Origin of the sequence: Danxiaibacter flavus (assembly GCF_041060425.1) — a bacterium.
Classification (GTDB): Bacteria; Bacteroidota; Bacteroidia; order Chitinophagales; family Chitinophagaceae; genus Danxiaibacter; species Danxiaibacter flavus.
Window position 1 is genome coordinate 519,044 of record NZ_JAULBC010000003.1, and the last position, 57,671, is coordinate 576,714.

Sequence of the window (57,671 nt, forward strand, 5' to 3'; positions counted from 1 at the left end):
CCCGAACTGGATGAAGGCGCATTATGGGTAAAATCCCAATTACCGATGAGTGCATCTCTCAGCCAAAGTAAAGAGATCTCTGACCGCATGACAACCATCATCAGGCAATACCCGGAAGTAAGACACACGCTTGCGCAAATCGGCAGAACGAATGACGGAACAGATCCTAAGGGCTTTTTCAACGTTGAAATTGCGGTTGATCTGAAGCCAAAAGAGGAATGGCGCAAAGGCATTACAACGGAGGGCCTGATAGATAGCATGAACGTGCAGCTAAGCAAAATACCCGGACTTCTGCTCAATTATTCACAGCCAATCCGTGATAACGTGGAAGAAGCTGTTGCGGGTGTGCCCGCGTCACTCGCAGTGAAAATATTCGGGCCGGATTTCAAGGTGCTTGACTCGCTGGCCGATGTCGTTCAAACAACACTAGGCAAAGTTGAAGGTGTTGAAGATCTTGGTATTCTTCGAAATCTTGGTCAGCCGGAGTTCCGAATTGAACTGGATCAGCAAAAAATGGCGCTTTATGGTGTGAACACTGCCGATGCTCAGGCTGTTATCGAAATGGCCCTTGGAGGTAAGGCAGCAACAGAATTGTATGAGGGTGAACGCAAATTTGATATTCGTGTGCGCTATCAGAAAGATTTCAGGGATACGCGTGAAAAAATTGAAAGGTTAATGATCCCAACGCAGGATAGTGCAAAAATCCCCCTCAAGGAAATATCTGCTATTCATACACTAACGGGGCCTGCATTTGTGTATCGTGACAATAACATGCGTTACATACCGGTGAAATTCTCCGTTCGTGGCAGAGACCTGGGAAGCACTATTGCCGATGCTCAAAACAAAGTAAACGCAGTGGTCAAACTTCCCGAAGGTTACAGAATGTCGTGGAACGGCGAATTTGAAAACCAGCAACGGGCAACCAAAACGTTGTCTAATGTTGTGCCTGTCTGTCTGCTTGCAATTTTCCTGATCTTATTCATGATGTTCGGCAATGTAAAAGATGCTGTGTTAACCATTCTGAATGTACCGTTTGCACTCATTGGAGGCATACTCGCGCTACATGTAACAGGAATGAACTTCAGCATCAGTGCAGGTATTGGTTTTATCGCCCTGTTTGGTGTTTGTATTCAGAACGGTGTGATCCTCATCACTGTATTCAGGAAAAACCTGGAACAAAAAATGACGTTGAACCAGGCTATTCTACAAGGTGTTATCTCCCGTGTAAGACCTGTTGTAATGACCGCCCTGATGGCTGCTATAGGTCTGTTGCCCGCAGCAATCAGTACCGGTATTGGCAGCGAAACACAAAAACCGCTTGCGATTGTCGTAATCGGTGGTTTGATAACATCGACTATATTGACGTTGCTTATTTTACCAATTATTTACTCGTTGGTTTACCAGTTTATACATGATCGTAAAAACAGGAAGCTATTGGGAAAAATGGGTGTGGTGAGTAAGTCATAGAGCTATGAGCTTTCAGCTATCAGCTGTCAGCTTTCCTAAAGGGAGATTTATATAGGTAAAAGGCTTGTTGATTTTTTTAAATCAACAAGCCTTTTTGCTATCTGCTTTAACCTGTGCACCAATGTGATTGTTTCCACAAAAGGCGAAAACCAATGCCACGGTTCGTGTCTCACGAACTGTTTAACGATAAACATAATTTGCGCGGGCGAAAGCCAAATCCCTGGCTACAAATCATGTATGTTCATTTGTATCAACATATTTTCATTAGACCGGATTTGTCAATCGCTTCCATAGCTAATAGCTAATAGCTGATAGCTCACAGCTTTTAACTACCAGTCATTAGCTTCTGCGGTAAATAACATTTTTTATACGGCAAAAGATGCAGCGTTTTTTACAGATAGATTTTAAATTTGTGGTATGAAGAAAGTGACTGCCAGCCGCCATCAAATCATTTTGATACTCCTACTTCTTTCTGTAACTTCTGCCTTTAGTCAGCAAACAAAATTATCGGGCCGTGTATTTTCATCTCCCGCGAAGGATCCTGTCTCTCAGGCAACAGTTCAGTTATTAAAAAAAGACTCAACGGTAGCTAGGTCGGTGCTAACGGATAGCACTGGTAAATTTACATTTTCCGGCATGGCAGCGGGTCCTTACACATTGCGGATCAATGCACTTAGCTTCACAACGTTTGACAAAGCTGTTTCATTTAAAAACGGAAATTCAAAAGTTGCGATGGACTCCATTTTTCTTGCACCGTCGTACGATGCTTTAACATCGGTTACAATCGTCGCAAAAAAAGCTACCGTAGCTATAAAAACCGACACAACCGAATTCACCGCATCAGCAGTTAAAGTCCGCAAGAACGGTACTGTTGAAGACGTGTTTAAGAAAATCCCGGGCATGGAGGTTGACAAAAACGGATCAATAAAAGCCCAGGGTGAGCCTGTCACTAAGATCTATGTAGATGGCAAACCTTTCTTTGGATCTGATTTAAAATCCGTTACGCAAAACTTCCCTGCAGACATCATTGACAAGATCCAGGTGATTGATAAACGTAGTGACCAGGCATTGGCAACAAACGTTGAAGATGGTGTTCGTGAAAAGATCATCAACATCACATTGAAAAAGAACAGAAAACGTGGCCTGTTTGGCAAAGAATATGCAGGATACGGAACAGACAACCGGTACGAGGTAAAAGGCAATGTCAACATGTTTAACAATGAGCGTAAAATAGCCATTGTAGCCGGAGCGAATAACACAGGAAGAAATGACAACGGTAGTAGTGATAATGCTTCTTACGACAATTGGAACGGCATCACCGACAATAAACAACTGAAAGCCAATTATGCCGATAAGTTTGGCAAGACGCTCGACTTCAGCGCGTGGGCTGGTTATGACAGGAATAAGACAGTGAAACAACAATCGATCAGCAGGCAGAACATATTCACTGATTCTTCCACTTATTACGACGAAAAAAACAACAACACATCCATCAACAATAATTTGTATACCGGCATCTATCTTGAATTTAAACCGGATTCACTCACTATGGTTCGCGTTAATCAAAATGCAGGATATAATATCAGCCATTATGATGGAGCTTCAGTTTTTAATACAACATTGCCCGGCGGAGCTGTAAAAATAAATGAGGGCGCCAGGCTAAGCACCAACAAAACAACCGTTCCTACGTCAAATGGTCAAATCAGTCTCAATCACCGCTTTGGCAAAACAAGAAGGAACTTGTTCATGAACTTCTGGCATGATATCAATAACAGGCAATCAGGTAGCTATAATCAATCAAATAACTACTTCACGCCTGTTGATAGCACCGCATATAGCTTGTTACTGAATCAATATCAGAATTACCAGGATCACGGAACACGTTTGGGATCCAGTGTGAGCTACAGTGAGCCGGTTGGCAGAAGGGGTGTTCTTAACTTTGGATACAATTACAGTTATGGCAAAAATAATTCACCCAAAGAAGTGTATGACTATAACGCCCAAACAGGCTATTACGATCATTTCAATGATTCGCTAAGCAATCACTTCAATAATTTTACGTACAACAATACGGCATCCGTTAACTATAATTATAATGGCAAGAACAGTGGGTTTGGGGTTGGCGCCCGTTGGCAGGATGCAAAGCTTGTGAGTGAGACTTTTGGTAAAGACACATCTTACAAACAATCTTATGCAGGCTTCTCTCCTAACCTTAGCTATTATTCAAACGGAAGAAGAAGAAGATTCAACGTTTATTACAATTTCAATTTACAAGCGCCTCAGGCTATACAATTGCAGCCGATAGTGGACAATACCAACCCTTTGTATTTAAGACTCGGCAATCCGGGATTAAAGTTTGCGCAAATACACAATGCGCGCTATACATACAACTACTACAATTCACGCAAAGAAACAGGCTTTAACTCCAACGCAAGTTTCTCTGCCATCGTAGACAACATTGTTAGCAGCAACACTTTCGATCAAACTACCGGAAGGCAGGCAACACAACCTGTTAACATGGACGGAGCATACAACTGGAACGCATGGTTCTCTTATTTCAGACCATTCGTTTTCGGAAGAGAAAAAATAAAATGGAACATCAACCTGTATGCCAATGCCTCTCACAACATCAATCTGTTGAATGGCGAGGAAAACAAAACCAACAATACTTATTCAAAAGTTTACATGGGTTTGACATACGACACACCTGAATGGATAGATCTTCATACTGATGTTAGTCTTGTCAGACAAACAAGCGACTACTCTCTTCAGCCAGATCTAAGCAACACTTCCTATTTCTTTGTTGTAAGCCCCAATGTAACCTTCTCCATCTCCGGTAAAACAGAAATCAATATTGACTATGATTACAGGCAAACAACCGGCCAGGCAGCCGGGTATAACACAACCATCAACATGTTGAATGCAGATGTAGTGCAGTATTTCTCCGAGAAAAAAGATGTATGGTTAAAACTGAAAGCATATGATCTGCTGAATCAGAATGTCAGCATCTGGCGCAGCACCGGTGACAACTACATTCAGGATACAAGGTCAAATGTATTGTCAAGATTTCTTTTAGTTAGTCTCAATTTCCGCTTGAATAAGTTTAATACTAAACAGGAAACGCTGGATTTCCCGGGAAATAATAAGATGTCGAGAGAGATGTAGGATGAATGTGATGATCGCTGATGTAGTGATCGCTGATTTCAGGATGTCTGATTTGAAGATCTCTGATTTAAGGATCATTGATTTGCTCCAATGCTATCCTGATTTTTTTTGCCAGGCTACGTCCCAGGTTAATTATGATCTGGATTATTTACAACCGGTACCCAACCACATAATTTACTATAAGCTACAAAAACAAAACCCCGGTAAGATTACCGGGGTACTAACAAACCAAAACAGCCTCTCATTAACTAGGGCTTCAATTGTAGCCATCGCTATTTGAAGCTGTCAAACTCTTCTCGTATAGTCATTTCAATCTGGTCTTATTAAGCATGGCTCGTCAACATGAGTGAACGTGCTTTATCGAGTCATTGCAACGCTAAGTATGACATGTCTGCACTATTCTCTGTGCTACTCTGTGTCTTCCCGTGCCCTCTGTGTCCCATTACCCTCCACAAAATTCAAACAAAAACATACAAATTTCAAACATCTTACATTTTACGCCATATATATTTAGCATTCGGTTTTATGCTGTTTACCAATGGTTTTGATGGCTCATTTTTTGCAGTTTTCGCCAAAATATTGAACATTGCAAAAAAATAGATTTATGAAAAAGATATTGGTGATGCTGGCCGTTCTGTTTTCTTTGACTGCTGCTCATGCGCAGACTGCAAAAGAACTGATCGGCAAGTGGAAACTGGTTCGCTGGACAGGCGCTGACGGAAAAGACAGGGATATTAAAACCTACTTCAAAACCGACCAGGTTTACCAGGTGTTTAAAGAAGGCGATGAGTTTGAAAGCATCAACGGTGAAAAAGTTAGCAAGGGCAAATGGAAACTTTCTAGTGACAATAAGAAACTGACCATCAAATCCGGTATAATGATCACGGATTTTACAATGGAAGTTTTTGATCAAAATAAAAGAGTGATGAATTCCAAATTCGGAGTCATGGAATACATCAAACAATCATCCTGAAATTTGATACTAAATCCCCCGGAATACACCGGGGGTATTTAGTTATTTGCCAAAAACAATCTGCTGTTTTCATCCATTCCTCATTGTACGATCCACCGCTTTATTCTGTAAATAACTGTACATCCTTCACTTTCTCCCGAAACCATAGCAGCATTTTCTCCCTTACCTCTGTTGGCCCATGCATAGTAAGGAATGGCTACAAACTGCTGCTGACTGGTGGATACCTGCTCGCCATTTGCCACGACATTTACTGTGTTATTCGATATTGCTTCTTATCACCAGGCCGTTACGGACGATCATATTAAGTTGCGTTGACGAAGATTGAACATCATGTCAACGACAGGAGACATCTCCAAACATTCAACAGGTTTAATTTTGTGGGACCTCTCCTATCGTCGTGACGGTGCGTATTCGTCTTGTTGCCATATTATCGAATTGATCTTCGTTCAAACACTGCCATCCCTTAATAATCCGGGTTTTGCTTTAGGTTACAGTTCGTTGAGATCTTTTCGCCATTTTTATAAATGTATAATTGACATTTATAAAAATAGCGCTTTTTCTCAAAAAACAAAAAAAAGTGTACTTTTTACAATTATTATTTATAACCCGGAAATCAAGTCTGTTGGAGGCTAAATTTTTAACGGTCATTTCTGTTTAAGATGCGCTCAACAGGTTGTTGATCATTTCCGGAACCGCTTTGTACCCGGCTTCACCTTTTCCCGAAGCGAGGTTTTACAGTAAAAACCCAATAGATACTGCCTTGCGCTTGGCGAAGCCATTTGAAATGTTTAACTTAAACTAAAGATGACATTTTTGTGAGGAAAGGAGATTGTGAAGCTGAAGAATGCTTAACGATGATTATCCCGGACCTCATTTGAACGCAGTAAACTTATCCTGCCCCCTTCTGCCATTCACAGGGTTACTTGCTGCTTTAATAAAAGACAAACCAAAATTGAATATATGCTGCGAAATACGTACTGTTCTTAAATATCCTCCCGCCGCGAAGCCGGTTATTTAATTAATGACCTGCTCATCCAACACATATCACTTTATACTTTCAATATAACGGAAAATGAAATATTCTTTGTTATTTAGAACAGATGCCTGGGTACTATGCCTGTTTCTCTTCGTCGGATGCATTTTCATGGTATCTCTGGGAAAATTAGTCCAAATTAAATTCTTCAGCCATGATGTACAGGAATCCAGAGGTGGTGTTAACTCGCTGCTCGGTGCACTCTTTGGGCTATGGGGCTTTATGCTGGCGTTTACTTTCAGCCAGTCCTCAGCAAGATTTGATAACGTACGCACCATTATGGTTGATGAATCAAACGTCATCCGGAATACTATCCTGCGCGTTGAGACGTTTCCAGATAGCATTCGTACCGGCCTGCGACCTGACATGCAGAAATACCTGGAAGCGCAGATAGATTATTACAAATACGCAGCAGATCTCGAAAAATTTATCAAAGCAAAACAAACCACCGAAGATGTCAAAAAGCAACTTTGGATGAAAACAATAGCAGCGTCACATCTGCCCAACATGGGTATAACCAGTGCCAATATGTTGGCTTCTCTCACCGGCATGTATGACATTGCTTCCAAACGCGATGCACTGCTCCTGTCTGATGTTCCCGAGTTGGTGGTCTACATGCTTTTTTTTCTGGCATTATGTATCAGCTTTATCGGCGGTTTTACAACGCCCGCCAACATTAAGCCTAAGGAATGGCTTGTTATAGTAGGCTTTTTGTTGCTGGCATCAATAATTATCTACATAACTTTCGACCTTGCCAGACCATTGAGAGGTTTTATAAAACCAACGATTGGAATTGACAGGCTGGCGGAATTGAGAAAGCTGATGTAATTTTTTAAACCACATAAGGTATGTAAGGATATTTAAGAACCCGGTTCCGTCAGTCCTTATTTCCCAAAGCTTACTTAATAGCATTTTCTAGAACAACGTAATTAATTTACAACTAGTGAATAGTCAATGGTCAATGGCGAAGGTCGGCGCTGGTTAAGTAAATATATTGTCGTTTAAATGTTATTATCATCCTGGGCAAAACTTTTATTTGCTCTTATATTTCTTAAATGGTTTAAAAGCCTTCGCTTCGTTCAGCTTTGAGCTTTAGGCTTTGAGCTTTAGGCTTTCTCAGTTGTTTACAAAGAAACATTGGCGCCGCTGACACCTTACTTCTATACAACTAGTGAATAGTCAATGGTCAATAGTGAAGGTTCGGGATGGATAAGTAAATGCATTCTCGTTTTAGTGTTATCATAGTCCTAAAGTAAAAGTTGTTATTTACTCTTATACGCCTTCTATACGACTAGTGAATAGTGAATGGTCAATGGTGAAGGTCGGCGCTGGTTAAGTAAATACATTGTCGTTTAAGTGTTAATATCATCCTGGGCAAAGCTCTTATTTGTTCTTATGTTTCTTAAATGGTTTAAAAACCTTCGCTTCGTTCAGCTTTGAGCTTTAGGCTTTGAGCTTTAAGCTTTCTCAGTTGTTTACAAAGAAACATTGGCGCCGCTGACACCTTACTTCTATACAACTAGTGAATAGTCAATGGTCAATAGTGAACGTTCGGGTTGGATAAGTAAATGCATTCTCGTTTTAGTGTTATCATAGTCCTAAGGTAAAAGTTGTTATTTACTCTTATACGCCTTCTATACAACTAGTGAATAGTGAATGGTCAATGGTGAAGGTCGGCGCTGGTTAAGTAAATACATTGTCGTTTAAGTGTTAATATCATCCTGGGCAAAGCTCTTATTTGTTCTTATATTTCTTAAATGGTTTAAAAACGTTCGCTTCGTTCAGCTTTGAGCTTTAGGCTTTGAGCTTTAAGCTTTCTCTGTTGTTTACAAAGAACCATCAAATAATCCTTTCTTTTATTCTGCCCCTTTGTTTGTAAGAATAAGTGTCAAAACTACCAATGCTATATGTTCTGTACCATGTGCAATATTTTATCTTTTTCCGTTATATTTGCCGATACCCCCATTTTTACGTGTGATCGGAATGAAGGGGCGCATACTATTTGAGCCATTATTTAACAGGACGAAATGATTGAAACAGCTCCCAGGGTTGATCTTTTAAAAACGAAGCAACATTTTGAAATTTTGGATGGACTAAGAGGAATTGCTGCTGTTTCAGTAGTGATTTTTCATTTCATGGAAATTGCAGTTCCGGATTATACCCAAAGCTTCATTGCCCACTCCTACCTGGCGGTTGATTTCTTTTTCTGCTTATCGGGTTTTGTCATTGCTTACGCATATGATAACCGTTTGCAGAAAATTGGCGTGCTGTCTTTTTTAAAACTGCGTTTGATCCGTTTGCACCCATTGGTGATTATAGGATCTATTATTGGCCTGCTGGCTTTTATATTTGATCCGTTCAGCAATCTTCATCAACAATACGCAGACAAGCTGTTACCGATGTTTATTGCTTCTTGTCTGATGATTCCTTATCCGGTGGTGCGCGAACGCTTTTTTAATCTTTTTCATCTTAATCCGCCTACATGGTCCTTGTTTTGGGAATATGTAGTGAACATTGTGTATGCGATTGTTCTTATCAGGCTTCCTAAAAAGATTCTTTGGGTGCTGCTTGTTATAGCTGCAGGTGCATTGGCTTATGAGGCACGCAGATCAACCAATCTGAGCGGTGGCTGGGGCGGTGATAATATTCTTGGTGGCCTGATAAGAGTAAGCTATTCATTTTTGGCAGGCATCCTTGTATACCGTTCGCGCTGGATCATTCAATCGAAACTGGGATTTCTTTCGGTTGGAATTTTAACAGTGGCGGCTTTCGTGGTTCCTTTTGTAAAAGAGCTCAACTGGATAGTAGATCCGGCAATCGTGATCTTTTATCTTCCATTCCTTGTTGCTTTAGGCGCTGGCGCAACTTTACGTCCGGCCTTTGCAAAGATCTGCCGGTTTTCAGGTGAGATCTCTTATCCCTTATACATGGTTCATTATCCGTTCATCTGGATCTTCATGAGCTATGTTGAAAAATACAAACCGAACATCGGCCAAATGACTCCCATCATCATTACCGGTACAATTGCGATGATATTACTGGCTTATATTGTAATGATCAGCATTGATATTCCTGTGAGAAAATGGTTGAAGAACAGAATGATGAAGAAAGCGGCATAACGGCTTATAACAACTGTTTATGTCAATTTGCAATTAAATCCTCTGTGCACGCTGTGTCTTTTCCTGGCTTTCTGTGTGTAATTATAAATCACGCCAGCTCCACAGAAGACATCAAGTTGTCCAAAGAATGCTGCTACAAACATGACTATGAACCTAAACAAAACAACCTTGAATCGTTCGTTTTAATCACTGGTACTTTTAATAGTTGCAATGCGTGGAGATGTTGTAATGCGTGGAGACGTTGCATTGCGTGGGACGTTGCATTGCGTGGAGACGTTGCATTGCGTGGGACGTTGCATTGCGTGGGACGTTGCATTGCGTGGAGACGTTGCATTGCGTGGGACGTTGCATTGCGTGGGACGTTGCATTGCGTGGAGACGTTGCAATGCGTGGGACGTTGCATTGCGTGGAGACGTTGCATTGCGTGGGACGTTGCATTGCGTGGAGACGTTGCATTGCGTGGGACGTTGCATTGCGTGGAGACGTTGCAATGCAACGTCTCTACAAATACAACATTGCCAAATACCCACCTCAACCATCCTGCACCATCCTGCTCATTTATAACGCTTTAATAAATAGGTTTCCCGTTCACATTAAAAACAACAATAAATATTATATTAGAAGAATACATTCACAACTCACCAACATGCTTAGCCATCAAACCACCTCAAAAACACTTTTATGTCTTCTAATTTTATTTGTACTGACAGCAGGATGTAAGAACATGAAAAGCAACGAAAAAAACATGCCCGATGAAGACCGGTTTAAACGCGTCGTTCTACAAGAACACCTTTACAATCCGCAGGAGCTGGAGATTACAGAAGATGGCAGCGTTTACTTTATACAGACCAATGGGCTGCTTATGAAGTTAAATCCTGGTACAAAAGCAATCAAACAAATCGGTTACATCAAAAACTCAGATAATGGAGAGTTCGGATTGATCGGCATGGCGCTCGATCCACATTTTTCTGACAATCATAGGATATACCTCCACTATTTTCTTCCGGATATACAAGAGAAAATTGCGCAGGTCTCACGCTTCACACTGGTAAATGATTCTTTGGATCTAAGCACCGAAAAGAAAATGGTACAGATCCCATACGATAACACTTGTTGCCATACAGCAGGTTCAATGTCATTTGATGCAAATGGCAATCTTTATTTTTCAACGGGTGACAATACCACTGCATTTGAAACCACCTACTCCCCTCACGACGAACGCGCGGGACATGAATTGGCGAATGATATGCGGGCAGCCGCCAATACAGCTGATCTGCGTGGCAAGATATGTCGCATCCATCCAGAAGAAGATGGCAGTTATACCATTCCCGAGGGAAATCTATTCAGCGACAAAAAGATGGGGCGACCTGAGATCTACATTATGGGATGTCGTAACGCATATCGCATTTATGTAGACAAACCAGGTAATACGCTTTATTGGGGCGAGATTGGTCCCGATGCAGGCGTGGATAGCAGCAGAGGGCCCAGAGGCTACGATGAATTTAATATCGCTGCTAAAGCAGGCAATTACGGGTGGCCACTCTTCATAGGAAACAATATAGCTTACCCGCATATTGATTTTGAGACAAATCAATTACTCGATACGCCCGATGCTGCAAAACCATCTAACAAATCGAGATTGAATACCGGGTCACAAATATTGCCGCCTGCACAACCTGCAACCATTTATTATCCTTATACTAAGTCTGATAAGTTTCCATCAATGGGTGAAGGTGGCCGTGCTGCAATTGGCGGGCCTGTTTATCATTACGATGAAAAGCTACGGTCATCAATCAAGTTTCCACAATATTTTGATAATGCATGGTTCATTGGTGATTGGATGCGAAACTGGTTGAAAGTTGTGCGACTTAACGATGATAAGCAGCTGGAAAAAATAGAAGATCTGATGCCGACTGAAAAGTTCAACAAACCGATTGACATGGCTTTTAGTCCGCACGACGGCGCGTTATACATGCTTGAATTTGGCGTCGCATGGGGACCTAATCCTGAAGCAAGGCTGGTGCGCATAGAATACAATGCGGGCAATCGCGCGCCGGTTGCGCAACTGAAAGCAGATCGCGAGTCTGGCCCGGAACCGTTGACTGTATCATTTTCCGCAGGCAACTCATTTGATCGTGATAAAGATCTGCTAAGCTATAGTTGGATCATAGACGGCAAAAAAATGAGCGACACAACAAGTGATTTGAAATATACATTCAGCAATGCGGGCCTTCACCATGTTGAGGTTATGGTTACAGACCCTTCCGGTCTCAAAAGCTCAAATCGTAAGGAAATAAAAATTGGCAACAGTTCGCCGGAAATATCAATCGTGCTTGATAATAATACGTTCTATCACGATGCATTACAATACAAGATACTCGTGACCGACAATGAAGATGGCACATTACAAAATGGCATTGACGGGCGTAATGTTACAGCAACATTATCTTATCAGCCCGCACAGGAAGGATTAACAACCAGCGATGGCAAGCTCGTAAACCGCGGAGAAATATTATTGAATGAAAGTGATTGCAAATCATGTCACTTATTAAAAGACAAATCCGTTGGTCCGGATTTTTACTCGGTATCAAAACGTTATTTCAGGCAGTCAGCAAAAGATGACAAGCTTGTACCTAAGCTTGCAAATAAAATCATAACCGGTGGCTCAGGTGTATGGGGCAAAGCACAGATGAGCGCTCATCCGCAGTTGACAACAGAACAAACTACTGAAATTGTAAAATATATTCTTTCATTACAAGCCAATACCACCGCCGCAAAACAAATACCCCTTGCAGGAAGTTTAACATTAACAAACAAGGCCACAACGGAAAAAAATGGCTTCTATGTTATTGAAGCAAGCTATACTGATCGCGGCGGAAAAATAATCGGGCCATTGTCTGCCACCGCATCACATGTTTTGCGGACCAACAAACTCTCCCCACAGGACTTCACCAACCTCACCGACATGAAAGTAGAAAGCAATGGATTAAGCGCAATTCACGGCAGCAATGCTGTAGTAAAAAATATAGATCTGTCAGGCATCCGGCAACTCAAACTGCACACAACAGGTTCCGGCGGAAGTTTTGAAGTGCATCTTGATTCATTACACGGCCAACGCATTGCAGTGTTCCCACAGAATGCCAATGCCAAGGGGCCATCGGAAATGTTATGCAGCATCTCCGGCATCAAAGGATCGCATGATCTTTATCTTTTGTACGTAAACAACGCATTGCGTTTTCAGCAATCGATGGTTCAATGGATTGCGTTTGAAAGGTAGGGTTTGGCAATTGCAACAGGCGTTCCGCCTGTAGAGACGTTGCATTGCAACGTCTCTACGCAATGCAACGTCTCTACATGTGTTTAACCAATTCAATTGGTTAATCGCGTTAATTCCACCGGTTCCGCCGGTGTTGAAATATCATACAGAATCAACCCATTGCTAACATACGTGATCAACAAATTATTATATGCAATTACATCCTTAAAGGTTTCTCCTTTAATTGTTTGCAGGATCTCCGGCTCGCCAGGCTTCTTAACGTTAATTACACTCAATCCATCACTCATTCTGCATACATACAGGATAGTGTCATTTAGCCCCAGCCCTATAGGCGTTGTCATGGGCAGCAGTTTCACCTCTTCCGGCTTCAGCGGATCTTTTATGTTGTAGACGTAAAGCCCTTCTGTAACGTTACCACAGGTGGTGCCAGCCCTCAGGGTTACGAAGGCCATTGTATCATTTGCTACTACAGGATCACAACTTCTAAGATGCGAGACCTCTCCAAGCTTTACGGGGTTTGAAGGATCTTTCAGTGAAAAAACATACATGCCATTTCTTGATCCAATATATAAGTTGTTGTTATAGGGAAATATCGTCTCAGTATCCCAATTCAACGGTACCGAATTTTTGAGAACGGGAGATAAAGGCTGTGAAATGTCATAACACTTCAGCGAACTCCAATCCACCATATACAAAAAGTTTTTGACAACTGTAAACCTGGCCAGCGATCCGCCCTGTCCGGATGATGAGCTTTCTGAAGAACTTGAACTGCTGCTTTTGCTGCAGGCAGATGCTATTACAGAGAGAAAAATTATAAAGCATATATTTTTCATAACATTATCTTTTAATTAATAAAACGGAAAAACAAACGCATCACCATCCATATCTAATAGTATCCAACGCAATGATCCTTCGTTGTAACAGAGTCTTCTCTCCATGAAACAATAACGGAATCAGGATAGTTGTTAGCACAAACGCAATAGCCACTTTGAGGTGGCGGTAAATACCAGTAGGCTGACGAAGATGAAAGGGCTGTAAAAGCATTTTTTTGCCGGGAAACAACAGTTGCTTTAGAGGCGACAGATAAATCTACAGTTATCAGGTCGTTGTAATTATTGGTGTATAGATAATTGCCTTTCATGGCAATTTCCTGGCACCCGTTTATTTTAATGAATGCAATGCGCCTGGCATTTGAGGGCGTAGCGTTGTCTATTACATGAATACCCTCGCCCGTTTCAGCCTGGTAAATATACCTGCCAAGCACATAAATTTTTCCTGCATTTCTAACAGGATAGGCGCTATCAATGTAGGTAACTTTTTTATAGATGCTATCCGGTCCATACACCGGAACCCAGGCTTTAACTATCGGCGGAAGAGGGTCTGGGTTATAACCAGACCATGGAGAAAAACAAGCGCTAAAAAGCAAACACGTTAATAAAGGGTAAATAAGTTTCATAGCAGTTTTTTTTCAAAGAGTAGCCGGAGCATCTTTTCGTTGCCTGTTGCGTTGGTTTTAAGAAATAATTATAGTTACCGCAAAACTTGCAAAAAAATAATATCCTACTAATTTTGTAGAGAAATGTAATGCGCTTGTATTTTTTTGGAATATGGATGTTGGTTTATTTGTTAAACAATTGCGTGTAGATAAAATAGCATTTACTTTTTAATCCCTTTCTCAGCAGCTCAATTGGTATCAGATCTAACATAATTATTAAACAATTAAATTTTACTCTATGTCAAACACCTCTTCAGCTGAAAACAGCCCCGTACTGACAGAAGTTCTGGAAGCGAATAAACAATATGCCGATTCATTTGGCGATAAGGCAAATCTTGCTTTACCACCTGCAAGAGCATTTGCAATACTTACATGTATGGACGCAAGACTTGACCCGGCAAAATATGCCGGACTTGCTGAAGGAGATGCGCATGTTATCCGCAATGCAGGCGGCCGCGCCAGTGATGATGCGATCCGTTCTCTCATCATATCCCACAAGCTTTTGGGAACAAAAGAATGGTTTGTGATACACCACACAGATTGTGGTATGCAGTTGTTCACTGACGAAATAATGCGGAACCTTTTGTCAACTAGCCTGCTGACAGCCTCTATAACTGATGCCGGCTGGAAAAACAACGATGAAAGCGGCGGTTCTGATGAAGCAAAATTTATTTCCTTCCTCACTTTTACTGACCTTGCCAAAAGCGTAACAGAAGATGTAAAACGTATAAAAGGTCACCCGCTTGTTCCCAAATCAATTCCTGTGTATGGGTATATTTATGATGTAAAATCGGGGAAATTGATAGAGGTTCCGGATGCGACAAAGGCCGGAGTTGCAGGTTGATTTTTTTAATTACGGGCGGAACGCCCGTAGAGACGTTGCATTGCAACGTCTCTACAATTGCAATGCAACGTCTCTACAATTGCACCAACGTGTTATGTTTATTTCACCAACATCTATTCACAAAAAACCCGGCATAAAAATACCGGGCGTTTACCAAAACTAACTGCTTATATATGAGAAACATTAAACAAAATATGTTTTGAACTGGCCACACGCTTGCTGTAAATTATCATCTACAGAACAATCATCGAACGAGAACAGATTTTGGCTGTAATGTGGTAGAATGAAAGTGCTGTTACTTAAACTATATTCTTCAATCACGCAATTTGTTACCATCTTATTGTAATTAATTTGAATTGTCGGTACTTTCCTTTTTAGCAGCAGAATCCCGAAAAACAGGAATAAATGTTCAATAAATCATTATATTCCATTAACAATTGAATTCATATGAAGTTTTACCATTACTGTTTGCCCGGTCTTTTGATATTATCCCTGTTAAGCTGGAAAAAGAAAGATCCGAATGTAACCACATCTATCGTTTCGCATGGACAAATGCCCAATGCTATCAACGATAAATCAGGCAATCTGCATCTGGTTTATGGCAATGGGGATAGCATTTTATACTGCATGTCAACCGACGGCGGACGTAATTTTTCAAAACCTTCGTTGGTTGCAAAAGTCAACAACCTTATGCTTGCTTATTCCCGTGGACCGCAAATAGCAGCAACCGAAGCGGGTATAACCGTCATGGCTTCTAACACCGGAGGCGATATATTTTCATTCACCAAAACTTCGCCGGAGCGATGGTCCTCACCTACAAGAGTGAACGACATAGACACTGTTGCTAAAGAGGGATTAATGTCCCTAAGCGGTGATAAAAACCTATTGTATGCGGTATGGCTTGATCTGCGTGGAAACAAACGCAATAAGATAGTGGGTGCAAGCTCAACGGATGGCGGCAAAACATGGTCGAAAAACAAGCTCATTTATTCATCGCCCGATAGTACAGTATGTGAATGTTGCAAACCTTCAGTGTACGTAAAAAACAATACGATAAAGGTTATGTTTCGCAACTGGCTGCAAGGCAATAGAGACTTATACTTAATTCAATCATTGGATAATGGCGTTAGCTTTGGCCAGGCGACGAAACTGGGCACGGAAAGCTGGGCGCTGAACGGATGCCCCATGGATGGTGGTGGGATCACAGTAACGGACGATGGCAAAACCGAAACAGTCTGGCGCAGAAAGGCTACAATATACGCCGAAGAGCCGGGCAAACCAGAAAAAGAAATTGGTGAGGGCAAGAGTTGCGTGATCACAGCAATAGCAAATAATATAACGTACGCCTGGGTCAACAAAGGTGAAATTACGTGCCTGTTACCTGGCGGAAGTAAAGTTACGCTTGGTAAAGGAAGCTTTCCCGTTTTAAAACCTGCAAACAACAAAGCAGTGCTTTGTGTTTGGGAAGACAACAAGCAAATAAAAACTGCAACTGTTGCGTTAAAAGATTGAGATTTGTTTGCAAGCATAATCTCTGTGCAGCTCTGTGTCTGCTCAGTGCTCTTTGTGTAACTATAATTGTTCATGGTATTGAATGAAAATTATGGTTACACAGAGAAATACAGGAGAAGGCACTGAGTTTCACAGAGTTTTTTTAATACAAGAAAGAAAAACCCTTTGTTGTTACTCTTTCCGGATCCTTTCACTTTCATCCGAACTACCATTGTTTTGCTTTTCTTTTTTACCTGCTGCTCTGCCAAAAGATTTTGAGTACGTGAGTTTTACAATTGGAAACCTGGTTGATTCAGGATTGTATATAACATGATTGGTGATATGAAAAGCTTCATCGGTAAGAGCTCCATAGTAGGAATGAATATGAACGCTTCGTAACAGATCGCTTGCGGCAAGTTGAAGTGTGCCCCAATTGTTTTTGAGTTCTTTTTTCACTCCCGCATTTAAGGCGCCAAAGCCACCCATTTTTACAGAGCCATTATAAGAAGATCCGTTATACCAACCCGATAATTCAAATGAGAAACTGCGTGGAAGTTTAAATGATTGGGTAAAATTAAAAGAAAATCCGAAATAAGTTTTTTCAACAGGACGCTTAGTGTAGTCAAGTTTAAACATTCGCGGTCCGCCTGTATAAGTATAGCTCATATTCCACCAGTTATTTACTTTTAAAGGTATGGTAGCCTGAAAGCTCATATTATTTTGCCATAACAGGTTTTGAGGCGAAACGAATAATATATCACCCGATGGGCTTTCTGTCAATTGATATCTTGCAATTGGATTAACATCCCTGCTCAGCAACACAGAGAAAGCATAGCTTCTAAAGGAATAACCCAGCTTGAGGTTATGTGTTATTGTCGGTTTTAAAAACAGGTTGCCGGTGTAAACAGCGGTGGGATCACTGTAGCCTACATAAGAGGCCAGATCATTATATGTCGGACGCGTTATTCTTTTTGTGTAAGACAGTTGCAGCTCAGATTTATTTTTCAGTTTATGCGTGACCGAAATATTTGGAAATAGCATGCCTGATTTTCGTTCAATCACGTGTTGTTTTGTATCAGGTTCGCTCATGTAGGTAGAAGAATACTCGTAACGCAATCCGGCGACAAGATTGGTAGCAGTGCTTAACTCAACATTTGCCGACGCATAGGCTGCGCCAATGCCCTCTTTCATAAGAATGCCGCTGGCGCTTTCCGAACGATTTACCCATTCACCGTTTACAAGGCTTTCAATCCCTGAATGGCTTGATACATTGGTGAATGTGCCTTTAAATCCAGCTTCAAGTTTAATCCTTTTTGAGAGCTGCCTTGTATAATCCATTTTGCCAACAATAACGTTTATAGAAGTATTTGCAAACGTTCGCTGACTGGGTGAAAAAAGACTGTCATTATTGTTTACAACAGCACCTTCTTTGGTAACAAAAGAGCTACTGATAACGGCCGGACCATTGTTATTGAAGTGTAGGTAATCGGCATCAAACAGAAGCTTTTCACCGCTTCCCAATTGTTTTTCCGCATACACAGATGCAAGCATATTTTTCCAGCGGTCGGTACCGGCATTCGTTCCATCAAAAAATAAAATTGAATCTGGCATAAGTCTGTAGGTGGAATGAGAATAGGTGGTGCGTAGGTCGTGGCTCGAATTGTACGTTATATTGGCCCCTACTGTGGTGTGTGGAGTTATTTTATACTCAATACCGGCAGTCGCTGCATGGTTGCTGAGGCTGGCCTTAGTAGTATCATGCAACCGGACATCCAGCTGCCCACCAAATAACTGCATGTTTTGATAGCTCACTATATCGAGATCGCTATATGTTTTGTCGCGGGAAAAAGTATAAGTGCCATAAAGGTTTATCTTCTTTGTATTGTGAGCAAGGTTTATACCGGCAGTTGCCTTTTGTGCCCAACCATAACCGGCCGTGACGTTGACAGATCCGCTCGTCCCATAATTTTTATTTTTCTTAAGTACAATATTGATGATGCCCGCATTACCCTCAGCGTCATAGCCGGCCGGTGGCATAGATAATAGTTCAATTTTTTCAATATCATTGGCACTCATACTATTTAAAAAATCTATGATCTGTGCAGAAGACATTCGTAAAATTCTTCCATCGATCATGATGAGTACACCTGATTTGCCATTCAGGGTAATGCCGCCGTTTCTATAATCTATCAAAATGCCCGGCGATCTTTGAAGCACTTCAAGTGCACTGCTGCCCTTTGATAAAATACTGCTTTCAACATTAACGATTGTGCCTGTGGTTGTTTGCTGATACAAAGCTTTTTGCGCCTTTACCACAACGGTTTCCAATTGTTGTACACTTTCTGTCAGAACCTGTGTTCCGAGATCTTTATTTTCCTGCCCGCTCGATGTTTCAAAAGACGTGATATATGTTGAGTATGCAACGCTATTTATTCTGATAATGTATTGCCCCGCGGGAATTTTCTCCAACCGGTATCTTCCGTTTTCATCAGTGATGGCGGTTTTAAGGTTGGTTGAGTCTGCTGCATAAAGGAGCTGGACGTTAGCAAAGGCAATGGGCTGACCGTTAACCTTTGTCACCCGGCCGGACACCTGGGCGTGTGAAATGTCCAGCGCACAAAATAAAACCAGGATAATGAGCATACATCTCATATTGTGGCTATTTAAAAATGTGATGTGATAATGAAAAACAAGAACAAAGAAACAAACGCCATAACAGTTAAGAATGATCAAATGACAAAGCGTCGTACTGAATTGACAAGCCGCATAAATTATAAGGCATAAGGTTTGAGGTATCAGGTATCAGGTGTGAGGTGTCAGGTTACGATGTTCAACTCTTACTATCTTACATGTCTTACTATCTTACATGTCTTACTGTCTTACATGTCTTACACGTCTTTTATATACCCATAAGATCAGCTCGTCAAGTATTTCCGTGATTTCGTATAGTGTGGCCGAAAAAATCTCCAAAATCTGCGTATTTTGTAATAGTTCTTGCGGCGCCATAATCTCACATCAATAAATTCATGGCAAATGAAAATCACCACTCGCCAAAAAGAAGGTCAAAACTGGATTTCAAGGTATAAATTATACCAGTTCCCTTTTTGGCTGTTGTACAATTACATCTGGTGGGTTGTTGCAGTTGGAGATCCTGTTGTTGTAATGAAGAATCTGCTGTTTACGCCTTATTCCATCAAGTTCTCCTTTTATGTTGTCTTCCAAACGATAGCCGTTTGCATAAACCTGTATTATCTTCTGCCAAAATATCTCGCCAAAGGGCGTTATGCGTTATATATCAGCTACCTGTTATTGATTACTTTAGCCACCTCGGTAATAATAGTATCGGGTTATTTCTTTAGCGCTTTTTTATCAGGAAGACCGATAAGCAATCTATATGGAAAAAATGCATCTTTCTTTTCCTTTTTCTCTACTGCATTGCCATCAACCATGGCCTCTATGACGCTTGCACTGAGTATCAAACTCACAAAAAACTGGATTCAAACGCAGCGTCATCAACAATTGCTTGAGAAAGAAAAACTGGAAACAGAGTTGAAATTCCTGAAGTATCAATTCAATCCGCATTTTCTTTTTAACAGTATTAATTCAATATTTTTTTTGATCCATAAAAACCCTGATAAGGCATCGGATTCGCTGGCCAAGTTTTCAGATCTGTTGCGTCATCAGCTATATGAATGTAACGACAATCAGATTCTGTTAGACAAGGAGATTTCGTATCTGCACAATTTTATAGAGCTGGAAAAGCTCAGGCAAAATGATCGCCTCAGGATCGACTTTCAATTAACAGGTTATCATGCAAAGCCACTGGCTATTGCTCCTTTTATTTTAATGACGTTCGTTGAAAATGCTTTTAAGCATGTATCCAAACATACAGACGAAGTCAATTGGATCGCTATCCGGTTGCATATAGACCAGACACATTTACTGCATTTTACTGTTTCAAACAGCACATCGCCAAATGCTTCCGGAGATGTTGTTGACTATGGAGGAATTGGTCTGCATAATGTTCAACGAAGGTTGGACCTGATCTACCCAGGAAAATACAATCTAAAAATCAATAACGACGGCAGCCGGTTTGATATTGAATTGTTGTTACAAACAGAAGAGGCAGTTAGCGGAGATGGAATACAATTAAAACCGGACCTGGCATTGGCTATTTAAAACATTAATACGGTAATGTGATGATAAATTGCGCAATTATTGATGATGAACCACTGGCCCGCGAAGGCTTAGCGAATTATGTAAGAGAAATAGATTTTTTGCATCTTACAGCTACATGTGAGAATCCTGTTGAGTTAACGGCTGTATTAGACAAACATACTGTTGATCTTATTTTCCTGGATATTCAAATGCCCAAAATGAATGGCATTGAATTTCTTAAAATTACACAGAAACCGCCAATGGTAATTATTACAACTGCTTTTCCGACTTACGCGTTAGAAGGTTTCCAATTGAACGTGCTGGATTATTTGCTGAAGCCTATAACGTTCGACAGGTTCTTTAAGTCAGTAACCAAGGCAAAGGATTATCATCAGCTCATCTCCAGCAAGGCATTAAACATTCCTTCAAAAGAAAACGATGCACCCGATTACTTCTTTATTAAGTGCGGCAACAAATATGAAAAGATCCAGATAGCCGATATACTCTACATAGAAGGAATGCAAAACTATGTAACCATTTACACGGTTAACGGAAAGTTTATGACATTGCTGTACTTAAAAAACCTGGAACAGAATTTAGACAGCCAATCATTCATCCGCGTACATAAATCCTACATCGTTGCCATCGACAAAATACAGGCGATTGATGGCAGTGAAGTGCGAATTCAATCCCACAATATTCCTGTCAGCAGAAATTACAGAGACCAGGTGATAGAACAAGTTGTAAAAAAGAAGTTGTGGGTGAAGTGAGGAGCCGGAATGCCCGGGCGCAAACATATAGCCCTGCATGAAAAAAAGAATCACGACTTTTCAAGCGCCAGTTCTTTAATAACCTGATTAGCTACGATGAAGCCGCTGTCTAATGCGCCACTGATATGTGTATGATAAGACATTTGGTCACTATGATATAATACTTCCTCTCCAGCCTTAAATATGTTTTTATCCAAAGGCTGAGAAAGTAACAGCCGGGCCTGAAAGTTATTTCTCGAGGCGGCACTGTAAGCTCCCAAAAAGTATTTGTCTTTATTCCATTGAGACAAATAAGAGTCTTTACAGTAGTCGAAAACAACCTTACCAAAAACTGACGCCAGAATTTTTAGAGAAGCATTCCTTGCATACGCGGTCCCCTTTTTCTCGTACTCAAGCGATTTTTTCCCACCAACAAAATTTATTAGTATGTGTTTGCCGAACATCTTCAAAGCAAGAAAATTGGCATCCCTATTTAGCCGGTTGCTTCTGATGTTTATATGTGTGAAACTGCTAATATGGTTTTCGTCGAAAAAAAGTTCGTCCATTAAGAGAATATTCTTGTTCAGGTAGCCCATTTGAAGACTGTTGATCACGCTGACCTTTTCTTCCGGCAGAGCGATCCTTTTTTCCTTTATCCATGATTTCAGAACGCCAACAGAAATTGTTATTACAAGCATCTTAGTGCTTAGTTCGAAAGTCGCATTCGTTATTGAATCTCTGCAGGCAACTAAAATACTCCCCTTTTCGCTTTTAACAGATATAACTTCCTTACTGAAGGAAATGTAATTTCGAATTGACCGGGCATACGCCTTAAGTAATGTGCCCATCCCGTCCTGCGGAAACAAACCAGGATTAGACGGCATTGTATTGATATAATCCATGAATGATATCTCTTCTGCATCTAAACCCGTGTCAGTGTTGGAATATATGGTTGAAATAAGAGAGCGGCATAGATCGTCATTGAATATTTTAGAAAACGCATCTTTTAGTGAGATATCGGACGGTAACTCCCTTCGTTCAATTTTTTTGATCGTGTTTTCAATTGTTGTTTCTATGGCATCATTCGCTTTGTTTACCAGGCTTTCTTTTATTCTTTGTCCATTTTTGTAAAGTCTGAAATTGGGCTTTTCATTCTCCCGTATAAACCGGAAGTCATTTTTTCTTGCAAAACTGATGAGATCAGCTGCGCCCCAAAATTCTTCATGTAAATTTTGAATTCGCAACAATTTTTCGGGCAAATGAAGGCACATGCCACCAACATCGCCAAACTTATTGTTAAACCTGACACGACCTCCAACTGCGTTCAATGCTTCAAGGCATATAGTGTTGGTATAACCACGGTTAACCAGCTCTTTCATGCACGCAATCCCTGCAGCTCCGGCACCAACTACTATTACATCATAGTCGAACCTTCTTTTTCTCATCACTAAACATTTGAGTTGGTTATCAAAACAATATCTAATGTACTGCGCCGGCAGCTTATTGTCAAGGAACTAATATGAAAGCTTTTTCTTGCAGTATCAGCAGCTGTTCATTTTTATTTACGCGAAGTCCGGCCATGTATTAGAGCATCGCATAAATTATCTTTTCCCAAAGTATCCATCATGGCCCTGTCTTGAGCCTGGGACTTTGCGTCTTAAAACAACAAACAAACCCAAAGACAGTCTCCAAATATATTTATTACACTGTGCCAGCCTCCGAAATCTGTTTCACCATGGAACTAGCAATCGTAATGAAATTGCCAAACTAAAATAATTCAATGGGCAAATGCACTAAATTAGAGGTTCTGCTCCATATACCCATAAATTATACCGATTGGTATATTACAAAATTTATTTCCTATATTTGTCAATCATTTTACCATCATTGTGTAACTTAATAACAAACGAAGCACTTTATAATTGAATGAAGGGAAATCAGCGAACTATTTTTTTGTTTTTAAATATACCAGTTGGTATAATTAAATGATATGACAACAAAAAACAGATGCAGAACCTACGCGTGGGACGATCCGCTCGCCGGTGCGTCAAAAGCAAGGACAATGTCCGGCATGGAATACCTGCAGGCAATGAGTAGCGGCGAAATTCCTCTTCCGCCACTGTTATATACCCTTGGTTTTAGTAAGCCGGAAATTGCCGAAGGAGAAGCTACATTTTTGTTTGAGCCTCAGGAGTATCATTTCAATCCTTTAGGCAGTGTTCACGGCGGCGTTATTACAGCTGTACTTGATTCAGCAATGGGATGTACGCTGCAATCCGTTTTGCCGAAGGGCACGGGCTACACAACGTTGGAACTAAAAGTAAATTTTCTAAAAGGGATAAACCTTCAAACGCCTGTTCTTTCTGCCACAGGAAAAATCATCCACAAGGGTAAAACGACAGCCCTTGTTGAAGCTGACTTACGCGATAAGGAAGGAGTAGTTTATGCCCATGCAGTGTCGACATGTTTGATGTTCAATTTTTAAAATATGAAAAGAGTTGTTATTACCGGACTTGGCGCGGTTACGCCATTAGGCAACAGCGTTACTGAATTCTGGAACTCACTGATCAATGGTGTAAGCGGGGCAAACCTGATCACCAAATTTGACGCTACCAATTTCAAGACAAAGTTTGCCTGCGAGGTCAAAAATTTTGATCCGCTGCAAACCATGGAAAAAGCAGAGATTAGGAAATATGATCTGTTCACGCAATACGCACTTGCATCGGCTTATGAAGCTGTATCGAATGCAGCAATAAACTTTGACACACTTAACAAAGACAGGATTGGCGTTATCTGGGCGTCCGGAGACGGCGGTGTTTCTACTTTTGAAGAGCAGTTCGCCGAATACAAATCGGGCAACGGAATACCGCGTTTTAATCCCTATTTCATCCCGAAAAGGATCATCAATATTGCATCAGGCATTATCTCTATCAAATACGGTTTACGGGGCGTGAACTATACAACAGTAGCAGCATGCTCTGCAAGCAATACAGCGATTATTGATGCATTCAATTATATCCGTTGGAACAAGGCCGACATGATCATTACAGGCGGCTCGGAGGCATCGATTACAGAAAGCTCCATAGGCGGATTTAACGCCTCCAAAGCAATGTCCACCAACAATGAAAATTATTTGCAGGCATCAAGGCCTTTTGATATTGAAAGAGATGGCTTTGTATTAGGTGAAGGTGCAGGCGCCATTATTCTTGAGAGTTATGATCATGCGATGAAACGGAATGCACCAATTATTGCCGAGATCGTTGGAGGCGGATTGGCAGCTGATGCGTATCATATAACAGGCACACATCCCGAAGGCGCCGGAGCCCAATTGGGCATGAAGCTGGCACTGGAAGAAGCCAATATATCACCAGGCGAGGTTGATTATATTAATGTGCATGCAACATCCACACCTACAGGCGACCTAAGTGAACTCAAAGCAATTGAATCCGTATTTGGTGTAAACCCACATGCTTCAATCAGTGCAACAAAATCCATGACGGGGCATTTGCTTGGCGCAGCCGGTGCAATAGAAGCTATTGCATGCATAAAAGCAGTGAGTGAAAACATTATTCCTCCAACAATCAACACAACGCAAGTAGAACGTGATTTTGCAGATAAGTTCGATTTAACATTAGGCGCATCAAAAACAAAAGAAGTAAACTTTGCATTGAGCAATACGTTTGGGTTTGGTGGACATATTGGTTGTTCGGTGTTTAAGAAATATAGTTCATGAGATAAGGGAAGTTTTTTCGTACAATATACCAATCGGTAGTTTTATAACATACAGAAATAGCATTCTTTAACTGGTATACAGGATAGTAGAAAGTTAGAGGCTTGCGAGAAAGAAAAACAATCACATTAAAATAAACAAGCTGCATGGCGTTTCTACCATGCAGCTTTGCACTTTTTACAATGCGACAATTATGGCAGGTTAATACACCTTGTTCAGTTTATTGATATAGCTGAAGTGTGCGACGCAACAGACGCCCAATAGTAGCAATGCTGTTTGGTTCATAATAACATTTCTGCTACTGAATAACAGGATCAAAATCTCCGTTATCCCAGCCAATATTTTGTTTTAGTTTGGGATTTTGTGAAAGCCAATCCGGATGCATGGGCCTGAAATAATAGTTGTCCTTAATGTCTATAGTGCCGCTGTATGTCCGGTCAGCCTGGGCAAGTGAATAAATAGTAATATCCTGCAAGAATTTATTGATGTCTAATGAAGCTGGTGGATTCAGCATTATTTTTGATAATTGGCCAATGACCTCGCTGTTAGTAACTGATGTGTTTATGCCATAAGATTGCGCCGCCGGAACATTCAGTGATGGCCCCCAGGCATGTATTGTGCCGATATTGTTTAATACACTAAACAATCTTCTTCGCCTTAAGTCCCAAAACCGTTTTCCTTCAAGATAAAATTCTATTTGTTTTTCGTGCAGAATGGCATCCAGGGTTGCCTGGTAATCTGTTCCGACGCCGGCATTCAAACCATAGCTGCCATCGCCTGCATCTATTTTGGCGCGCTTCCTTATACTGATCAATAACGGACGAGCTTCCGGTGAACGACCAACTTCATTGGCAGCTTCTGCAAGGTTTAATAATACTTCTGCATACCGTATAATGGGCCAATCAAAAGCCTGTTGGTTCCAGACAGAAGAACCCAGCGTAGTATCAATTTCTTTGCGCGAATAAAAACCTGTAGAATTCCAGCTCCTGTAACCATCAAGATCTACATATATCTGAAATACCCATTGTATCCTGGGAACGTTGGCAAAATCATACCTGCATCCATTATAAACAACAGCGTTGTAAAAACGGGGATCGCGGTTAACCCAATATTGCCCTTCATTATAGCCGGATGAAGGATCTGTTATGTTTTTACCGTTTTTCATCGGAAAAGCTTTAACCATTTCCCATGTTGGTTCACCACGTCCCGCATCTCCTGAGCTTTGTGTAAGCGGCCTTTGCGCCATTTGAATACCGTTTGTTTTGTCGGGGTAATGGTACCTCATATATAGAACCATTTCTTTTGCTGCGGCATCTTTGTTATACCATACATTTTCTGTTGCTTTTAAAGTATTGTCCTCATACAAACCATAACCGTTTGCATCCAACTCTTGCTTAGCAGCTGTTAAAGCATTGTAAGCATCTTTCCAATAGCCGTCGTTTTTTGTTTTGCAAAATAATGGGCTTGCTTTAAGCAACAGCACCTCTCCTTTCACGGCCATCGCAGCACCTTTGGTAACTCGTCCCGTATTATTGAGATCCCATTTGGAAGGCAGCAACATGATCGCAGAATCCAACTGGCCACATATATAATTAAAGCATTCCAAACTTGAATTCCTGGGAACCATAAGCGTATTTATATCTGCAAAGGGATCTTCAACCGTGGTTATAATAGGTACGCCGCCAAGCACTTTTACCATTTGATAGTAAGTGTAAGCTCTGAAAAAATAAGCCTGCCCTTTAAATGCGTTATAGGTTGGAGCATCTAAAAAACTTTTTGCATTATCGATGTTTGCAAAAAAGGTATTCAATGCTCTTATATTGCTGTAGGAAGACGCCCATGCCGATTTAGCAAAATCGGGATAGTCGTCAACAACCTGCGCTGTACCTTTCAGCGCTGAAGGTGTACCGCCACCGCATTCGGCTGAAATAACTTCATTTCTGTTCCATGCCGGTAATATGCTGTAGAGATTGTTTATGTAATATTCAATATTACTTTGTGAAGACCATTGCTTGTCGGGTGTAACCACGCCGCCCGCTCTATCAACATCAAAAACCTTGTTGCAGGAGCCAATGAGTAAAGAAGCGCACATTAAGGCAGCGGTTATTTTTATAGTTGTGATAGTTCTTGTCATTTTATCATTAATTACTGAATTAAAAATTGATATTAGCTCCAAAAGTGAAATTCTTCATTAGCGGATACAGTCTGAAATCTCCCCCCAATTCCGGATCATAATAACCGGTATGGTTCCAACAAAACAGGTTTTCTGCATTGAAGTAAAACCGTGCACTTTGCAACTGCGTATTCTTAAACCATTTAGCGGGAAGATTATAGTTAATAAGCAATGTTTTAAATCTTAAAAAAGCGCCATTCGTCAACCAGAAAGTGGACTGCACTTCTGCATTGCTCATGCCCGAAACATCATTCATTGCAGCACTGGGTAACGTTGCTGTTTCTGCCGTTTGGGGAGTCCATGCATCTTTCCACATGGATAAAGTATTATATCCCTGAAGGGTATACGGATCTCTTGCAAATGTCTGCACAGGCATAATATCATATTTTGCCATGCCAGCAAAGATGGCAGTGACCTGAATATTTTTCCATCCTGCAGTAATATTGAAACCATAATTTATGCGGGGCACACTGTTGTAAGAAATGGGTATTTGATCATTCGCATCAATTATTCCATCAGGCGTGTCCTTGCCATACGGCCCTCTTATATCCTTATACAGCAGCATGCCTGGCTGAGGCTTATAGCCAAAAGTTGTAAAGCCGGGAGTTTTAGCGAGAATGGCGTCCGCCTGTGCCTGTGTTCTAATAATACCTTCACTTACATAACCGGTAATTAACCCATTTACCGGGTTGCCGATTTTATTATCCAAAGACCGCACAGATGTGGGCTGGTCAACCAGTAAATATTTATTTGAAGATGTAGACCAGTTAATCCCTGCTTTGTAAAAGAAGTCGTCAAACTGCTTCTCGTGATTAACATTTATCTCCCATCCTTTAGCTGAAGCCTGTCCGTAATTTACTGCAGGAAGTGTTGCGCCGACAGTTGCAGGTACGGATGCATTCCGGGCGCCTAGTATATCCGTTGTTTTTTTATACCAGTATTCAACAGTTGCACTTACCAGCCTGTCAGGAAGTGCGATATCAATACCCACATTGGTATTGTAATTTTTCTCCCAGGTAATATTGGGATTGGTTGTACCGCCGAGCGATATGCCCGGAGTCATAGAATTTCCAATGTAAGCGCCTGAGCTGGCTTTAAAATTATACGCTTGTTGCCATTGCCAGGGATTGGTATTATTGGAACCTGTAAGCCCATATGATACCCTCAGCTTTAAGTAATCGATGGTCTTTTTATAAGCCTGAAAAAAAGATTCATTGGAGATATTCCATGCTGCTGATGCTGCGGGAAAATAACCCCAACGCTTATCAGGCGGGAAAATGTATGAGCCGTCTGCCCTGAAAGTAACCCCAATCATATACCTGCCATCATAGTTATAATCAAGCCGGCCAAAATAAGAGGCCTGTCCATTCAGGTTTTGCTGATTTCCGCTTACGTACCTGTTTACACTTGAAGTAGAGCCTCCGTCAATTTGCTGGTAATCGATATTGTTGTAGTAAGCGGCTCGTCCGCTAATAATTTGCCCTTTGCCGGATAATTGCTCATATCCAATAAATCCGCTTATATTATGTTTACCAAATGCTCTTGCATAATTGAGCATCAGGTCAAGTTGATAATTGCTGTTTTTCTGCCATGTTTCAGATAATTGCTGAGGGGCGCCCGTGCCTGCAACTACAGCTCCATCCAGCACTTTGTAGCCGCCGGCGCGGGAAGAATCCAGTTGGTCCGTTATTATATGTTTATGCTCTCCCGCAGTTTTAAAATAATAGATATAGGGTGCGTTTGCAAAAGTGCGCGAATACCCGTTATATGTATTATATGCAAATACGCCTTTCGCCGATAACCCTTTTATGCCCGGAATATTATATTTTAATTGAAAAGTAGGCGACAGATAATTATTGGCAGGCCTTATGTATCCCCCTGCCCCTTTGGCAAGGTTTGCAACGTTTGTATTATCAAGGTTGCCCACCGGCAAACCGTTTATAAAATCGGGACGGCTGGGAATCACCATTAAAATACGGTTATACGTATTACCCAGGTTAAGTGCGCCTCCATCAGCCGGCCAGTAAGGACGGCTGCCATTATCCCATGACGCATTCAGATCCAGCATAAAACTCAGGGAACTGTTTATCTGCCCGTCTAATTTTGCAATCAGATTGTATTTATTATAACTGTTGGAAGTAGCCCCATTTTGACTTAAATACCCCCCGGAAACATAATACCTGATGGCCTTGGAACCGCCACTTACAGACAAAAGGTGATTGGTATTATTCGGCGTTTGCCAGGTATTCGCCAGCCAATCGTACGAATGAGTTTTAAAATACTCCAGTTCATCAGGCGTATAATACTGAGGATCTGTTTGTGGTATATTTCTTTGTGATAAAATTGAATTGTGAAACGCAAAATTATCATAAGCACTCATGCGGCCCGGTATTACAGTAGGCTTATTAAATGTGTATGAGCCGCTGTATGAAATTTGTGTTTTTTCTGAACTACCGCGTTTGGTGGTAACCAATACAACGCCATTACCAGCCTGCATACCATAAATGGATGCAGAAGCTGCATCTTTCAGGATACTTATATTATCTATATCTGCAGGGTTTAATGCAGCAAATACATTCTTATCACGGATTATCCCATCAATCACAAACAACGGATCGGTGGTTCCATTCCACGAAGCAACTTCTCTTATTTTAATACCGGCACCGGCACCGGGATATCCGCCTGACTGCATTACATTTACACCAGGGGTTAATCCTTGCAGCAACGTTGCCGGAGAAGCACTAACCCTGTCGCCAAGCTGTGAAGCTTTAATTACACCTATAGCACCGGTTAATGCTTCTTTTTTCTGAACACCATAACCTATAACTACTACATCCGCCAGATCACCAATTACTGCAGTCAGGGTAATAAGAATATCCTTATCGTGAGATTTAACTATATAGGAAGACGGTGTAAAGTTTAGTGAGATTATCTCCAGCACATCACCTGTTTCGGCCCTCAATGTAAACTCTCCTTTTTCATTTGTTGTTGTTCCTCTTGTAGTTCCTTTTATTGTTATTGATGCTGCGTTAACGGGATTACCATTTTCATCCACTACCCGGCCGTTTATATTGTCGGCAAAAACAGCACCGTGTAAAACATCTAATAGATCTGAAGAATTTTCTTCAAACAGCACTATATGGTTATTAACCAATTTATATCCAATACCAATGGTTTTAAAATAACCATCCAACAGGCTTTTTAAAGTCATATTGCTGAGAGAAAAACTTACTTTTTTATTTATATCAATTACTCTGGAGCTGTAATTGAATTTTATACCTACTTGCTCCTCAAGCATATTTATTGCCGTCTCCAGCTTTTGGTTTTGTACAATGAGGGTTACTTTTTTTTCAAGAACTTCCTGTGACAATATTCTCCTGGCAAATAATACATTTATAAAAAGAAATGTGACACATAATGCCATCACTCCCGTTTTCAACAGAAAGGTCATAGAGGGAATTGGACTTTTCTTCATAATTTTCAATACGTTTTTGTATTAAGCAATCTGGTTTAGACAAAAGCCGTCCGGCTGGCAATACTGGTACTATTGCCTGCTTTTTTTAGGGTTTATGTTACAATACTATTTACATGACAGTTATATTTAAAGGCTTACAATTTTGGTATAGAGTTTAATCACAGCCTTTGCCGGCAATAACAATATCAAGATGATCGATAGTATAAGACGCATTTATTGACAAACAAATAATATCCAGTTTTTGATAAAGCGAGAGATTGGCATCTGATACATCACCGGTAAAAGGACAATTGTTCAGGGCATTGTTTTTTACAACAATATGTACATTGTATGCATCGCCTAAATCCTGCAAAACTTTATGCAAGGGGCTGTTGTTAAACAACAGTTCTTTTTTTCCAGGCATGCTTACCATTACAGGATTTTCAGCAAGCGCAGTTGCAAATTTTTTATCGTATTTATTAAATACAGCCTGCTGATTGGGTGTGATGGTTATAACCGGCTGTTTTATGCTGTTTATTTGCTTGTTTTCATAAACAGCTACTTTTCCTGTTACAACCGTAACAACCACCTGTTTTTCGTTGGTTCTTACAAAAAAACTGGTTCCTACAACTTTGGTAACCGTGACTTTGTTGTACACCATGAAAGGCCGGGCTTTGTCTTTGCTTATTTCAAAAAAAGCTTCTCCTTCCAGGTAAACAATTCTTTCTTTTAAAGCAAATTTTTTCGGATATACAAACCTTGCCTTTGGCATAAGGGTAACAATACTGCTGTCCTCAAGTTGTATTGTTACAGGGTTTGTAGTTGTATTCACTTTTTCCTGCATGCCTTCATTTATTTTTTCAGCCAGGTACATTTCATCACTTGTCATTCCTGTATGCTGATAATAAGATAACCAGACAATGAGCATAGCAACAATAACAGATGCGGCCACAATCCATTTGACATAACGAGAATACCTTCTTAAAGGAATAATGGGTGCTTGCGTCTGCTGTGCAGCATGAATTTTACTCCATAAACGCTCCCGGATCGTTTCCAATTCATCCCTATCTACCTGCAGTATGGTTGTTTCATCATCCGGCAAATCAAACCATTGGTCTATAAAAAAACGCTCCTCCTTTGAACAATTCCCGTCCAGGTATTTCTTTAACAACTGTCCGAATTCATTTTTCGCCATTTTCAAACAAAATAAAGCTTGGCATTCAAGGGTATGACAAGCAACCCTTTCTTATAAGTAACCTAAAGTGCATCTATCCCTAAGAGACAGTCTAATTTTTTTTGATCCACCATAAATATATTTTTGAACCATAAAAGGTGTCGGCCGCGCCAACGTTTCTTTGTGAACAACTGATAAAGCTTAAAGCCCAAAGCCTAAAGCTCAAAACTGACCGAAGCGATGTTTTTTGAACCATATAAGACATATAAGGGAATATAAGTTTGGGTGAGACATCATGACTATAATTCAGCATTCATAATGGCTGAGAAGAGATAGAATCCGGACCTACCATGGCTGATAGCTGACGGCTGATAGCTGATAGCTGATAGCTTTTTTAGATCCACCATCAATATATTTCTGAACCATATAAGTCATATAAGGAAATATAAGTTTGGGTGAAACATCATGACTATAATTCAGCATTCATAATGGCTGAGAAGAGATCGAATCCGGACCTACCATGGCTGATAGCTGACTGCTGATAGCTTTTTTAGATCCACCATAAATATATTTCTGAACCATATAAGACATATAAGGGAATATAAGTTTGGGTGAAACATCATGACTATAATTCAGCATTCATAATGGCTGAGAAGAGATAAAATCCGGACCTATCATGGCTGATAGCTGATAGCTTTTTTAGATCCACCGTATATATTTCTGAACCATATAAGACATATAAGGGAATATAAGTTTGGGTGAAACATCATGACTATAATTCAGCATTCATAATGGCTGAGAAGAGATAGCATCCGGACCTATCATGGCTGACAGCTGACGGCTGATAGCTGATAGCTTTTTAGATCCGCTTAAAATATATTTCTGAACCATATAAGACATATAAGGGAATATAAGTTTGGGTGAAACATCATGACTATAATTCAGCATTCATAATGGCTGAGAAGAGATAGAATCCGGACCTATCATGGCTGATAGCTGACTGCTGATAGCTGATAACTTTTTAGAGCCACCGTAAATATATTTCTGAACCATATAAGACATATAAGGGAATATAAGTTTGGGTGAAACTTCATGACTATAATTCAGCATTCATAATGGCTGAGAAGAGATCGAATCCGGATCTATCATGGCTGATAGCTAATAGCTGACTGCTGATAGCTTTTTTAGATCCACGGTAAATATATTTCTGAACCATATAAGCAAGGTGTCGGCCGCGCCAACGTTTCTTTGTAAACAACTGATAAAGCTTAAAGCTCAAAGCCTAAAGCTGACCGAAGCGAAGTTTTTTGAACCGTATAAGGTATATAAGGGCGCACAAGAAGTTACGTCGGAGACTAATAATGGCTAAAGCAGTATACATTTACTCAGCCAGTTTGTGCCCTTCACCATTGACCATTCACTATTCACTAGTTGCATAGAAGGCATAGATGGAAATATAAGTTTAGGTGAACCATCATGACTATAATTCAGTATTCATAATGGCTGAGAAGAGATCGAATCCGGACCTATCATGGCTGACAGCTGACTGCTGATAGCTGACAGCTGACTACTATTGCAACGGTCAGCAACAAACCCATAAAACCTTTTAAACACATACGAAATGCCCGAAGAGACCGGGTAATGTGATATTCGACTGATTTTTCTGATATCTCTAATCTGGCTGATATCGTTTTATTGGAGAGCTTTTTTTCACGGCTTAATAAAAACACTTCTCTTGTTTTAGGTGGCAAGCTATTAATTACGTTGTTGATTATGCCGTGTAATTCTTCCAAAGAGACAGGTATTTGCGGAGGCTGTTGAACAGACGTTTGACTGGCAATAATTTTGTGGTGTTTTTCATGCAACAAAACCGTCTTGTAATAACTCAACACCTGGTATTTGATGGCACTAAAAAGATATTTTGCCAGGTCATTTATTTCTACACTGTTTCGTTTTTCCCAAACATCTATAAGTACCGTTTGAACAATTTCTTCAGCAACCAGTTTATCCTTTACTTTTTGCAAAGCAAGATGAAACAGCTTTTTCCAATACTTGTCATATACCATCTCCAGGGCTGACTCATCTCCTTCCTTTAATTGCTGTAGTATTATCTCATCATTGGGTATTTCGGGTTTCATTTGGCGACGTGCAGATTGATCACGCTCAAAATTAGAATTAATTCTAATAAATAAATTACCCGATTATATCAGAAAATTATCTTTAAAGGCTTTCACAAGTCTCCACTCATGCCGTTGTGCAGATGCCCGGTACGTTGCGTTTAGGAGAACAAATAAATTCCTGCGATGTTAATACCTGACATGAATAAATTTTCTGTGTTTACCCACATTCAAATTAGAAAGCAATGTCAATGTTGCTTGTGACTTCGTCATTAATACTTCTTCTCATAGTAAGGCACTTCATCATTTGATACAGCTTCTTTTTGCTGCCAGTATGCCAACGAAACAACATGGCCACCTTTTGTATGTAACTGGCGTCCAAAAACAGCCAGAACAGAGCTAAATGTAAGATCAGTAACGCCAACAATAAAACTTGCCGGGGGAGCTGCAACAGGCGCACTCTCTTCAACAGAGGCCGGTGCTGCTTTGGGCGGAGGCGCCGGTGCTACTATTACCGTGTATCCGTTAAATTCAAGAAGTGTTTTCAAAAAATCAGCACGCTCCTGCGAAACGTTCTTTTCTACTATTGCACACTTTACTCCCTGTAAGTCATCAAACTCATGATTTTTATTAATAGCCATGGCGGAAGGAAAAATTAAAAATTTAAAATTAAAAAAGCATGCTCACGACACATGTACTCGCTAGCGCTATGTTAATTACAAGTGTCAAATAACAGACCATCAATTCTCGATTTACGTTTGACGATTCCCGGATTACAAAAGCGCAAATTTGCACTTAACGCAATACTATTAGCGAATAAATATAATCGTAAACCGGGCTCACCACACCTATTGTTACAGCACCTGCTACACATACAATGAATGCCAGCTTTGGCATAAGCGGTGTCCGGATAGATGGAAGTGGTGTTGGATTTGCGTCCATAAATATTGCTTTTACCACACGTAAATAGTAATAAAGCGAGATAACGATATTTACCGCGGCAATGCTTATCAATACATAATTCCCTTTGCCTGCTCCCGCTATCAGCAAAAAGAATTTTCCGAAAAAGCCTGCTGTCGGAGGCACACCAGCCAATGAAAATAGGGCAATCGTAAGCACCCAGGATAAGCCGGGATTGGTTTTGTAAAATCCCTTGTAGTCGCTGATGTTTTCTTTACCAGTAACCGCAGTCACCAATGATACTACGCCAAATGCTGCAAGATTGGAGAAAACATAGATCAGTACAAAGTATATAACCGAGGTAGTTGAAATATCGGAGCTTCGGGAAATACCTACCAGTATAAAACCTACCTGTGCAATGGACGAAAAAGCAAGAAAGCGCTTGAAATTTTCCTGCCTTATTGCAAACAGATTACCTGTAATTATCGTGAGCAACGACAAGATGAACAACATATTATACCATACTTTTGCCAGCGGGCTGAATACAGTATACAGCACCGAGACAAATGCAAACAGTACCGCTCCTTTTGATACCACAGATAAAAATGAAGTTACCGCAACCGGGGCGCCTTCATATACATCAGCTGTCCACAGGTGAAATGGCACCACCGATATTTTAAAAGCAAATCCGGCAATAATTAATATGAAAGCGAATAGTTGTAGCGGATTGTTGTTTATCAGGTGTGGCAGTTCAGAAAATACCAATGTGCCGGTGGTACCATACAGCATGGAAATTCCAAACAACAAACATGCTGACGAAAAAGCAGATGAAAAGATCAGTTTCATGGCCCCTTCTGATGAACGCCGCTTTGTCAAATCAAAATTGGCCGCTGCCGCTAATGGAATAGTTGACATTTCCAAACCCAGGTAGAACATAAGAAGGTTGCCCGAAGAAATCATAAAGAACATTCCCAACAATGACGAGAGCATTAAAATATAAAACTCCGGCACATGCTTATTCGTTTTGAGCCATGAGTAGGACTGCAACGAAATGATCAGCATCGCCAGGTTGAGAATATTTTTTTCAAATGCTATCAGCCTGCTGGTTCGAAACATTTCATTAAACAATATTCCCTCATGATTGAATACAAAACCCAGAATCAAATTCAGCAGCAACAACACATTCATTGTGTTCATAAAACTTTCGTTGCTTCTGTCTCTTCCCAGTTTCATAAACAGTAGTATAAAAATCATGGCGATTACAGCCATTTCCTGTTTCATGAGTATCAAAAAATCAGTCCACATTGTTTGCTCGTTTATGTTGATTAGTTCTTATTTTTTCTGAACCCCGGCGGCACGGTGCTATTAAGCGGCCGTTGCCTGCCCGTCCCCGTAATAACAGCATCACATACTGCTATTTTACCATCGTCAATACCTTATTCATAATAACATCTGTTGAAGGTGCTATCAGCTTCGTAATTAAAAAAGGAGCAACACCCATTATTACAATCCCTGTGATCAACACACCTGCAGCCAGCTTCTCATTCCATGATGCATCGGTTAGTTGATTGTATGATGCATTCAAAGGCCCCATAATTGATCTTCCGGTTGCTCTTAATATATAAACTGCCGTAACCACGATGGAGGCGCAGGCCAAAATAGTAGCAAAACGATACCAGGCATCAGGATTTTGCCAGGAACCCATAAATACAGTCATTTCGGCTACAAAGCCGCTGAATCCGGGAAGTCCCAGTGAGCATAAACCTGCAATTGTAAACACGGTAGAAATAAACGGCGTAACCTTCAGCAGCCCGCCTAATTGCGCTATCTGTCTTGTATGTGTACGGCTGTAAATCATACCAATGGCAGCGAAGAAAAGAGCCGTCATTAAACCGTGCGACACCATTTGCAATACGGCACCATTAACAGATGTTTTCGTAAGCATACCAATACCGAGCAGTACAAAACCACAGTGGCTTACAGAAGAATAGGCATTGATGTATTTCAAATCCGTTTGCATCATCGTCGCAAAGGCTCCGTATATAATTGCGATAGTTGCCAGTAGAATAATTATCCATGCATAGCTATGTGCCGCATCGGGCATTAAATATGTAGCCACACGTAAGCACCCGTATCCGCCCAGCTTCATGGATATACCTGCTAAAAACATGGAGGCTGCCGTTGGTGCGGAGGAGTGACCATCAGGCACCCATGTGTGAAACGGAAACAGCGCCGTAAAAATGCCGAAGCCGATAAATGCAAAAGGAAAAAATGTTTTTTGAACGGATAACGGAATATGCATCCCCGCAATTTGTATAACGTCAAATGAGTTTGCCTGAAAATAAATGCCTGCAAGCCCGACAAATACCAGTGCAGACCCGGCCATGAGCATTAATGCCAGCTTCATGGCGCTGTATTCTTTTTTTCCGCTTCCCCAAATGCCGATCAGCAAAAACTTGGGAACAACGGCTACTTCCAAAAAGAAGAACATGGTAAACAGATCAAGCGAAATAAAGAAGCCATAAGCCCCCATGCTTAGTAGTGCCAGTAAAAAGAAAAATTCTTTACTCAGCTTCTCCGTGCTCCACGAAACAAGTGTTCCGGCAAGAACCACCAAAGCGGTGAGCGTAATCATAGCAAGTGATATACCATCAATGCCCACATGATAATTAATATTAAGTGGCTTAAACCACATAACATTCGATTCAAACAAAAACTGACTACCGCCTGAAGTATGCTGTTGCCAGTATGCTATGAGCAGAAATACGACCAATGCCAATTGTACCGCGGCACCTGCCAGCGATACCGTTCTTACCTGCTTTAATCCTTTGCAAAAAAGAACAGCAATTGCGGTGAGAAAAGGCACTATGATAAGAAGTGTTAGATTCATATGACTAATTATTTCCAGAGATAAATAAATAAAACAGCCAATCCTGCAATACCTGAGAAAAAGTACAAGGCGTATGTTTGTACCTTGCCCGATTGCAACCCTTTAATAAGACCAGAGATTCTAGCTGTAGTTGCAGCCACTCCATTTACAAAAGCATCGATTATATTCCTGTCAATCCAGGCGGCCGGCCGGCCAATCAAATTGAAAATAACTTTGCGGGTGATGAAAAGATAAATTTCATCAACATAAAATTTCTTTGTTGCTGCTTTGTAAAAGCTGCCAAAAGCCACCGCCATTTTACCGGCAGATCCGTTTTCTTTTTTATACATGCGTGCAGCAAAAAATATAGCAAACAACACGAGCACAATGGGCACAAGAGAAAATAATACATCCATGTGTGTTTCCAGCGGCACACCGTCTGAAGTCACCATTTTGGTAATTGGAACAAGGCCTGCGCCTACGGAGCAGATCATTAAAACAATCAATGGAATCTTCATGGAAGCCGTTCCATCTGCATTATGCGTGCCATGTACGGTAGCTTCTTTTCTCCAGAAAATTGAAAAATATAAACGGAACATATAAAATGCCGTAAGTACTGCGGTGAACAACGCAATGGCATAAATAATTTTATTGGAATGGAATGAGGCTGTAAGGATTTCTTCCTTGCTGAAAAAACCCGCAAACGGCGGCACACCTGCAATGGCAAGGCAGGCCACCAGGAATGCAATATGTGTTACAGGCATAAGCTTGCGCAGGCCACCCATATCTTTTAGATCGTTGCTATGGACAAAATGGATAATTACCCCTGCACCCAGGAACAATAGCGATTTGAAGAACGCGTGTGTAAATAAGTGAAACAGAGATGCTGTATAGCCCAATCCGTTTTCACCACCATAACGCGATATGCCCAGGGCGAACATCATGTAGCCGATTTGCGACATGGTAGAGTATGCGAGTACCCGTTTGATATCGGTTTGTGTGCAGGCAATAATTGCGGCAACCAGGGCTGATATAGCACCTACCCATGTAACAATTTGTAAAGCCGGTACATCAATGGCGAAAACAGGAAACAATCTTGCTACGAGATAAACACCGGCTACCACCATTGTCGCCGCATGTATTAATGCAGATACGGGCGTTGGCCCCTCCATAGCATCCGGCAGCCAGATGTGCAGTGGAAACATAGCCGATTTTCCCGCGCCGCCTACAAACACGAGGCATAATCCCCACGTAAGCATGGATATACCAAGAAAAGATGCTGTTGTAATGCTTACAAATTCACCGGATTGAGGTGCCGTGAGTCGTTGAATGAGCGCATTAAAATCCAACGTACCTCCATAAAAACTTAGTACCAGGATGCCTATTAAAAATCCGAAGTCGGCAAAGCGGGTAACCATAAATGCTTTTTTTGAAGCGACAACTGCGGAAGGTTTATTATAATAGAAACCAATTAAGAGGAATGAGGAAACACCCACTAACTCCCAGAAAATATACATCTGGAAAATATTGGATGAAAGCACTAACCCTAACATAGAGAAGGTGAACAATGAAAGATATGCATAGTAAGTAGTAAAACGTTCTTCTCCCTTCATATATCCAAGACTGAATATGTGTACCATGAGAGATATAAAACTAACCACTACTATCATCATCATTGATATAGGGTCAACAATGGCACCCATATCAATAGACAGTGTTGGCGAAAATGCCAGCCAGTTGTATTTATAGGCAATAAGGTGCTGATAAACGCCATCCACTTTCCCGTCCGCAAAAAAATACCGGCCGGCTACCAATACCGAAATTATTGTAACAGCAAACATGGATGCCGTACCGATAACACCGGACGCATTTTTTAAATGTTTTTTTCCAAACAGCCCAAGCAATAAAAAACACGCCAGCGGAAGCAAGAGAACCGGTAAAAGATATTGTTGATAGTTCATAAGCCTCACCCGTTCTTTCACAAAGGAAACGGGACTTTGTTTTAATTTTTTATAAATAAAACCATTGACATTTAATCGTTACCATTTAAGTTCCGTTGCGTCATCTACATCAATGGATTTGTGGGTCCTGTATAAATTAATAATGATAGCGATAGCCACGGCCGCTTCTGCAGCAGCAATTGTTATGATGAATATGGTAAAGAATATACCATCCGCTTTTTGCGGATACAGATATTTATTAAATGCAACAAAATTGATGTTCACGCTGTTTAATATCAATTCGACCGACATCAGCATGGTGATCATATTGCGGCGTGTAAACAAGCCGTACATTCCTATAAAGAACAAAGCCGTGCTTACAAATAAAATATGAGTCAGTGGTACCGTGCTCATTTAAACCTCCGTTATAATTAATGGTTCACGAATATTGACGTTTACATTTTCTTCTTCTGGCTCGGTGATATTTACAGTTATATTTTCCGGTGCTGCTACGGTCCTTTCTACATTCTCTTTTGGTGGTTTTAGGGCGATCACAATACAGCCAACCATCGCGGATAAGAGCAGCAGACTTACTACTTCAAAAGGCAGGATATAACCATGTTCCGTTGTGCTTAGCATTTGTACACCTATATCACTTACTGACAGGCTGAAAGGTTGCGAAGCGGCACTGCTAAAACCATAATGGTTAATAAGGTTAAAAGAAAAAGTGAGCCCAAAAAGCGCTGCTAGTGCAGAGGCAATGATGCGCTTTAGCGATGGCCCGGGCATTTTTGTACCCGCCTGCTGTGTAAGGAAAATGGAAAAAATGATTAAAACAACAATGCCGCCGACATATACGATAATTTGAACAGCGGCAATAAATTCTACCTGCATCCAAAAATAAAGTGCGGCAATACCCACCATTGACAGTAAAAGCCAAATGGCAGATCGAAAAATTTTTGATGATGTTACTGCCATCAAACCCATTACGAGTGTAAAAGCAGCGATAGCATAAAATATGATTGCAGAAGTATCCATTATTCAACTCCCTCCCTGATTTTTGAACCGGGTTTATTTAATTTTTTTGTTAACGTGCTGCGGTCGTAAACACTATGCTCAAAATTTTGCCCCATCTGAATAGCGCCGGAGGGGCATGCATCCACGCATAAGCCGCAGAGTGTACACATATCCAGGTGATAGACGAAAGTGTCCAGCGCTTTTTTCTTTTTGTTTTCCGGCGTCAGTTCAAATTTTGTAATCACTTTAATGGTCGCATTGGGGCAGGCGAGCTCGCAAGCTGTACAGCCGGTGCAGGCATGCTGATTATTTTCATCATGCGGCATTGTGACTTCACCACGAAACCGGTCCGCCATTTTTAGTGTATCGCGGTTATCAGGATATTGCTGCGTAATAACTGTTTTCGGCCGCACAAAATAATGCCCGGTGAGCTTCATCCCGGTCCACAGCGATTTTGTGGCTTTTGCGATTTCCGATATGTATTCTTTAATAAACATTGTTAGCGTTTAAATATTTTATAGATACCCCTCACACTAAGTGAATAATACCTGTTAATTCCTGGTTTTAAAAATGCCAGTTCATAATGGCGATAAGCGTTACCAACAGCAAATTGAAAAGACTGACAGGCAACAAATACTTCCATTCCAGGTTTAACAATTGGTCAACCCGCAATCTTGGAAATGTCCACCGGAACCACATGATCAGAAAAATCAAAAAGAAGGTTTTTCCAAAGAACCAAATGGATGATGGTATAAAATCCATAACATGGTTAAACTGTGTCCAGTTGCCCATGTGAAAAGGCATCCAGCCACCGAGGAAAAGCGTGGCTCCAATGGCACACACAATAAATATATTAATGTACTCAGCCAGGAAAAACAATGCGAACTTCATTCCGGAGTACTCGGTATGAAAACCTGCCGTAAGCTCGGACTCCGCCTCTGCCAAATCGAATGGCGCCCTGTTTGTTTCGGCGGTTGCTGCAATTATAAATATGATGAATGCTATAATGACGGGTATATGTCCCTTAAATATCCACCAGCCGTTTTGCTGGGCCTGAACAATATCTGTCATTTGCAGGCTGCCTGTAAGTACAACAATCGTGAGAATGGAGAGTCCTGCCGAAAGCTCGTAACTTACAATCTGCGCACCGCTACGCATGGCACCAAGCAATGAATATTTGTTGTTGCTTGCCCATCCTGCTATCAGAATACCTATTACAGATAGTGAGGAAATGGCGGATATATATAGCACACCAATATTTATGTTCCAGATTTGAAAGCCATTGGCAAAGGCAATGGGAGCAAGCAACAGCATGGCGACGATCATTACTACAAACGGTGCGAAGTTGAACAGGAATTTATCGGCGCCATCGGGTGTTAATCCTTCTTTCAAAATCAGCTTCAGTGTATCGGCCGACGTCTGAAAAATACCTGCCGGCCCCAGGCGATTGGGCCCGAGACGAATTTGCATGTGTGCTGCCACTTTTCTTTCAAGCCAAACCAGTATTAAACCTAAAGCAGCAAATAAAGCAATGGCTAATACAATTACAATAAGGCTTTCTATTATCAAAACCCATGTGGAGCTTAACCTGGCGTTCAGCCAGTTTTGAACGGAATTTGTTATGGCGTGCAAACTGTACATAGAAGTTGTGAGTTATTAGTAAGTCAAAAGGAAAAATTAAAAAGTCAAAAAACTGCAAGAGGCAGTTCTGTTGATATTTCTCTCAAGCAACAAACGACTCAATACTAGCCAGGCTGCTTTTTTTTACTTTTTACTTTTGCTTTTTTACTTTAAAAAATTATCTGTCAATATCGGGTATTACCAAATCCAGTGTTCCCATTGTTGCCATCAGGTCACCCAATTTGCCACCTCTCGCCATTTGATCCAAAGCGGAAAGATTGGAGAAGCCCGGTGAGCGGAACTTAATCCTGTAAGGCGTTGTAGCGCCTTCGCTTACAATGTAGACGCCCAGCTCGCCCCTGGCTGTTTCTACCCTTGTGTAGAAATCACCTTTCGGCAATTTTAATACAGCCTTGGTCTTTGCCTGGTAATCACCTTCGGGAATGTTGTCAATCAACTGTTCGATCATCTTTATCGATTCTTTCATTTCCCGCATGCGTATCATATACCGGGCAAACGAATCGCCTTCCGTTTCTAAAATTTCATCAAAGGCTACTTTGTCATATACGTCGTAAGGATATAGTTTTCTAATATCGCAGGATACGCCGCTGGCCCTGGCGACGGCTCCGGTACAACCGTAGGATATGGCATCTTCTTTGGATAAATAACCTACTCCCTTCATGCGATTCTGGAAAATAATGTTGCCTGTCACCAACTCATCATATTCATCGATTTTCGACCTGAAGAGTTGAATAAACGCCTTAACCTTTTTTTGAAAATCAGGATGAAGATCTGTCATCACTCCACCGGGTACCATGTAATTCATGGTGAGTCGTGCACCACAGGTTTCTTCCATTATTTCGGTGATCATTTCACGCTCCCTGAAAGCATAAAAGAAAGGTGTAAAGGCGCCCAGATCCATAGCCATGGCACCCCACCACAATTCGTGTGAGGCTATACGTGTAAGCTCATCCATAATAACACGTATATACTGCGCTCTTTGCGGCACTTCTATTTGTAAACCCTTTTCTACCGTTAATGCACATGCGTGATTGTTGATGTGGGCAGAAAGGTAATCCATGCGGCTGGTGGCATAAATAAATTGCCTGTAGGTAAGGCTTTCACACATTTTTTCAATAGAGCGATGGATATAACCCAGATGCGGTTCAACCTTTTTTATCGTCTCTCCCTGCAGTGTAATCACGAGGTGCAACACGCCATGTGTAGCGGGATGCTGGGGGCCTACATTTACAACCAATTCGTCGTCACTATTATTAACAATCTGTGTTTCTGTATACATAATGGCTCATGTGTGTCCCGCTTGCGGGAATGAAGCTTTATAATTTTATCATGTTAACAGGGTCCTCAAAGTCTTTACGCAATGGATAACCTTCGAAGTCTTCTGTTAAGATTAATCGTCTTAGATCAGAATGATTTATAAACCGTACACCAAATAAGTCAAATACTTCCCGTTCATGAAAGTCTGCGGTTTTCCATATATCAGAAACAGTTTCTATCTGCGGGTCGTTTCTGTCAACTTTTGCTTTGACAACTATTGCCTGCCTGTGGCAGGTAGATGTTAGATGATACACTGTTGTAAAATGTGTTTTCCAGTCTACACAGGTCAGGCAAAACAAATAATCGAAATGATAAGGCGCATTATACAGCAATGTTGCCAGCTGCTTCCATTGTGCCGCATCAATCTGAATGGTAAGCCATTCCCCGCTTTCATCAAAGGTTGCGGAAGGCAGGGGGCCGGAAACCAACTCTTTTATTACTTCGTTTGTCATAGCTGAATTGGATTTGCTTTTATTTGTTCTCTTGTCAATCCGCTTTTTATTTTTCCCTGTAATGTGATCAACGCATGAAGCAAGGCTTCAGGACGGGGAGGACAGCCCGGTATATATACATCAACTGGTATCACATGGTCTGCGCCTTTTACTACAGAATAGGTATTGTAAAAGAACGGACCGCCGCTAATGGCGCAGGCACCCATTGCTATAACGTATTTGGGATCGGCCATTTGGTCATACAACCGCTTTAGTACCGGCGCCATCTTTTGAACGATAGTACCGGCTACAATGATAACATCTGCCTGACGGGGTGAAGCTCTCGCAACTTCAAAGCCAAACCGTGAAAAATCGTATTTGGAAGATGCCACACTCATCATTTCAATGCCACAGCAACTGGTAGCGAAAGTGAGTGGCCACAATGAGTTTGAACGGGCCCAGTTGATCACATCCTGAATGGTGGAAGCTATTATACCGCCACCCGGAGTAACAATCACACGACCAGGAAAGTCTTCCTGCTGTTTAGCCTGTGGCTCTGCTGTTAATTCTGTTACATCCATTTCAACGCTCCTTTTTTGTGGGCGTACAGAAAGCCCATAAATAAAATAAAAATGAAAATGAGTATTTCAAACAATGCAGTTATCCCTACTTTTTTTACTACTACTGCCCAGGGATACATGAACACCATTTCCACATCAAAAATGAGGAACAGCAGTGCAAACAAATAATACCCCACATTAAACTGGTGCCACGGTGAAGTTTGTGTAGGAATACCGCATTCATATGGCTGGCCTTTCTGTGCGTTCCTGCTCCCTTTCGTAAATAATTTACCAGCCAAAATGCCGCCCGCTGAGAAAGCTATCGCTGCGATTGTTAATACTATTAGTGAAAAAGCGCCCATATATTTACTTTATCTGATGTATGTTTTACGTTTCAAGTTGTAAGATCAGCGTCACACACAACCGTCATCTTCACTATTCACAACACGGATAAATTGTTTATTCAACAATATCTCCTCCTCCCCCTTATTTCTTCATCATAATATTGTCCAGGTTTTTTCTCCTGACAATATTCTGTCTAAAGACATTCGTCCTTTAGAGGCATTCAGGGCTTCAATCTGGGCCGAAAGAATTTCTTCATACACCGGCCTTTCCTGTGAATAAATTACACCAAACGGCCGGGGGAAAGCGACGTCGTTAAATGTTGTATCAAAAAATCTTGAAATGAAAATTGCTTTTGTTTTATCGTTTTCGTCGTGGATCCACAAATCATCAACACTTATGTTTTGCTCCTGTAAGTTTACAATTACAGGAGTCAGTCCATCCAGTTTGATCCCTTTCTCATCATTGTTTCCAAACAAAAGCGGCTTGCCATGTTCTAACCGGATTGCTTCTTCATTTTTAGTTTCCTTATCTGAGAACGCAAAGAAAGCCCCATCGTTAAACACCGGGCAATTTTGATACACTTCCACAAAAGAAGTTCCTTTATGTGCATGCGCTTTCTTCAAAATGCTTTGCATATGTTTAGGATCCCGGTCCAGTGTGCGGGCTACAAAAGATGCTTTAGCACTTAATGCCAGCTCTATTGAATTGAAGGGTTCTTCAATGGACCCATAAGGAGAGGTCTTTGTTATTTTTCCTTTTTCCGAAGTGGGTGAGTATTGTCCTTTGGTGAGGCTGTAGATCTGATTATTGAACATCAGGTAGTTTATGTCAAAATTCTTCCTCATCAAATGAATGAAATGGTTTCCGCCAATAGATAATGAATCACCATCACCGGAAATTACCCATACGCTTAACTCCGGATTGGCAGCTTTTACACCTGACGCAATGGCGGCAGCACGGCCGTGAATAGAGTGCATACCATAGGTATCCATATAATAAGTGAAACGTGATGAACAACCTATTCCGGAAATAAAAACAAAATTTTCTTTCGGCACACCCAGATCAGGAAAGATGGTTTGTACTTGTTTTAAAATAGAATAATCGCCGCAACCGGGACACCATTTCACATCCGCTTCCGGCGCAAAATCTTTAGGTGTGAGCTTTATTTTTTCATTTGTAGCAATCGTTTCCATTTACGCTGATTTTAAGGTTTTAAGTATTTTTTCCTTCATCTCAACTGTGGTAAAAGGCATTCCCTGCACTTTGGAAAAACCGGTTGCCGGAACCAGGTATTTTGCCCTGATCAGTTGTAACAATTGTCCGCAATTCATTTCCGGAATTAAAACCTTGTCGAAGCCATTCAGCAACTCACCTAAGTTCCTGGGAAATGGATTAATATAACGCAGATGAACATGAGCAATATCATAACCTTCTGTGAGCAATTCCTTTACAGCTGTTTTAATAGCCCCGTAAGTAGATCCCCAACCTAATACCAATAGTTTAGCATTTGTATTGCCGGTTTCGGGCTGTGCTAAAGGAAGGTTGTCCGCGATTTTTTTTACTTTCTCCGCCCTCAGCCGGATCATGGTTTCATGATTAGCCGGTTCGTAACAAACGTTCCCCGTACCATCCTGTTTTTCCAGGCCGCCTATACGATGAACAAGCCCTTTGGTGCCGGGTTTGATCCAGGGACGCACCAGGTTTTCATTTCGTTTATATGGCTGCAACGATCCATCTTCTCCGTTGGGCCTATCCAAAAACGAAACCATGATATTTCTCACTTCAGAAGCTTTAGGAAATTTCCATGGTTCTGAGCCATTGGCTATATAGCCATCACTTAAAAATATAACTGGCGTCATATGTTCCACTGAGAGCTTACATGCTTCGAACACAGTCTCAAAACAATCAGAAGGCGATGATGCAGCCATCACTATTACAGGTGCTTCGCCATGACGGCCATGCATAGCCATTAATAGATCAGCTTGCTCTGTTTTAGTAGGCAAACCCGTGGAAGGCCCTCCGCGCTGAACATCTATTACTACCAAAGGCTGCTCTAACATGGTGGCGAGACCCAAGGCTTCTGTTTTTAAAGACATTCCCGGACCAGAAGTGGTGGTGACGGCAAGATGGCCTGCGTATGATGCTCCAATGGCCGAACAGATACCTGCAATTTCATCCTCGGCCTGGAACGTTTTTACACCGTCGGCTTTGTATTTTGAAAGCTCCTGCAAAATATCCGTTGCAGGAGTAATGGGATAAGAACCCAAAAACAACGGCAATCCTGATTTTTCAGATGCTGCTATCAAGCCTATGGCTGTGGCATGATTGCCTGTTATGTTACGATACGTACCCGCAGGCAACTTTGCCGCAGCCACCTTGTATTGTGTAACAAAAATCTCTGTATTCTCACCGTAGTTCCATCCCGCTTGTAACGCTTTGGCGTTGGCGTTTGCTATCTCAGGCTTTTTACCAAACTTTTCTTTGATGAAACTCAAGGTATAGTCCAGCGGTTTATCAAACATCCAGAATAGTAGACCGAGTACAAACATATTTTTGGAACGCTCTACTTCCTTAACACCCAGCCCCTGATCTGCCAAACATTCTTTGGTGAGTCTTGTAATATCTACCTTGTGTACTATATAATTATCTGTTATGCTACCTTCCAGCGGATCGATACCCTCCGGATATTTGGCAAGCGATAAATTTTTATGATCGAACCCTTGTATGTTGGCAATGATAACGCCGCCTTTTTTTAAACGGGGCAAATCAACTTTTAATGCAGCAGCATTCATTGCCACAAGTACATCATATTTGTCGCCGGGTGTATAGATCTCAGTACTTCCAAAATTAATCTGAAAGCCTGAAACACCTGCCACTGTGCCTATTGGGGCACGTATTTCGGATGGAAAATCAGGAAAGGTACTCAGATCATTTCCAAACCATGCGGCAGTATCTGTAAACTGCATGCCGGTTAGCTGCATACCATCGCCGGAGTCTCCGGCAAAGCGGACAACAACTTGATCCATCTCTTTTATCGAAACACTTTTCTTTATTCCTCTTTCTGAAGCTTCCATATGAAGAAATCGTTTGGATTATTTGGATTTTTATGATTACCATCAGCTTCGATCAAAAACAAATGGAGTGATTGTTCTTAATGAAAAGGTGTCATAAAATTTTGCAGCAGGCACAAAAAGTATTCAATTGAAAAGGTTTTCAGGCGTGCAGTAATTCTTTTTTAGCTAGCAATTGTTCCACCGTTTCGGCGTAGTTTTCATCCGATACACAACAATCTACCGGACAAACGGAAGCGCACTGGGGCTCTTCATGAAATCCCTGGCATTCAGTACATTTGTCGAACACAATATAATAGGTGTCTGTTGAAATTGGTGCTTGTCGCTCATCTACCTGTATTGTTGTTCCGTTTTTACGTGTGATGCTGCCTTTTATCGTTGTGCCGTCGGCGATGGTCCATTCAGCACCTGCTTCATAAATCGCATTATTAGGACATTCTGGTTCGCAGGCACCACAATTGATACAATCTTCGGTTATTTTAATAGCCATGAGTGATAAATGTTTAGGAATGATTATTTTTTGTTTTGATAAAGGAACCCTGATTTTTGGAAGTAGTATATGATAAAAGTTATGTTTATCGCTGACATTCATCAGTTTTTAAAATTCCAGCTCTAAATAGCTTGCCTAAAATTCAAATCACAAATCATTATGCATCCTATTTTAGATTCGCAGGGGGTTGATACTTTATCAACAAAAAAGAAACTATCCATAATGGATGGCAATGAAGCTGCTGCTTATGTTGCGTATAAGTGCAGTGAAGTATGTGCTATTTATCCTATTACCCCATCATCCGCTATGGGTGAATGGAGCGATGAATGGAGCAGTAATGGCAGAACCAATATTTACGGACAGATACCCAAAGTAATTGAAATGCAAAGCGAGGCCGGAGCAGCCGGCGCTCTCCATGGCGCGCTGCAAGGTGGCGTTTTAGCTACAACATTTACCTGCTCACAAGGATTGTTGTTAATGATTCCCAACATGTATAAAATTGCAGGTGAGTTAACGCCTACAGTTTTTCATATAGCGGCAAGAGCATTGGCCACGCATGCCTTGTCCATTTTTGGCGATCACAGCGATGTGATGGCAGTTCGTTCTACTGGCTTCGCACAACTGTTTGGCGCAAATCCGCAGCAGGCGCATGATATGGCCATGATTGCCACAACAGCTTCTTTGCGTTCAAGCGTTCCCTTTTTAAATATATTTGACGGCTTCCGCACTTCTCATGAAATTAATGAAGTGGACATTCTGCCTGATGATATCATCAGGCAAATGATAAATGAAGAAGATGTTATAAGACACAGAAACCGTTCGCTTAATCCTTCTAACCCCTTTATCAGGGGTACGGCACAAAATCCTGATGTGTTTTTCCAGGGCAGGGAAGCTGCAAACCAATACTACCAGAATGTTCCCGGCATTGTAGAAGATACGATGAAGCAATTTGCTTCGCTTACGGGCCGCTCTTATAAATTATTTGAATATTACGGCGACCCTCAGGCAGAAAGTGTTATTATCATTATGGGTTCAGGCGGCGGCGCTGTAGAAGAAACCGTAAACTATCTGAATAATCGCGGTAAAAAAACAGGTTGCCTGCAAATACATCTTTACCGTCCTTTCTCGGTGACACATTTTTTAAATGCGCTGCCTGAAACAGTCAAAAAAATTGCAGTGCTGGATCGCTGTAAGGAAAACGGAGCTATTGGTGAGCCGCTGTTCATGGATGTTGTAAATGCTATACATGCACAATGGGAACATGGTACACCTGTGATTATTGGAGGTCGCTATGGACTTGGCTCCAAAGAGTTTAGTCCGGGTATGGTGAAAAGTATTTTTGATGAACTGGATCAACAAAATCCCAAAAAACAATTTACCGTAGGTATTAATGATGATGTGACTTTTACCAGTCTTGATTATGATAAAAGTTTCTCTTTGGAAAATCAGCATCTTTTCCGGGGATTGTTCTTTGGGCTTGGTGCCGATGGCACTGTCAGCGCCAATAAAAATACCATCAAAATTATCGGGGATGTTACTGACAATCATGTGCAGGCCTATTTTGTATATGACTCCAAAAAATCAGGTTCCTTAACAACATCTCACCTTCGTTTTAGCAACAAGCCTATTCACTCCACATACCTGATTAACTCAGCAAATTTCATCGCCTGCCATCACTTTCATTTTCTTGAAAAATTTGATGTACTGAAAGATGCAGAGCATGGCGCTACATTGTTGCTCAATTCGCCTTATGATAAAGAGGAAACATGGAAGCAACTTCCGCAGAAAGTGCAAAAGGAAATTATCGAAAAAGAATTGAAATTCTACATAATCAATGCCTCTAAGGTGGCAAGGGAAACAGGTATGGGATCGCGCATTAATTCCATTTTGCAAACCTGCTTCTTTGCTATCAGCAATATCATGCCTAAGAATGAAGCTATTGCTTACATTAAGAAAAGTATAAGAAAATCGTATAGCCGCAAGGGTGAGGCTGTAGTACAGAAAAATTTTGATGCTATAGATAAAACACTGGCAAATCTTTTTGAAGTTGACTATAACGGTTATAAACCAGGCAATAAAGAAATAGAAGGCCTTGCCGTAGAAAATGCTTCTGATTTTGTAAAGAACATACTCACAAAAGTTATTGCAGGAATGGGTGACGAACTGCCGGTGAGTGCATTTCCGGCTGATGGTACTTATCCCTCAGCTACTACCAAGATTGAAAAAAGAAATATTGCGGACCAGGTTCCCGTTTGGGATCCATCGCTTTGCTCCCAATGCGGCAAATGTTTTTTTGTATGCCCTCATGCAGCTATTCGTCCTAAAGTTTATAATAAAGAGTTGCTGAACAATGCTCCTGATGCTTTTAAACATGTCGCACCAATAGGTAAAGAGTTTTTAAAAGACCAGGAAGCTTATACATTGCAGGTTTCTGTTGAAGACTGTACCGGTTGCAACTTATGCTACGAAGCGTGCCCGGTAGAAAGTAAAACACAACCGGGGCATAAGGCTGTAAATATGCAAGACGTAATTCCGTTGAAAGAGACAGAAAAGCAAAACTGGGAATTCTTCCTTTCAATACCGGATATTGACCGCACCAGGGTTAATCGTAATACGGTAAAAGGATCACAACTATTGGAACCATTATTTGAATTTTCCGGAGCCTGCAGCGGATGCGGTGAAACACCTTACCTTAAACTACTTACGCAGTTGTTCGGTGATCGCATGTTGGTAGCAAATGCTACAGGATGCTCTTCAATTTACGGAGGAAATCTGCCTACTACACCCTGGGCTAAAAACCATGAAGGCTGTGGGCCGGCCTGGGCTAACTCCTTGTTTGAAGACAATGCTGAATTTGGATTAGGCATTAAACTGGCAGCTGACCAAAAAAGAGATTTCGCTAAGAACTTGCTGACTCAATTAGCCGCGGAAGTGGGTGAAGAACTGGCAAACGCCATTTTAAATAATCATGAGAATGAGGAAACCCAGCTGATACAGCAACGCCAGGATGTAAACAAATTAAAAGACCGTTTAAGAACACTTACAAATCCTTTGGCCAGTCAATTGCTGCACATTGCCGACTTCCTGCAACGCAAATCCCTATGGATCGTAGGCGGTGACGGATGGGCGTATGACATCGGTTTCAGCGGCCTGGACCATGTATTATCCACTGGCGAAAATGTGAATATTCTTGTATTAGATACTGAAGTATATTCCAATACCGGCGGGCAGAAGTCAAAGTCAACACCTACTGGAGCAAGTGCCAAATTTTCCATAAAAGGAAAAACAACAGGTAAAAAGGATCTTGCCATGCAGGCAATAGCACATGGTACGGCCTACGTTGCCGAAATTGCTATGGGCGCAAATGATGTACATGCATTAAAAACCATACTGGAAGCAGAAGCTTTTCCGGGACCTTCTATTATTATTGCATATAGCCATTGCATTGCGCATGGTTATGATATGGCCCACGGCATTGAGCAACAAAACCTGGCTGTTAAATCCGGTTACTGGCCTTTGTTCCGCTACAATCCTTTGAAGGAAAAGGGACAAAGATTTATGCTGGACAATAAAGAGCCGAGTGTTGCTTTGGATAACTTCCTGTATAACGAAAACCGCTTCTCGTTTGTCAAGAACAGTTCTCCCGAAAAAGCAGAAGAAGCACTTGATGCTTCCAAGGCAGCTGTACAAAGCCGTTGGGAAAGACTTGATGCATTAAAAGGTTTGTAAAATAAAATGCAAAACATAAAAGGTCGGGCAGAGTAATATTTGCCTGACCTTTTATTTTATCGGCATTTTATATTAATCGAAAACCTCAATCCGGATTCAATGCCGTTTCCTTAATAAACACTAACATTTATCAAGTACGATTTACGAAGTACGAAGTACCTGATTCAGGCTTGCATTGCTTTTTGTAACCTCTTAAGGAAACAACAATGAATCCGGATTGATCATTCTTCTGTTTCTGTAGACAAATATTGAATTATCTTCATTTTTTTGATAATAGATAAACCATCCAAAGTGAACTAACTGTGATTTTTTCTTACATTACTCTGGTTTTAACTGTTAGCATACCCGCAAAAAAACCTATGAAAATAAAAATAAGCGTTGCCCTGATTGGCTTAGCCTGCATTGCATTGATAACTACTGTGGTTAAATTAGGATCTTTAACCGGGACAGAAATTACGGTCATATTGGCTACGATATGTGTCTCACTAATCGGAGGCTTCCATTTGTTGGACGAAAATGGCGACACAAAAGGCCCGACTAACTAAGCAGGATCATTTGTGCCAGCAGGAGCAAACATTTTAACTGCGTTGTGCGAAATAAAGCATACCTTGTTGTCTAATCTACAATAGCAAATCCAGTTCATTTTAAAATCGTTGCAAGTCGGGAGTAACAATACCTGTTCTCTATTTACCATTTTAGATTATTTCCATAACCTTAAAATGTTAGATTATGACTCCGCAACTGCCATTATCAATGCTTCCGTCTTTTGAGCAGCTTGAATTATCAATTAATGATCTTAAAGTAATTTCTGAAACAATAAATTTTTTATCGAAGCGTGTTGAAAAATGTATCGACAGAATCAATGTGCGCCTGGCGAATATTAAAGGAAAGGCTGAAATTGGCAAACATACAAACAAACAGCTTTACCAGGACTGACGAGACGTTTCGATCCCAACTCCTTCTAATTCGAACATGTATGCTAAAAACAGCATGCCAATTTTAACACATACGTTGATGTGGCGTTAAATGTGCATAAGAATGCTGACCATGGCATAACGTTTGAAGAATTAGCAAAAATCCGTTCCAATGAGAAGTGTATCTTTTGATGTCCCCACCAAAAAAGGCAAATTATCTGTATTTTTTACTACATCGCTCAATTTTAAAAACATAAAAAGAGTCCTGATAACAGGAGATAGAAGATACAGGGGCTATCTTTCTGTAGAGAAGATAGAGGAAACATACAGGCTCGCAAAAGTTAAGTTCAGACGTGTTAACTCTATCGTGGAAAGCCGGTTATCATTTTTAAACGACGAAACCAGCAATCGTATCGCCAAGATCATTGGAGAGACAGTTGTGTGGACCACTTAAAACGATGGATAGATTCATGTTAAGTGAGGAGACTTCACTTTGTTGTTGGTGTGCTTTCGCTCTTTTACCTGCCCGACACACACAACAACGGCAGCAGCGTGAGTGTGCAACATCAATGGGAGGGAAACATGCAGATGTAAAACGAAAAAATCACAGCCAATACCACACGGTTTGTAGAGGCCTAAGGCATTTTGTTTGCTATTCACATTGCATAGAAAAAACGAATTTCAACTATTTTATTAGCCCGTTTATTGGTCTTCATTAAATAACTTGATTAAATCAATTAGGCTTGCAGACATGTTAATTTGAGTTTTTAAGTTGTTGATGCTACCAAAATATTCGATCATAAAGCTGCCACTGGGCTTTTTACAATTTTTTCCTGAAGAACATTTTTTATATCCTCCAAGGTTGACACGCAACTTTTTTCAATATCAAATTCGATTTTGATTATTCTATGCCGATATAAAAGATGGTAACCCCATAAAAAAGTCCCCCATCCTATTTTGTTAGCCTTCTTAATAAGAAAAATTGTCGAGTTCGAATCAATAATTATTGAGTTGTTATATTTTATGAGTTCATTCTCAAAACATGTATATAAAGATTTTTTATCAGGGATGCATCGGACGTTATTATCCTTATTCCATAAAAGTAGACACGGAGTTTTCATTTTTTCCAGCTGGTGTTGGTGTTATGGAATAAAAATAAGAAACTTGATGCTCAATTTATTTAAATCTAAAAATAGTCTCGGACTCTGTTTGGCCTGGTTGCACTCTACGCAGACCGCCATTGTTGGTATGCAGCAAAGGAAATGTGTGAAAGCATACCAACAACACAAGTAAGGTGTGGATGAAACAAGAAAAAAAATACAACAGCGCACAAATATCGACGCAAAACCAAACAAGCCACTCGACAAAAGGCTTATTTGGTTTTACTATTGGTATCGACCTGCACAGTTTGTTGTTAGTGTGCTTTAGCTCATTTACCTGCCCGACAAACAACAATGCCAGCAGCGTGGGCTTGCAACACCAACAGTTGAAAAAACACTGCTATGCTACCAGACCGAATGATACCTAGCATCTGAGAAGAAGAAAAAACTTTTTGCCCTCTTTACTCCCCAAATACAATCGGAGTTGATTTCTTAGACATAAGAGCCTTGCGGAACTCATGTCAAAGGGGTTTCACAAAATGTCTTCTTGAAATGAGTAGAAGGATTATTCAGCATATCTTAATGTTTTGATGATTTCTAAGATTTCCTGTTGTTGAGCATCATTGGTTGTCTTAGCATACATGCAAAAGCTTTGTCCATTTTTTAATTTTGGAATATATACACCAGTAATTCCAGTCCCAATCCTTTTAGGTTTTACCAACTTAACAACCAATCCATTTATCGTATCGTACATATAGTATTGTTTTGAAAAAATCCGAAGCTCTTGATCTATTTCTGCTTCATTCGAAAAAAGGAACAACGTCGAATCTGATTTTCGTTTCAAATTCTTTAATAATGACGGCTTAGATGCCATATCAAAAACAGGAAGGTTTGGTTCATAGAGTGTAGCTGGTCCAATACCAATCTCTCCTTCTAGAGAAACTTCAGAATTTAAATTTATTATTTCAAATGAGTATGTATCAAACCCCTGTTTTGTAATCAATCTAGCCTTCTTTGGAACTTGGACAGTAAGGATATTGTCCAAATTTATTGTTTGCATCTTTAGTTTTCTGTCGCATGAAAAAATCACTAGCATGCAAACGAATATCAATACTACTTTAATTTGCATTTTTTCTTTCCATTAATTTGTGTAATCCTAATCTCCGATTGTTTTTCAGCCGTTGTTGGTGTTACGGAATAAAAATAGGAAACCTTGATCGTCAATTTATTTAAATCTAAAATTAGTTTCGCACACACTTAGGAGCGATCCTGTTGCACATCTACACAGACCGCTGTTGTTGGTATGCAGCAAAGGAAATGTGTGAAAGCGTACCAACAACACAAGTAAGACGACGAAATATTCATCTCATTTTAGATAATCGAACAGTCAATGAAAGGCATGTTATTTTCTAAATAAACGAATTCCCGTTTTCTTCTCCGCAAAGTCTTTGAACATAAATCTCAGTTATTAGAAACTTCTTCGCAAAGTCTCCATTATGGCCTTTGTGCACATGCCTGGGACTTTGCGTTTAGGAGAATAAGTAAATTCGCCAGACGTAACCCGACAACTAGAATGCTATGTTAGCGCCTTTGAAATTAATTAGATGCCGCTGGCAAAAATGAGTTTCCTCACATGTCGCAAAGTCCCTGCCCATCACGCATGACCTGGGAGGAGACTTTGCGGAGAAGTTCTTGCTGCGAAGACTGTGCGGAAAAGTAAGCCGCTCTACGAACGGCTTATTTGATTTTGCTATTAGTGTGTATCTGCACACTTTGTTATTGGTCTGTGCTTTCGCTCGCTTACCTGTCCGGCACAGTCGAGTAGACCCGGGCATTTCAGCCCGAGTCGCTCACAGAACTGGACGTGAATCTCTCAATTCATCCAGCTCTTGTTATCCAATCATTGTACTATTCGCAGTTTCCAGTGATAAAACAATTCAGGACTTGCTTTAACTAGCGCTTTGTACCTATCATACACTTTGACCATACTTCTTAATTTGTATGTGTTACTTATCCATTTTCGAATAAGTTCATTCAAATACAAGAATACCCTTAATGCCTTATCTCTGTTGTATTTCGTGTAGTAATTGATCCAGCCCCTTATCTTGGGATTTAATGTCATGGCCGTCCATTCCAGCGATTGCATTCGATTTCGGGGATAGATAACTTCTCTTATCCTCTTTCTGATATGTGTTTTCGCTTCTAAACGCTTGAGAAACAGTGGTTAAGTCACTTTGATTGTTGCTTACTTTCCATTGTGCATACAAATTCATTTTCCTGATCAAATAGCTCTATTTTGTCTTCAGACAAAATCTTAAAATAGTTATTATTTATTACGTACAAAAAATAGTCAATAATGAAGGGCGTATTAATTTGGATCGACACCTCGTTACCTTTTATTTGGCGTTGACTTATTCTCTGAGTCAAAAATCGATCCTTTACTTCTACAGAAAAAGAACTGAAGTTTTTGTTGACCAAAGCGCCGTCTTCACCATGAACATAGATTTTGTGCAATGTATCATCATCAATAACAAGAAAAGCAGAATATTCAACGCTAGAGTCATTGTAAAATATTGGCCTTACCCAAATCTTCGCCGTATCTACACAGTGGTTAGTTACAGATTTTAATGTTACCGGAAAATCAGAAAGCTGACTTCTTAATATATACTTGTCATCTATCTCCAAAATTTTGCCAAATGCAAAAGAATCCCCCAGTCCATGGCCCTTGTAAATACTATATTCAAAGATACTGTCATCCAATATACTTAAATGAAACATACCATGAATATCCTTCGAACTATAATAATAGTCCCTTCTTTTTTGTCCAAAAGCTACCTTAGAAAAAAAAAGAAGGTTTACAAAAAGTATCAAAAAGATATAACGCATAATTAGTCCAAATTATTTATTTCCAAAAGAAGTTAAATTAAA

The 57,671-nt window shown here is 40.8% G+C and carries 45 protein-coding genes (1 of these 45 cut by a window edge); 18 read left to right on the forward strand and 27 right to left on the reverse strand.

The window, feature by feature from the left end; all coding sequences use genetic code 11:
• The 3 genes from QTN47_RS12480 to QTN47_RS12490 all read left to right on the forward strand — a co-directional run.
• On the forward strand, positions 1-1,467 hold the final stretch of the coding sequence (locus tag QTN47_RS12480; RefSeq protein WP_369329715.1) for an efflux RND transporter permease subunit. It extends 1,674 nt beyond the left edge of the window; 1,467 of the gene's 3,141 nt are visible here — the last part of the coding sequence; the start codon falls outside the window, past its left edge; the stop codon is at positions 1,465-1,467.
• Positions 1,468-1,884: 417 nt separating this feature from the next.
• The gene (locus QTN47_RS12485) at positions 1,885-4,632 is read left to right on the forward strand and encodes a TonB-dependent receptor (RefSeq protein WP_369329716.1); all 2,748 of its coding nucleotides are present in this window, start codon (positions 1,885-1,887) and stop codon (positions 4,630-4,632) included.
• A gap of 604 nt (positions 4,633-5,236) precedes the next feature.
• Positions 5,237-5,605, forward strand: a complete 369-nt coding sequence (locus QTN47_RS12490; protein WP_369329717.1) for a lipocalin family protein — start codon at positions 5,237-5,239, stop codon at positions 5,603-5,605.
• 80 nt (positions 5,606-5,685) lie between these two features.
• Here the strand turns inward: QTN47_RS12490 and QTN47_RS12495 are convergent, their stop codons facing one another.
• Entirely contained in the window at positions 5,686-5,847 is a 162-nt protein-coding gene (locus QTN47_RS12495; RefSeq protein ID WP_369329718.1) for a hypothetical protein, read from the reverse strand.
• 830 nt (positions 5,848-6,677) lie between these two features.
• Here QTN47_RS12495 and QTN47_RS12500 point away from each other — a divergent pair.
• The 4 genes from QTN47_RS12500 to QTN47_RS12515 all read left to right on the forward strand — a co-directional run bounded on the left by QTN47_RS12500 (position 6,678) and on the right by QTN47_RS12515 (position 13,034).
• Positions 6,678-7,466, forward strand: coding sequence for a bestrophin-like domain (locus QTN47_RS12500; RefSeq protein WP_369329719.1), 789 nt, complete (start codon positions 6,678-6,680; stop codon positions 7,464-7,466).
• A gap of 1,199 nt (positions 7,467-8,665) precedes the next feature.
• Positions 8,666-9,757 (forward strand): acyltransferase family protein, encoded by a 1,092-nt coding sequence (locus QTN47_RS12505; protein ID WP_369329720.1) that lies wholly within the window; start codon positions 8,666-8,668, stop codon positions 9,755-9,757.
• Positions 9,758-9,967: 210 nt separating this feature from the next.
• On the forward strand, positions 9,968-10,321 hold the full coding sequence (locus QTN47_RS12510; RefSeq protein WP_369329721.1) for a hypothetical protein: 354 nt from the start codon (positions 9,968-9,970) through the stop codon (positions 10,319-10,321).
• Positions 10,322-10,481: 160 nt separating this feature from the next.
• Positions 10,482-13,034, forward strand: coding sequence for a PQQ-dependent sugar dehydrogenase (locus tag QTN47_RS12515; RefSeq protein WP_369329722.1), 2,553 nt, complete (start codon positions 10,482-10,484; stop codon positions 13,032-13,034).
• 92 nt (positions 13,035-13,126) lie between these two features.
• Here QTN47_RS12515 and QTN47_RS12520 read toward each other — a convergent pair whose 3' ends face one another.
• Entirely contained in the window at positions 13,127-13,867 is a 741-nt protein-coding gene (locus tag QTN47_RS12520) for an LVIVD repeat-containing protein (protein WP_369329723.1), read from the reverse strand.
• Between the two features lie 53 nt (positions 13,868-13,920).
• Positions 13,921-14,490, reverse strand: coding sequence for an LVIVD repeat-containing protein (locus tag QTN47_RS12525; RefSeq protein WP_369329724.1), 570 nt, complete (start codon positions 14,488-14,490; stop codon positions 13,921-13,923).
• 277 nt (positions 14,491-14,767) lie between these two features.
• Between QTN47_RS12525 and QTN47_RS12530 the strand changes: the two genes are divergently transcribed.
• Together QTN47_RS12530 and QTN47_RS12535 are read left to right on the forward strand one after the other, a co-directional pair.
• On the forward strand, positions 14,768-15,373 hold the full coding sequence (locus QTN47_RS12530) for a beta-class carbonic anhydrase (RefSeq protein WP_369329725.1): 606 nt from the start codon (positions 14,768-14,770) through the stop codon (positions 15,371-15,373).
• Between the two features lie 447 nt (positions 15,374-15,820).
• On the forward strand, positions 15,821-16,885 hold the full coding sequence (locus QTN47_RS12535) for a sialidase family protein (RefSeq protein WP_369329726.1): 1,065 nt from the start codon (positions 15,821-15,823) through the stop codon (positions 16,883-16,885).
• A gap of 171 nt (positions 16,886-17,056) precedes the next feature.
• Here the strand turns inward: QTN47_RS12535 and QTN47_RS12540 are convergent, their stop codons facing one another.
• A complete protein-coding gene (locus tag QTN47_RS12540) occupies positions 17,057-19,516 on the reverse strand; it encodes a TonB-dependent receptor (protein ID WP_369329727.1) in 2,460 nt (819 codons plus the stop codon).
• A gap of 381 nt (positions 19,517-19,897) precedes the next feature.
• On the opposite strand from QTN47_RS12540, the gene QTN47_RS12545 reads away from it, so the two are divergent.
• Together QTN47_RS12545 and QTN47_RS12550 are read left to right on the forward strand one after the other, a co-directional pair.
• Complete coding sequence (locus tag QTN47_RS12545; RefSeq protein ID WP_369329728.1) at positions 19,898-21,043, forward strand: sensor histidine kinase; 1,146 nt, start codon at positions 19,898-19,900, stop codon at positions 21,041-21,043.
• Positions 21,044-21,063: 20 nt separating this feature from the next.
• Positions 21,064-21,792, forward strand: coding sequence for a LytR/AlgR family response regulator transcription factor (locus tag QTN47_RS12550; RefSeq protein WP_369329780.1), 729 nt, complete (start codon positions 21,064-21,066; stop codon positions 21,790-21,792).
• A gap of 50 nt (positions 21,793-21,842) precedes the next feature.
• Here QTN47_RS12550 and QTN47_RS12555 read toward each other — a convergent pair whose 3' ends face one another.
• A complete protein-coding gene (locus QTN47_RS12555; protein WP_369329729.1) occupies positions 21,843-23,216 on the reverse strand; it encodes a flavin monoamine oxidase family protein in 1,374 nt (457 codons plus the stop codon).
• Positions 23,217-23,761: 545 nt separating this feature from the next.
• On the opposite strand from QTN47_RS12555, the gene QTN47_RS12560 reads away from it, so the two are divergent.
• Positions 23,762-24,256 carry a PaaI family thioesterase gene (locus QTN47_RS12560; protein ID WP_369329730.1) on the forward strand — a complete coding sequence of 165 codons (495 nt, stop codon included), beginning with the start codon at positions 23,762-23,764 and terminating at the stop codon, positions 24,254-24,256.
• Positions 24,257-24,259: 3 nt separating this feature from the next.
• Complete coding sequence (fabF, locus tag QTN47_RS12565) at positions 24,260-25,504, forward strand: beta-ketoacyl-ACP synthase II (RefSeq protein ID WP_369329731.1); 1,245 nt, start codon at positions 24,260-24,262, stop codon at positions 25,502-25,504.
• A 295-nt stretch (positions 25,505-25,799) separates the two neighbouring features.
• On the opposite strand, the gene QTN47_RS12570 is transcribed toward fabF, so the two are convergent.
• The 19 genes from QTN47_RS12570 to QTN47_RS12660 form a co-directional block, all read right to left on the reverse strand.
• Positions 25,800-27,635, reverse strand: coding sequence for a RagB/SusD family nutrient uptake outer membrane protein (locus QTN47_RS12570; protein ID WP_369329732.1), 1,836 nt, complete (start codon positions 27,633-27,635; stop codon positions 25,800-25,802).
• 19 nt (positions 27,636-27,654) lie between these two features.
• A complete protein-coding gene (locus tag QTN47_RS12575) occupies positions 27,655-31,149 on the reverse strand; it encodes a SusC/RagA family TonB-linked outer membrane protein (protein ID WP_369329733.1) in 3,495 nt (1,164 codons plus the stop codon).
• Positions 31,150-31,303: 154 nt separating this feature from the next.
• Entirely contained in the window at positions 31,304-32,323 is a 1,020-nt protein-coding gene (locus QTN47_RS12580) for a FecR family protein (RefSeq protein WP_369329734.1), read from the reverse strand.
• A 1,508-nt stretch (positions 32,324-33,831) separates the two neighbouring features.
• The gene (locus QTN47_RS12585) at positions 33,832-34,440 is read right to left on the reverse strand and encodes a sigma-70 family RNA polymerase sigma factor (RefSeq protein ID WP_369329735.1); all 609 of its coding nucleotides are present in this window, start codon (positions 34,438-34,440) and stop codon (positions 33,832-33,834) included.
• A 251-nt stretch (positions 34,441-34,691) separates the two neighbouring features.
• Positions 34,692-35,060 carry a hypothetical protein gene (locus QTN47_RS12590; protein ID WP_369329736.1) on the reverse strand — a complete coding sequence of 123 codons (369 nt, stop codon included), beginning with the start codon at positions 35,058-35,060 and terminating at the stop codon, positions 34,692-34,694.
• Positions 35,061-35,214: 154 nt separating this feature from the next.
• On the reverse strand, positions 35,215-36,624 hold the full coding sequence (locus QTN47_RS12595; RefSeq protein ID WP_369329737.1) for an NADH-quinone oxidoreductase subunit N: 1,410 nt from the start codon (positions 36,622-36,624) through the stop codon (positions 35,215-35,217).
• A 109-nt stretch (positions 36,625-36,733) separates the two neighbouring features.
• Positions 36,734-38,209 carry a complex I subunit 4 family protein gene (locus QTN47_RS12600; protein ID WP_369329738.1) on the reverse strand — a complete coding sequence of 492 codons (1,476 nt, stop codon included), beginning with the start codon at positions 38,207-38,209 and terminating at the stop codon, positions 36,734-36,736.
• 8 nt (positions 38,210-38,217) lie between these two features.
• Positions 38,218-40,149, reverse strand: a complete 1,932-nt coding sequence (gene nuoL, locus QTN47_RS12605; RefSeq protein ID WP_369329739.1) for an NADH-quinone oxidoreductase subunit L — start codon at positions 40,147-40,149, stop codon at positions 38,218-38,220.
• A 78-nt stretch (positions 40,150-40,227) separates the two neighbouring features.
• A complete protein-coding gene (nuoK, locus tag QTN47_RS12610; protein WP_369329740.1) occupies positions 40,228-40,542 on the reverse strand; it encodes an NADH-quinone oxidoreductase subunit NuoK in 315 nt (104 codons plus the stop codon).
• Positions 40,543-41,166 (reverse strand): NADH-quinone oxidoreductase subunit J family protein, encoded by a 624-nt coding sequence (locus tag QTN47_RS12615; protein WP_369329741.1) that lies wholly within the window; start codon positions 41,164-41,166, stop codon positions 40,543-40,545.
• A complete protein-coding gene (locus QTN47_RS12620; RefSeq protein ID WP_369329742.1) occupies positions 41,166-41,642 on the reverse strand; it encodes a 4Fe-4S binding protein in 477 nt (158 codons plus the stop codon). The genes QTN47_RS12615 and QTN47_RS12620 overlap by 1 nt, the downstream gene beginning before the upstream one ends.
• A 67-nt stretch (positions 41,643-41,709) precedes the next feature.
• Positions 41,710-42,786, reverse strand: a complete 1,077-nt coding sequence (gene nuoH, locus QTN47_RS12625) for an NADH-quinone oxidoreductase subunit NuoH (protein ID WP_369329743.1) — start codon at positions 42,784-42,786, stop codon at positions 41,710-41,712.
• 157 nt (positions 42,787-42,943) lie between these two features.
• A complete protein-coding gene (locus QTN47_RS12630) occupies positions 42,944-44,065 on the reverse strand; it encodes an NADH-quinone oxidoreductase subunit D (protein ID WP_369329744.1) in 1,122 nt (373 codons plus the stop codon).
• 37 nt (positions 44,066-44,102) lie between these two features.
• On the reverse strand, positions 44,103-44,555 hold the full coding sequence (locus tag QTN47_RS12635) for an NADH-quinone oxidoreductase subunit C (RefSeq protein WP_369329745.1): 453 nt from the start codon (positions 44,553-44,555) through the stop codon (positions 44,103-44,105).
• Positions 44,552-45,115, reverse strand: coding sequence for an NADH-quinone oxidoreductase subunit B (locus QTN47_RS12640; protein WP_369329746.1), 564 nt, complete (start codon positions 45,113-45,115; stop codon positions 44,552-44,554). The genes QTN47_RS12635 and QTN47_RS12640 overlap by 4 nt, the downstream gene beginning before the upstream one ends.
• The gene (locus QTN47_RS12645; RefSeq protein WP_369329747.1) at positions 45,106-45,456 is read right to left on the reverse strand and encodes an NADH-quinone oxidoreductase subunit A; all 351 of its coding nucleotides are present in this window, start codon (positions 45,454-45,456) and stop codon (positions 45,106-45,108) included. Before QTN47_RS12645 ends, QTN47_RS12640 begins: the two co-directional genes overlap by 10 nt.
• Positions 45,457-45,591: 135 nt before the next feature.
• Positions 45,592-46,632: a 2-oxoacid:ferredoxin oxidoreductase subunit beta gene (locus QTN47_RS12650; RefSeq protein ID WP_369329748.1), complete on the reverse strand. Its 1,041-nt coding sequence runs from the start codon at positions 46,630-46,632 to the stop codon at positions 45,592-45,594.
• Positions 46,633-48,513 carry a 2-oxoacid:acceptor oxidoreductase subunit alpha gene (locus tag QTN47_RS12655; protein WP_369329749.1) on the reverse strand — a complete coding sequence of 627 codons (1,881 nt, stop codon included), beginning with the start codon at positions 48,511-48,513 and terminating at the stop codon, positions 46,633-46,635. It lies immediately after the preceding gene.
• A 139-nt stretch (positions 48,514-48,652) separates the two neighbouring features.
• A complete protein-coding gene (locus tag QTN47_RS12660) occupies positions 48,653-49,000 on the reverse strand; it encodes a 4Fe-4S dicluster domain-containing protein (RefSeq protein ID WP_369329750.1) in 348 nt (115 codons plus the stop codon).
• Positions 49,001-49,159: 159 nt separating this feature from the next.
• On the opposite strand from QTN47_RS12660, the gene nifJ reads away from it, so the two are divergent.
• From nifJ to QTN47_RS12685, 5 genes are all read left to right on the forward strand, one after another.
• The gene (nifJ, locus tag QTN47_RS12665) at positions 49,160-52,729 is read left to right on the forward strand and encodes a pyruvate:ferredoxin (flavodoxin) oxidoreductase (protein ID WP_369329751.1); all 3,570 of its coding nucleotides are present in this window, start codon (positions 49,160-49,162) and stop codon (positions 52,727-52,729) included.
• A 359-nt stretch (positions 52,730-53,088) separates the two neighbouring features.
• A complete protein-coding gene (locus tag QTN47_RS12670) occupies positions 53,089-53,274 on the forward strand; it encodes a hypothetical protein (protein WP_369329752.1) in 186 nt (61 codons plus the stop codon).
• 184 nt (positions 53,275-53,458) lie between these two features.
• The gene (locus QTN47_RS12675; protein ID WP_369329753.1) at positions 53,459-53,665 is read left to right on the forward strand and encodes a hypothetical protein; all 207 of its coding nucleotides are present in this window, start codon (positions 53,459-53,461) and stop codon (positions 53,663-53,665) included.
• A 150-nt stretch (positions 53,666-53,815) separates the two neighbouring features.
• Entirely contained in the window at positions 53,816-54,097 is a 282-nt protein-coding gene (locus QTN47_RS12680) for a hypothetical protein (protein WP_369329754.1), read from the forward strand.
• 846 nt (positions 54,098-54,943) lie between these two features.
• Positions 54,944-55,171: a hypothetical protein gene (locus QTN47_RS12685; protein ID WP_369329755.1), complete on the forward strand. Its 228-nt coding sequence runs from the start codon at positions 54,944-54,946 to the stop codon at positions 55,169-55,171.
• A 137-nt stretch (positions 55,172-55,308) separates the two neighbouring features.
• On the opposite strand, the gene QTN47_RS12690 is transcribed toward QTN47_RS12685, so the two are convergent.
• The 3 genes from QTN47_RS12690 to QTN47_RS12700 form a co-directional block, all read right to left on the reverse strand.
• The gene (locus QTN47_RS12690; protein WP_369329756.1) at positions 55,309-55,803 is read right to left on the reverse strand and encodes a hypothetical protein; all 495 of its coding nucleotides are present in this window, start codon (positions 55,801-55,803) and stop codon (positions 55,309-55,311) included.
• Between the two features lie 840 nt (positions 55,804-56,643).
• Positions 56,644-56,964 carry a group II intron maturase-specific domain-containing protein gene (locus QTN47_RS12695; protein ID WP_369329781.1) on the reverse strand — a complete coding sequence of 107 codons (321 nt, stop codon included), beginning with the start codon at positions 56,962-56,964 and terminating at the stop codon, positions 56,644-56,646.
• An 8-nt stretch (positions 56,965-56,972) separates the two neighbouring features.
• Positions 56,973-57,629 carry a hypothetical protein gene (locus QTN47_RS12700; RefSeq protein WP_369329757.1) on the reverse strand — a complete coding sequence of 219 codons (657 nt, stop codon included), beginning with the start codon at positions 57,627-57,629 and terminating at the stop codon, positions 56,973-56,975.
• Between the last annotated feature and the right edge of the window lie 42 nt (positions 57,630-57,671).

What these genes read in the sequence shown, in the direction of transcription:
- QTN47_RS12590 (WP_369329736.1), bottom strand. Translation starts at nt 35,060, where the DNA reads ATGGCTATTAATAAAAATCATGAGTTTGATGACTTACAGGGAGTAAAG.
- nifJ (WP_369329751.1), top strand. Translation starts at nt 49,160, where the DNA reads ATGCATCCTATTTTAGATTCGCAGGGGGTTGATACTTTATCAACAAAA.
- QTN47_RS12655 (WP_369329749.1), bottom strand. Translation starts at nt 48,513, where the DNA reads ATGGAAGCTTCAGAAAGAGGAATAAAGAAAAGTGTTTCGATAAAAGAG.
- QTN47_RS12690 (WP_369329756.1), bottom strand. Translation starts at nt 55,803, where the DNA reads ATGCAAACAATAAATTTGGACAATATCCTTACTGTCCAAGTTCCAAAG.
- QTN47_RS12505 (WP_369329720.1), top strand. Translation starts at nt 8,666, where the DNA reads ATGATTGAAACAGCTCCCAGGGTTGATCTTTTAAAAACGAAGCAACAT.
- QTN47_RS12525 (WP_369329724.1), bottom strand. Translation starts at nt 14,490, where the DNA reads ATGAAACTTATTTACCCTTTATTAACGTGTTTGCTTTTTAGCGCTTGT.
- QTN47_RS12515 (WP_369329722.1), top strand. Translation starts at nt 10,482, where the DNA reads ATGAAAAGCAACGAAAAAAACATGCCCGATGAAGACCGGTTTAAACGC.
- QTN47_RS12650 (WP_369329748.1), bottom strand. Translation starts at nt 46,632, where the DNA reads ATGGAAACGATTGCTACAAATGAAAAAATAAAGCTCACACCTAAAGAT.
- QTN47_RS12675 (WP_369329753.1), top strand. Translation starts at nt 53,459, where the DNA reads ATGACTCCGCAACTGCCATTATCAATGCTTCCGTCTTTTGAGCAGCTT.
- QTN47_RS12545 (WP_369329728.1), top strand. Translation starts at nt 19,898, where the DNA reads ATGAAAATCACCACTCGCCAAAAAGAAGGTCAAAACTGGATTTCAAGG.
- QTN47_RS12510 (WP_369329721.1), top strand. Translation starts at nt 9,968, where the DNA reads ATGCGTGGAGATGTTGTAATGCGTGGAGACGTTGCATTGCGTGGGACG.
- QTN47_RS12575 (WP_369329733.1), bottom strand. Translation starts at nt 31,149, where the DNA reads ATGAAGAAAAGTCCAATTCCCTCTATGACCTTTCTGTTGAAAACGGGA.
- nuoL (WP_369329739.1), bottom strand. Translation starts at nt 40,149, where the DNA reads ATGAACTATCAACAATATCTTTTACCGGTTCTCTTGCTTCCGCTGGCG.
- QTN47_RS12555 (WP_369329729.1), bottom strand. Translation starts at nt 23,216, where the DNA reads ATGAGAAAAAGAAGGTTCGACTATGATGTAATAGTAGTTGGTGCCGGA.
- QTN47_RS12520 (WP_369329723.1), bottom strand. Translation starts at nt 13,867, where the DNA reads ATGAAAAATATATGCTTTATAATTTTTCTCTCTGTAATAGCATCTGCC.
- QTN47_RS12635 (WP_369329745.1), bottom strand. Translation starts at nt 44,555, where the DNA reads ATGACAAACGAAGTAATAAAAGAGTTGGTTTCCGGCCCCCTGCCTTCC.
- QTN47_RS12500 (WP_369329719.1), top strand. Translation starts at nt 6,678, where the DNA reads ATGAAATATTCTTTGTTATTTAGAACAGATGCCTGGGTACTATGCCTG.
- QTN47_RS12685 (WP_369329755.1), top strand. Translation starts at nt 54,944, where the DNA reads ATGAAACAAGAAAAAAAATACAACAGCGCACAAATATCGACGCAAAAC.
- QTN47_RS12620 (WP_369329742.1), bottom strand. Translation starts at nt 41,642, where the DNA reads ATGTTTATTAAAGAATACATATCGGAAATCGCAAAAGCCACAAAATCG.
- QTN47_RS12680 (WP_369329754.1), top strand. Translation starts at nt 53,816, where the DNA reads ATGAGAAGTGTATCTTTTGATGTCCCCACCAAAAAAGGCAAATTATCT.
- QTN47_RS12595 (WP_369329737.1), bottom strand. Translation starts at nt 36,624, where the DNA reads ATGTGGACTGATTTTTTGATACTCATGAAACAGGAAATGGCTGTAATC.
- QTN47_RS12585 (WP_369329735.1), bottom strand. Translation starts at nt 34,440, where the DNA reads ATGAAACCCGAAATACCCAATGATGAGATAATACTACAGCAATTAAAG.
- QTN47_RS12550 (WP_369329780.1), top strand. Translation starts at nt 21,064, where the DNA reads ATGATAAATTGCGCAATTATTGATGATGAACCACTGGCCCGCGAAGGC.
- QTN47_RS12530 (WP_369329725.1), top strand. Translation starts at nt 14,768, where the DNA reads ATGTCAAACACCTCTTCAGCTGAAAACAGCCCCGTACTGACAGAAGTT.
- QTN47_RS12700 (WP_369329757.1), bottom strand. Translation starts at nt 57,629, where the DNA reads ATGCGTTATATCTTTTTGATACTTTTTGTAAACCTTCTTTTTTTTTCT.
- QTN47_RS12580 (WP_369329734.1), bottom strand. Translation starts at nt 32,323, where the DNA reads ATGGCGAAAAATGAATTCGGACAGTTGTTAAAGAAATACCTGGACGGG.
- QTN47_RS12560 (WP_369329730.1), top strand. Translation starts at nt 23,762, where the DNA reads ATGACAACAAAAAACAGATGCAGAACCTACGCGTGGGACGATCCGCTC.
- QTN47_RS12640 (WP_369329746.1), bottom strand. Translation starts at nt 45,115, where the DNA reads ATGGATGTAACAGAATTAACAGCAGAGCCACAGGCTAAACAGCAGGAA.
- QTN47_RS12660 (WP_369329750.1), bottom strand. Translation starts at nt 49,000, where the DNA reads ATGGCTATTAAAATAACCGAAGATTGTATCAATTGTGGTGCCTGCGAA.
- QTN47_RS12630 (WP_369329744.1), bottom strand. Translation starts at nt 44,065, where the DNA reads ATGTATACAGAAACACAGATTGTTAATAATAGTGACGACGAATTGGTT.
- QTN47_RS12535 (WP_369329726.1), top strand. Translation starts at nt 15,821, where the DNA reads ATGAAGTTTTACCATTACTGTTTGCCCGGTCTTTTGATATTATCCCTG.
- QTN47_RS12645 (WP_369329747.1), bottom strand. Translation starts at nt 45,456, where the DNA reads ATGGGCGCTTTTTCACTAATAGTATTAACAATCGCAGCGATAGCTTTC.
- nuoH (WP_369329743.1), bottom strand. Translation starts at nt 42,786, where the DNA reads ATGTACAGTTTGCACGCCATAACAAATTCCGTTCAAAACTGGCTGAAC.
- QTN47_RS12485 (WP_369329716.1), top strand. Translation starts at nt 1,885, where the DNA reads ATGAAGAAAGTGACTGCCAGCCGCCATCAAATCATTTTGATACTCCTA.
- QTN47_RS12490 (WP_369329717.1), top strand. Translation starts at nt 5,237, where the DNA reads ATGAAAAAGATATTGGTGATGCTGGCCGTTCTGTTTTCTTTGACTGCT.
- QTN47_RS12600 (WP_369329738.1), bottom strand. Translation starts at nt 38,209, where the DNA reads ATGAATCTAACACTTCTTATCATAGTGCCTTTTCTCACCGCAATTGCT.
- nuoK (WP_369329740.1), bottom strand. Translation starts at nt 40,542, where the DNA reads ATGAGCACGGTACCACTGACTCATATTTTATTTGTAAGCACGGCTTTG.
- fabF (WP_369329731.1), top strand. Translation starts at nt 24,260, where the DNA reads ATGAAAAGAGTTGTTATTACCGGACTTGGCGCGGTTACGCCATTAGGC.
- QTN47_RS12615 (WP_369329741.1), bottom strand. Translation starts at nt 41,166, where the DNA reads ATGGATACTTCTGCAATCATATTTTATGCTATCGCTGCTTTTACACTC.
- QTN47_RS12540 (WP_369329727.1), bottom strand. Translation starts at nt 19,516, where the DNA reads ATGAGATGTATGCTCATTATCCTGGTTTTATTTTGTGCGCTGGACATT.
- QTN47_RS12670 (WP_369329752.1), top strand. Translation starts at nt 53,089, where the DNA reads ATGAAAATAAAAATAAGCGTTGCCCTGATTGGCTTAGCCTGCATTGCA.
- QTN47_RS12570 (WP_369329732.1), bottom strand. Translation starts at nt 27,635, where the DNA reads ATGACAAGAACTATCACAACTATAAAAATAACCGCTGCCTTAATGTGC.